This window comes from Mycobacterium sp. NTMscope_Eco_3 (assembly GCF_976985685.1).
Map to the genome: position 1 here is coordinate 5814300 of NZ_CDRJYZ010000001.1, position 55830 is coordinate 5870129.

Genomic DNA, 55830 nt, shown 5'->3' on the forward strand with positions numbered 1-55830 from the left:
TCACCCCGTCGAGTTCGGCGGTGGTTTCCCAGTTGCGGTCGAAGTTGCGATACCAGTTGAGCCCGCCGGTGAATCCGGTGCGGGAAAACTCGCCGATGTAGTGGTCGAGCTCGGCCTGGCTGATCCAGTCCGGCAGACCATTGGGTTCGGGAAGGCGTTCGATGAAGCCTTCCGGACCCGGGGCCGCCATCCGCAGCGCCGCGGCTTGGTCGCCCGACGTTCCTGCGCTGGCCATCATCCGGTGCAGGAAAAGCGCGGGAGCACCATTGAGTTCGGCATCTGCGACGCCGGGCTCCTGGAAATACAGGATGTAGAAGAAGTTCTCGCCGAATATTTTGCGCCACCTGGCCGTGGGGGCCGCCTTGGGCCGGGGCGTCACGGGCACGCTGAGCGCGGCGACGGCCGCGACCCGGTCGGGGTGCAGCAGCGGAGCGTTCCACACCACGGCCGCGCCCCAGTCGTGCCCGATCCACACGGCGCGCTCGGCGCCGACGTCGTCGAGCAGACCGACAAGGTCTGCGGTCAACTGGTGAATGTCGTACGCCTCGACGGCATCCGGGCGATCCGAACCGCCGTAGCCGCGCTGATCGGGCGCCAGCACGTGGTAGCCGGCTTGCGCGAGGACGTCTATCTGGTGGCGCCAGGAGTGGGCCAGTTCGGGAAAGCCGTGGGCCAGGATCACCACGGGTGCGCCGCGGTTGCCCGCTTCGGTCACCCGCAGCCGCACACCATTGGTATCTACTAACCGTTGGGTTGGGGGCACCGTCTCACCAAAGCACAACGGTTGCGGACTGAGAAGGGTCTCTTCGCCTCCGCGCAGCATAATTTGTGCATGCGATTGGACCACGTAGTTCTGTGGACGAAGGATCCGCGCGCGGCGATGGACTTCTACTCGAGGATCGTCGGCCTGACGCCGGTGCGGTTCGCCGAGTTCGAGGCCGGCGAGGCGCCCTTCCCGAGCGTGCGGGTTTCCGAGGACTCCATCATCGACCTGATGCCACTCGAGATGGCTTCCGGCGCGGCGTCGTCCGCGGTGGTCGAAGGGAGCGCCGGCCAACCGGTCAATCACGTCTGCCTTGCCCTGACGAAACCCGAATACGACGCCCTCGATGCGCGCCTGCAGGCGGCAGGCGTGGACACCAGCGTGCGGCTGCACCACAGCTTCGGCGCGCGGGGATGGTCGCCGCACACGTACTACTTCGCCGATCCAGACGGCAATGTCATCGAGGCCCGCTACTACGAGTGAGCCCGTCGGCCTGGGAACTGCCGATCGTTAACTGGACAGCCCGGCTCTGCCGGAGCTGGCGATCGCCACAGGGCAGATGGTGGCGACCCGCTTCGCCCCGGCTCTGCCGGAGCTGGCGATCGCCACAGGCGGTAGCCTGGACTGTTCCAGCTGCGTGTATATCGGGGAAGGACCTGGCCAGCAAGGCCGATGATTGATGAACCGGAAAAACGTTATTCGCACCATCACGGCGATCGCTGTCGTGGTGCTGCTCGGCTGGTCGTTCTTCTACTTCAGCGACGACACTCGCGGCTATAAGCCCGTCGACACGTCCGTGGCGATGTCCCAAATCAACGGCGACAACGTCAAAAGCGCACAAATCGACGATCGCGAACAACAGCTGCGCCTGACCCTGAAGAAGGGCAATGGCGACACGGACAATTCCGACAAGGTCATCACCAAATATCCCAGCGGGTATGCGGTCGACCTGTTCAACGCGCTGACCGCCAAGAACGCGAAGGTCAGCACCGTCGTCAACCAGGGCAGCATCCTCGGCGAGCTGTTGGTCTACGTCCTGCCGCTGCTGCTGCTGGTGGGGCTGTTCGTGATGTTCTCCCGCATGCAGGGCGGCGCCCGCATGGGCTTCGGATTCGGCAAATCGCGCGCCAAGCAGCTTTCCAAGGACATGCCCAAGACCACGTTCGCCGACGTCGCCGGCGTCGACGAGGCGGTCGAGGAGCTTTACGAGATCAAGGACTTCCTGCAGAACCCCGGTCGCTATCAGGCGCTGGGCGCCAAGATCCCCCGGGGCGTGCTGCTCTACGGCCCGCCCGGGACCGGTAAGACCCTGCTTGCCCGCGCGGTGGCCGGCGAGGCCGGCGTCCCGTTTTTCACCATCTCCGGCTCGGACTTCGTCGAGATGTTCGTCGGTGTCGGCGCGTCCCGGGTGCGCGATCTGTTCGACCAGGCCAAACAGAACAACCCGTGCATCATCTTCGTCGACGAGATCGACGCCGTGGGCCGCCAGCGCGGCGCGGGCCTGGGCGGCGGGCATGACGAGCGCGAGCAGACGCTGAACCAGTTGCTGGTCGAAATGGACGGGTTCGACCCGCGGGCCGGCGTCATCCTGATCGCGGCCACCAACCGGCCCGACATCCTGGACCCGGCGCTGCTGCGGCCCGGCCGCTTCGACCGGCAGATCCCGGTGTCCAACCCGGACCTGGCGGGTCGTAAAGCGGTGCTGGAGGTGCACTCCAAGGGCAAGCCGATCGGCCCGGACGCCGACCTTGCCGGGCTGGCCAAGCGGACCGTCGGCATGACCGGCGCCGACCTGGCCAACGTGATCAACGAGGCGGCGCTGCTCACCGCCCGGGAGAACGGCACCGTCATCACCAGCGCCGCCTTGGAAGAGGCGGTGGACCGGGTGATCGGCGGCCCGCGCCGCAAGGGCCGCATCATCAGCGAGCAGGAAAAGAAGATCACCGCCTATCACGAAGGCGGCCACACCCTGGCGGCCTGGGCGATGCCCGACATCGAGCCGATCTACAAGGTGACGATCCTGGCGCGGGGCCGCACCGGCGGGCACGCGGTGGCGGTGCCGGAGGAAGACAAGGGACTGCGGACCCGCTCGGAGATGATCGCGCAGTTGGTGTTTGCGATGGGCGGGCGCGCCGCCGAGGAGTTGGTTTTCCGGGAACCGACCACGGGCGCGGTGTCAGACATCGAGCAGGCCACCAAGATCGCGCGCGCCATGGTCACCGAATTCGGGATGAGCTCCAAACTTGGTGCGGTCAAATACGGTTCGGAACACGGCGACCCGTTCCTGGGCCGCACCATGGGAACGCAAGCGGACTATTCGCACGAGGTCGCCCGCGACATCGACGACGAGATCCGCAAGCTGATCGAGGCCGCGCACACCGAGGCGTGGGAGATCCTCACCGAATACCGCGACATCCTCGACACCCTGGCGGGCGAGCTGCTGGAAAAGGAAACCTTGCACCGGGCCGAGCTGGAAGGCATCTTCTCCGGCGTCGAAAAGCGCCCGCGGCTCACCATGTTCGACGACTTCGGTGGCCGCATCCCGTCGGACAAGCCGCCGATCAAGACCCCCGGCGAGCTGGCCATCGAGCGTGGCGAGCCCTGGCCGCCGCCCACCCCCGAGCCGGCCTTCAAGGCGGCCATCGCACGGGCCAGCGAAGCGGCACGACTGGAGGCCTCCCGAAACGCCAACGGCGGCAACGGTTCTCACGGGAGCCAGGGCAGCGGTAAGGGTGCGCCGCCCGGGCCCACCCAACCCGACTACGGCGCGCCGGCCGGTTGGCGCGCGCCGGGATGGCCGCCGCAGCAATCGCAGCAGCCGCAGCCCAACTATTGGCATCCGCCGGCACAGTCGCCCCAGCAGCCCTACTGGCAGCAACCGGCGCCCAGCTACCCGGGCCCGCAGCCGTATCCCGGACAGCAGGGCCACGCCGGCCACCAGCAGGGGTATCCGGGCGGGCCGGGTCGTGCCGGTCACCCGGGTCAGGCGCAGCCGTCGTACCCGCCGTATCCGCCGTATCCCCCACCGGGCCAGCCCGCCCCGGAGGGTGGCTCACCCGACCGGCAGGATGACGACGTAAGCCGGTCCAATCCGCCGGCCCACGGCTGAGCAAACGGAGGATTCGATGGCACTGCCGGACACCGCGATGTTCCAGATGCGGGTCTTCGACCAGGAGCGTGCCGAGGCCGCGGTCCGCGAGTTGCTGTGCGCGATCGGCGAAGACCCGGACCGGCACGGCCTGCGGGAAACCCCGGCCCGCGTGGCCCGCGCCTACCAGGAAATGTTCGCCGGGCTCTACACCGATCCGGACTCCGTGTTGAACACCATGTTCGACGAGGACCACGACGAGCTGGTGCTGGTCAAGGAAATCCCGCTGTACTCCACGTGCGAACACCACCTGGTGTCGTTCCACGGGGTGGCCCACGTCGGCTACATCCCGGGCAACGACGGCCGGGTCACCGGCCTGTCGAAGATCGCACGGCTGGTCGACCTGTACGCCAAGCGGCCCCAGGTGCAGGAACGGCTCACCAGCCAAATCGCCGACGCCCTGGTGAAAAAGCTCAATCCGCGCGGCGTGATCGTCGTGGTCGAGGCCGAGCACCTGTGCATGGCGATGCGCGGTGTCCGCAAACCCGGGGCGACGACCACGACCTCGGCGGTGCGCGGTCTGTTCAAAACCAACGCCGCTTCTCGAGCCGAAGCGCTCGACCTCATCCTGCGTAAGTGAGCCTGGCGCCTGTGCAGGTAATGGGAGTTCTGAACGTCACTGACGATTCGTTCTCCGACGGCGGCCGCTATCTCGATCCCGACAAAGCCGTGGCACAGGGACTGGCATTGGTCGCCGACGGCGCAAGCATCGTCGACGTCGGGGGGGAATCGACCCGCCCCGGCGCCACGCGCGTCGATTCCCGTGTCGAGACCTCCCGGGTCGCCCCCGTCATCAAAGAGCTTGCGTCACAAGGCGTTACGGTGAGCATCGACACGATGCACGCCGATGTCGCGCGGGCGGCGCTGGGCAGCGGCGCGCGGATCGTCAACGACGTGTCCGGCGGCCGGGCCGATCCCGCCATGGCGCCGCTGCTGGCCGAGGCGAAAGTGCCTTGGGTGCTGATGCATTGGCGCTCGGTTTCGGCCGAGCGTCCGCACGCGGCCCCGAGCTACCGCGACGTGGTCGCCGAGGTGCGCGCCGAGTTGCTGGCCAGCGTCGACGCCGCGGTGTCGGCCGGTGTCGATCCCGCCCAGCTGATGATCGATCCCGGGCTGGGATTCGCCAAGACGGCACAACACAATTGGGCGCTGCTGCATGCGTTGCCGCAATTGGTCGGCACCGGGATCCCGGTGCTGCTGGGCGCATCGCGCAAACGGTTCCTCGGTACGTTGTTGGCCGGGCCCGACGGCTCTCCGCGCCCGCCCGACGGGCGCGAGACGGCGACCGCGGTGATTTCCGCGCTGGCCGCGTTGCACGGGGCTTGGGGCGTGCGGGTGCACGACGTGCGCGCCACGGTCGATGCGCTCAAGGTCGTGGCGGCGTGGAACGACGAGACTCACACTGGGCTGGCTGAACACGATGGCTGATCGAATCGAGTTGCGCGGGTTGAAGGTTCGCGGACAACACGGGGTTTTCGACCACGAACGCGCGAACGGGCAGGACTTTGTCATCGACGTCACGGTGTGGATCGACCTGGCGTCGGCCGCCGCCACCGATGACCTCGTCGACACCTACGACTACGCCGCGCTGGCCCAGCTGGCGGCCGACGTCGTGGCGGGACCCGCGCGCAACCTGATCGAAACCGTCGGCGCCCAGATCGCCGATCAGGTGATGGACGACGAACGCGTGCACGCCGTCGAGGTGGTGGTGCACAAGCCGCAGGCCCCGATCCCGCAGCAGTTCGCCGACGTCTCGGTGGTGGTGCGGCGGTCGCGGCGGGGTCGAGGTTCGGTGGTGCCGTTATGACGCGTGTGGTGTTGTCCGTCGGCTCCAACCTGGGGGACCGGCTGGCGCGGTTGCAGTCGGTCGTCGACGGGCTGGGGGACACGGTGCTCGCCGTGTCGCCGGTGTACGAGACCGACCCCTGGGGCCGGGTGGATCAGGCGCCGTTCCTCAACGCGGTGCTGATCGCCGACGACCCGGCCTGCGACGGGCAGGGCTGGCTGGCCCGGGCGCAGGAGTTCGAGCGGGCGGCGGGCCGGGTCCGCGGCGAGCGCTGGGGGCCGCGCACCCTCGACGTCGATCTCATCGCCTGTTACGGGCAAACCGAGGTGACCTCCCGGGAGAACAACCTGACGCTGCCGCATCCGCTGGCCCATTTACGGGCCTTCGTGCTGATCCCGTGGCTGGCCGTCGACCCGGACGCGCGGCTGACCCTGGCCGGCGGTCCGCAACCGATCGCCGGCCTGCTCGCCCAGCTGGAAGATGCCGACCGCGAGGGTGTGCGGCCGACCAGCCTGACGCTCGAGCGCAAAACCTGATGGGACCCACCCGCAAGCGTGACCTGTCGGCCGCGGTGGTCGGCGCTGCCGTGCTGGCTTACCTGCTGGTCACGGGCCTGTACCGGTGGTTTCCCCCGATCACGGTGTTGACCGGCCTGTCGCTGCTGGCGGTGGCCATCGGCGAGGCGCTGTGGGCGCGCTACGTGCGCGCCAAGATCAGCGACGGCGAAATCGGCCCCGGTCCGGGCAGGCTGCACCCGCTCGCGGTGGCGCGCAGCCTGATGGTCGCCAAGGCCTCGGCCTGGGTGGGGGCGGTGATGCTGGGCTGGTGGGTGGGACTGCTGGTGTACTTCCTGCCGCGCCGGTCCTGGCTGCGGGCCGCCGCCGAGGACACCTCCGGAACGGTGGTGGCGGCCATCAGCGCGCTGGCATTGGTGGTTGCCGCGCTGTGGCTGCAACATTGCTGCAAGTCCCCGTACGACCCGACCGATCACGGCGAGGGCGCCGAAACCTAGGGCCGATCGAGTCGCGGATCAACCCACGTGAGAATCGCCGGAGTAGGGCGACACGCGGATTGACCTCGCGCAGGTACAGTCAGGCCATGACCGTTCTGTCCCGCGGCGCCCGGGTCCGGCGCGGCGGCCGCAGGCCGGGGTGGGTGCTCTTGACCGCGTTGCTGGTCCTCGCGATAGGTGCCAGTTCCGCATTGGTTTTCACCAATCGGGTGGAACTCCTCAAGCTCGCTGTGATCCTGGCGCTGTGGGCCGCGGTCGCCGGCGCCTTCGTGTCCGTGCTCTATCGCCGCCAAAGCGACGCCGACCAGGCCCGTGTCCGCGACCTCAAGTTGGTCTACGACCTCCAGCTCGACCGGGAGATCTCGGCCCGGCGCGAATACGAACTGACCGTGGAGTCCCAGCTGCGTCGCGAGCTGGCCTCGGAGCTGCGCGCCCAGGCCGCCGACGATCTGGCCGAGCTGCGCGCGGAGCTGAGCGCATTGCGCACCAGCCTGGAGATTCTGTTCGACACCGACCTCGCGCACCGCCCGGCCCTCGGGACGGTCGAGACCGAGCCGCAACCGGAGCGCGCGTACAGCGAGTGGGATCGCAACGGGGAGACCCCGCGCGACAACCCCGTCGATTGGGTGTCCAGCGATCGGGTCACGTCGGTGCCCCAGGACAACGCGCGGGGCCGCGCCGACGAGACGGCCATCATCGACGTGCCCGAAGAACCCCTGCTGCCGCCCCGCCAGCCGCCGCCACCCCGGCGGGAACGAGCCCGCTACCAGTACGAACCGGCCCAAGAACCCGCGTATCCGGCGCCGGATCCCGCCTACGCCGCACCGCAGGAGCCCACCTACACCGCACCGCCGGAGCCGCGGTTCGAACCTCGTCACCAACCGCCGCCGCCGGAACCGGAACCCGAACCGCAGCCCCCGCCGGAGCCCGAACCGCAACCGCAGGCGGAACGGCGACGCCAGGAATGGCAGCCGGCGGCCGCGGAAGGGCAGTGGTTGCCGCCCGGGGCGCCGGGCAGCAACTGGGCCGCGGCCGCCGCCGGCGAATCGGCGGGCGGGCGGCGGCGCGCACGGCATTCGGGCCCCGACGAATCCCGAGACGAACCCCGGGACGAAGCCTGGGACGGCCCGCCCGTCGAGCCACCACCCCCACCGCCCTACACCGAGTCCGGCCGCCGGGCGCGGTCCCGCCACTCGGCGGAATACCGCGACTACGGGATGCGCAATTTCGCTCCCGGCAGCGAGCCGCAGGCGCCGCCACCCCCGGCGCACCAGGGACCGCCCGCCGCCGCGCCCCCGCCACCGCGGCTGGCGCCACCGCCGGTACCGGAGCACGCGCCCCGGCACGGCGGCGAACCGCAGCCCGAGGACGCCGACGCCGTCGGCGAGAGCACCTCGACGGGCGGCCAGTCGGTCGCCGACTTGCTGGCCCGCCTGCAGGTGCAGCCCTCCGAAGGCGGCCGGCGCCGCAGACGTGAATAGCCGCCAAGGCGGAGCTGGGAGCTTCCTCACATTGGGAAACGCCTGGTAATCGACTAGAGTCTTTGTGACCGAACGGTACCCACCCGGTGGGACCGGAACGAACCAAGAATCTGTGAGGTCGTCTGCGATGGTGCAGTTCGACGGTCTGCGCCCGGCCAGGCTCAAGGTGGGAATCATCTCCGCCGGCCGGGTGGGCACCGCGCTCGGTGTCGCGCTGGAGCGCGCGGACCACGTCGTGGTGGCGTGCAGCGCCATCTCCCATGCGTCGCGGCAGCGGGCCCAGCGCCGGCTGCCCGACACCCCGGTGGCGACGCCGCCGGACGTCGCCGCCGCCGCCGAACTGCTGCTGCTCGCGGTTCCCGACGCCGAACTCGCCGGCCTGGTGTCCGGGCTGGCCGCGACCTCGGCGGTGCGGCCCGGCACCATCGTGGTCCACACGTCCGGCGCCAACGGGGTGGGCGTCCTCGCGCCGCTGGCCGAGCAGGGCTGCATCCCGCTGGCGATCCACCCGGCCATGACGTTCACCGGCTCCGACGAGGACATCAGCAGGCTGCCGGACACCTGCTTCGGCGTCACGGCGGCCGACGAGGTCGGATACGCGATCGGTCAATCGCTCGTCCTGGAGATGGGCGGAGAGCCGTTCTGCGTCGCCGAGGACGCCCGCGTCCTCTACCACGCGGCGCTGGCCCACGCGGGCAACCACATCGTGACCGTGCTCGCGGACGCCCTGGAGGCGTTGCGCGCCGCGCTGCGCGGCAGCGAGCTGCTCGGCCAGCAGTCCGTCGACGACCAGCCGGGCGGCATCGCCGAACGCATCGTCGGGCCGCTGGCCCGGGCCGCGCTGGAGAACACCCTGCAACGCGGGCAAGCCGCGCTCACCGGCCCGGTCGCGCGTGGCGACGCGGCCGCGGTCGCCGGGCATCTGGCCGCGCTCGCCCAGGTCGGACCCGAACTGGCGCAGGCGTATCGGGTGAATGCCCTGCGCACCGCCCAGCGCGCACGCGCTCCCCAAGACGTCGTCGAGGTGCTGGCGCCATGACCCCCGGCAAGCCCCCGGCCTTCAAGGCGGGCGAACTCAACCTGTACCCGAACCCGCGCGACGTCACCGACGTCAGCCGCGCCCTGCGCCACACCGGCCGCCGGGTGATGCTGGTGCCCACCATGGGCGCGCTGCACGACGGCCATCTGGCGCTGGTGCGTGCCGCCAAGCGGGTGCCCGGGTCGGTGGTCGTGGTCTCGATCTTCGTCAACCCGCTGCAATTCGGCGCCGGCGAGGATCTCGACGCCTATCCCCGGACCATGGACGACGACCTCGCGCTGCTGCGCGAAGAAGGCGTCGAAATCGTCTTCGCCCCAACGGCCACGGCGATGTACCCCGACGGTTTGCGCACCACGGTGCAGCCCGGGCCGCTGGCCGCCGAACTCGAGGGCCGCCACCGGCCCACCCATTTCGCCGGCGTGCTCACCGTCGTGTGCAAGCTGCTGCAGATCGTGCGCCCGGACCGGATCTTCTTCGGCGAGAAGGATTATCAGCAGCTGGTGATGATCCGCCAGATGGTCGCCGACCTCAACATCGACGTGCAGGTCGTCGGAGTGCCGACCGTGCGGGAAGGCGACGGGCTGGCGATGTCGTCGCGCAACCGCTATCTGGACCCCACGCAACGTGAACTGGCCGTGACGCTTTCGGCCGCGCTGACCGCCGCCGCCCATGCCGCCCACCGCGGCGGGGCGGCCGCGCTGGACGCGGCGCGCGCGGTGCTCGACGCCGTGCCCGCGCTCACGGTCGACTACCTCGAATTGCGCGACGCCGGGCTCGGTCCGGCGCCCGCCCACGGGTCGGCCCGGCTGCTGGTCGCGGCGCGGCTGGGTACCACCAGGCTGCTGGACAACGTCGAAATGCAGATCGAAACTCCCGCCGGCACCTCCGGGCCGGACGGTAATCACGAATACGCCCAATCACCTTGGAGGAACTGATGCTACGGACGATGCTCAGGTCGAAGATCCACCGGGCCACCGTCACGCAGGCCGACCTGCACTACGTGGGCTCGGTGACCATCGACGCCGATCTGATGGACGCCGCGGACCTGCTCGAAGGCGAACAGGTGACCATCGTCGACATCGACAACGGTGCCCGGCTCGTCACCTACGCCATCACCGGCGAACGCGGCAGCGGAGTGATCGGAATCAACGGTGCGGCAGCACATCTCGTCCACCCCGGCGATCTGGTGATCCTGATCGCGTACGGGACCATGGAGGAGGCGGAGGCCCGGACCTATCAGCCGCGGATCGTCTTCGTCGACGCCGACAACAAGCCGATCGACCTCGGCAACGACCCGGCGTTCGTGCCCGCAGACGCGGCCGAGCTGCTGGATCCCCGGATCGTTGCGCGGTAGCCGTGCTGCTGGCGATCGACGTCCGTAACACCCACACCGTCGTCGGGCTGATATCGGGCGCCAAAGAGCACGCAAACGTCGTGCAGCAGTGGAGGATTCGCACCGAAGCGGAAATCACCGCGGACGAATTGGCCCTGACCATCGACGGTTTGATCGGCGACGATTCCGAGCGGCTCACCGGCGCCGCCGCCCTGTCGACCGTCCCCTCGGTGCTGCACGAGGTGCGGCTCATGCTCGACCAGTACTGGCCGTCGGTGCCGCACGTGCTGATCGAGCCCGGGGTGCGCACGGGCATCCCGCTGCTGGTGGACAATCCCAAAGAGGTCGGCGCCGACCGAATAGTCAACTGCCTGGCGGCCTTTCACAAGTTCGGCACGGCCGCCATCGTCATCGACTTCGGATCCTCGATCTGCGTGGACGTCGTGTCGGCCAAGGGTGAGTTCCTCGGCGGCGCGATCGCGCCCGGGTTGCAGGTTTCCTCCGACGCCGCCGCGGCCCGCTCGGCCGCGCTGCGCCGAGTCGAGCTGACCCGACCCCGGTCCGTGATCGGCAAGAACACCGTCGAGTGCATGCAGGCCGGGGCGGTGTTCGGATTCGCCGGGCTGGTCGACGGCCTGGTCGGGCGCATCCGTGAGGACGTGGCGGGATTCGGCACCGACCTGGGAGATCAGGTCGCGATCGTGGCCACCGGACACACCGCGCCCCTGCTGCTGCCCGAGCTGCAAACCGTCAGCCACTACGAACAGCACCTGACCCTGCACGGCCTGCGGCTGGTCTTCGAACGCAACCGCGACGCCCAGCGCGGCCGGCTGAAGACGGCCCGCTAGGGCGGCCCGCCGGTCAAAGGCGCCACCAGAGTTGATTTAAGCTGGCACGTCGTGAGTGCCGACGACCTAGATATTCCCGAGCAGTACCGGATCCGCCGGGATAAGCGCGCTCGGCTGCTCGCCGAGGGGCGCGATCCCTACCCGGTCGCCGTCGAACGCACCCACACGTTGGCGCAGGTCCGCGCCGCCCACCCCGACCTGCCGGTCGACACGGCGACCGACGACCTCGTCGGCGTTGCGGGCCGGGTGATCTTCGCCCGCAACTCGGGAAAGCTCTGCTTCGCCACGCTGCAGGAGGGCGACGGCACCACCCTGCAAGTGATGGTCAGCCTCGACAAGGTGGGTCGTGATTCCCTCGACGCGTGGAAGGCCGACGTCGACCTGGGCGACATCGTCTACGTGCACGGCAACGTGATCAGCTCGCGGCGCGGCGAATTGTCCGTGCTGGCCGATTCGTGGCGGATGGCGTCCAAGTCGTTGCGCCCGCTGCCCGTCGCGCACAAGGAGATGAGTGAAGAAGCGCGGGTGCGGCAGCGCTACGTCGACCTGATCGTCCGCCCGCAGGCGCGCACCGTGGCCCGGCAGCGAATCGCGGTCATCCGCGCCATCCGCAACGCATTGGAACGGCGCGGCTTTCTCGAAGTCGAAACCCCGATGTTGCAGACGCTGGCCGGCGGCGCGGCCGCGCGGCCCTTCATCACCCATTCGAATGCGCTGGACATCGATCTCTACCTGAGGATCGCACCGGAACTGTTCCTCAAGCGCTGCGTCGTCGGTGGCTTCGACAGAGTTTTCGAACTAAATCGCGTGTTTCGAAACGAAGGTGCGGATTCCACGCATTCTCCCGAATTTTCCATGCTCGAGACCTACCAGGCCTACGGAACGTATGACGATTCGGCGGTAGTGACGCGCGAGCTTATTCAAGAGGTCGCCGACGAGGCGATCGGAACCAGACAACTACCGCTGCCCGACGGCAGTGTCTACGACATAGACGGAGAATGGGCTTCTATAGAAATGTACCCGTCGCTGTCGGCGGCGCTCGGTGAAGAGATCACACCGGAGGCGACGGTCGAAAAGCTGCTCGGAATCGCCGACCGGCTCGGTGTCGAGATTCCGCGTGACCGCGGCTACGGACACGGAAAGATCATCGAGGAACTGTGGGAGCACACGGTGGGCAACTCGCTCGTCGCACCCACGTTCGTGCGGGATTTCCCGGTCGAGACAACACCTTTGACGCGTCAGCACCGCAGCATCGCGGGCGTCACAGAGAAGTGGGACCTGTATGTGCGCGGAGTCGAACTGGCCACCGGGTACTCGGAGTTGAACGATCCGGTGGTGCAGCGGGAGAGGTTCGCCGACCAAGCGCGCGCTGCGGCCGCCGGCGACGACGAGGCCATGGTGCTCGACGAAGATTTTCTCGCCGCACTCGAGTATGCGATGCCGCCATGCACCGGAACGGGAATGGGTATCGACCGGTTGTTGATGACTTTGACCGGACTGTCAATTCGGGAGACAGTTTTGTTCCCCATTGTTCGCCCGCACTAGTAGTCGAAAAGCTCAACGCTGCAGCGTCCGTACAGATTGAGTATGCTGCGTTGTTATGGCACATTGGTGACCGGGGAGGTCGTTCCAATCTGCTCAGTAACTGCTCAGGACGAAATGCGAGGGTAAGCCAATGGCAAAAAAAGTGACCGTCACGTTGGTCGATGATTTCGACGGTGCCGGCGCAGCCGACGAAACGGTCGAATTCGGGCTTGACGGGGTGACCTATGAGATTGATCTTTCGTCCAAGAATGCCGCGAAACTTCGCGGAGATCTGAAGCAATGGGTGGAAGCCGGCCGCCGCGTCGGCGGCCGCCGGCGCGGGCGTTCCGGCTCGGGACGCGGCCGCGGCGCCATCGACCGCGAGCAGAGCGCAGCGATCCGCGAATGGGCTCGCCGGAACGGGCACAACGTGTCGACGCGCGGCCGCATCCCGGCCGACGTCATCGACGCGTTCCACGCGGCAACCTGACAGTCTTCGAACCGGCGCCCGGGTCCACGCCCGGGCGCCGGTTTGTCATTTCGCTGGGCGCGAAATGATCGACGGGCGTCCCGGGAAACGAATTGAGACTTTGCGACGTTTCCTCTCCGTACGGCGTCCATACGGCGCGTAACGCCGCAGGCAGTCGCAGGAGAGATTTACGGCCGGAAGGACCAAGTTGCGTCCGCAGCGAACGAGGCCGCACAAGGTTAGGCCCGCTGGCAAGCCGACCATTACAGTGGATGGCAGGTACGCGATTCCGGCCACAGGGAACCGGCAGGGTTGCTAGAAGGGCCGCTAACCAGTTTGTACCGATGTTGAGGGAGAGCAGGTAACCCGATGTTTGAAAGATTTACCGACCGTGCCCGCAGGGTCGTCGTCCTGGCGCAAGAAGAGGCCCGGATGCTCAACCACAACTACATCGGCACCGAGCACATCCTGCTGGGTTTGATTCACGAGGGCGAAGGCGTCGCCGCGAAGTCGCTGGAGTCGCTGGGCATCTCGCTCGAGGGCGTCCGCAGCCAGGTCGAGGAGATCATCGGCCAGGGCCAGCAGGCCCCGTCGGGCCACATCCCGTTCACCCCGCGCGCCAAGAAGGTTCTCGAGCTGAGCCTGCGCGAGGCGCTGCAACTCGGCCACAACTACATCGGCACCGAGCACATCCTGCTGGGCCTGATCCGTGAGGGTGAGGGCGTGGCGGCGCAGGTGCTGGTGAAGCTGGGCGCGGAGCTGACCCGGGTGCGCCAACAGGTCATCCAGCTGCTGAGCGGCTACCAGGGCAAGGAGGCCGCCGAGGCGGGCACCGGTGGCCGTGGCGGCGAGTCCGGCAGCCCGTCCACCTCGTTGGTGCTCGACCAGTTCGGCCGCAACCTGACCGCCGCCGCGATGGAAGGCAAGCTGGACCCGGTCATCGGCCGCGAGAAGGAAATCGAGCGGGTGATGCAGGTGCTGAGCCGGCGCACCAAGAACAACCCGGTGCTGATCGGCGAGCCCGGCGTCGGCAAGACCGCCGTCGTCGAGGGCCTGGCGCAGGCCATCGTGCACGGCGAGGTCCCGGAGACGCTGAAGGACAAGCAGCTCTACACCCTGGACCTGGGCTCGCTGGTCGCGGGCTCGCGCTACCGCGGTGACTTCGAGGAACGCCTGAAGAAGGTGCTCAAGGAGATCAACACCCGCGGCGACATCATCCTGTTCATCGACGAGCTGCACACCCTGGTGGGTGCCGGTGCCGCCGAGGGAGCGATCGACGCCGCGTCGATCCTTAAGCCCAAGCTGGCCCGCGGCGAGCTGCAGACGATCGGCGCCACCACGCTCGACGAGTACCGCAAGTACATCGAGAAGGACGCCGCCCTGGAGCGCCGCTTCCAGCCGGTGCAGGTCGGTGAGCCGACGGTGGAGCACACCATCGAGATCCTCAAGGGTCTGCGCGACCGCTACGAGGCGCACCACCGGGTCTCGATTACCGACCCGGCACTGGTCGCGGCGGCCACCCTGGCCGACCGCTACATCAACGACCGGTTCCTGCCGGACAAGGCGATCGACCTGATCGACGAGGCGGGCGCCCGGATGCGGATCCGCCGGATGACGGCGCCGCCAGACCTGCGCGAGTTCGATGAGAAGATCGCCGACGCGCGCCGGGAGAAGGAATCGGCGATCGACGCCCAGGACTTCGAGAAGGCGGCCAGCCTGCGGGATCGGGAGAAGCAGCTGGTGGCCCAGCGTGCCGAGCGCGAAAAGCAGTGGCGCTCCGGCGATCTCGACGTGGTCGCCGAGGTGGACGACGAGCAGATCGCCGAGGTGCTGGGCAACTGGACCGGCATCCCGGTGTTCAAGCTCACCGAGGCCGAGACCACCCGGTTGCTGCGCATGGAGGACGAGCTGCACAAGCGGATCATCGGCCAGGAGGACGCCGTCAAGGCCGTCTCCAAGGCGATCCGCCGCACCCGCGCCGGGCTGAAAGACCCCAAGCGCCCGTCGGGTTCGTTCATCTTCGCCGGCCCGTCCGGTGTCGGTAAGACCGAGCTGTCCAAGGCGCTGGCCAACTTCCTGTTCGGCGACGACGACGCGCTCATCCAGATCGACATGGGCGAGTTCCACGACCGGTTCACCGCGTCGCGGTTGTTCGGCGCCCCGCCGGGATACGTCGGCTACGAGGAGGGCGGCCAGCTCACCGAGAAGGTGCGCCGCAAGCCGTTCTCCGTGGTGCTGTTCGACGAGATCGAGAAGGCGCACCAGGAGATCTACAACAGCCTGTTGCAGGTCCTCGAGGACGGTCGGCTCACCGACGGTCAGGGCCGCACGGTGGACTTCAAGAACACCGTGCTGATCTTCACCTCGAACCTCGGCACGTCCGACATCTCCAAGCCGGTCGGCCTGGGCTTCACCCAGGGTGGCGGTGAGAACAACTACGAGCGGATGAAGCAGAAGGTCAACGACGAGCTGAAGAAGCACTTCCGCCCGGAGTTCCTCAACCGCATCGACGACATCATCGTGTTCCACCAGCTGACCCGCGACGAGATCATCCGGATGGTCGACCTGATGATCCAGCGCGTCGGCAACCAGCTCAAGAGCAAGGACATGGCGATGGAGCTGACCGACAAGGCCAAGGCATTGCTGGCCAAGCGCGGCTTCGACCCCGTGCTGGGTGCCCGTCCGCTGCGGCGCACCATCCAGCGCGAGATCGAGGACCAGCTCTCGGAGAAGATCCTCTTCGAGGAGGTCGGTCCCGGCCAGGTTGTCACGGTCGACGTCGACAACTGGGACGGCGAGAGCGCCGGCGAGGACGCGAAGTTCACCTTCACCGGCACCCGCAAGCCGCCGGCCGAGCCGGACCTGGCCAAGGCCGGGGCGCACGCCGCACCGCAGGCGCCGGACGCGCAGTAGGGTGAACCCGGCGGCGCGTGGATTGTGTGCCGCGTCGCAGGGTTCACACTTGCGCGTCGAGAAGGGCGTGCACCGCACAAGGAGGCTCTCGTGGCGAACTCCCAGGTAGCCCGCACCCGTTCGCTCGACCTGTCGGCGGCAAGCGCCGCGCTCTGGTTGGCGGCGACCGTCTTTCTCGCCTTGTTGGCGCTGTACTTCGTCGGCGTCGACCAGGGGGCGGTGTCGCTGTTCGGCAGCGACTCGCATGTGCACGAGTTCGTGCACGACGCGCGCCATCTCCTCGGCTTCCCCTGCCACTGAGCCGGTCTCGTGGAGAAACGCCTGATCGGGGGCGGACTTCTGGCGGGTGCCATCGGCGCGGTGCTGGCGTTCGTATTCGCCCGGCTGTGCGCCGAGCCCGTCATCGGCCGCGCGATCGCTTTTGAGGACGGCCGCACCGACGCCGAGAACGCGCACGGCGTGCACGAGCACGGCGCCGAGCTGTTCACCCGGACGGTGCAGGCCAACGCCGGGCTGGGATTCGGGGTGCTGCTCTTCGGCCTCGCCATGGGCGCCTTGTTCGCCGTGCTGTTCAGCGTCGTCTATGCCCGCACGAATCATGCGCGGCCGCAGGCGCTTTCGTTGCTCTTGGCGGCCGGGGCGTTCTGGGCGGTGTACGTGGTGCCGTTTCTGAAGTATCCGCCGAACCCGCCGGCGGTCGGCCAGTCCGACACGATCGGCGCGCGGACCGGCTGGTATCTGGTGATGGTGCTGGCGTCGATGGTGTTGGCGATCGGCGCGGCATGGCTGGCGCGTTCGCTCACCGCCCGCTTCGGGGTGGGGAACGCGCGGCTGCTGGCGGCCGGGTCCTATCTGGTGGCGATCGTCGTGGTGGCGGTGCTGCTGCCGGGCGTGGACGAGACGCCGGGACCGCTGCGCGACGCGGCGGGCGCCATCATCTATCCGGGTTTTCCCGCCGACGTCCTCTATGAGTTCAGGTTGGTATCGCTGGGGACTCAGCTGGTGCTGTGGGCGGGCATCGGCGCGGTCTTCTCCGTGGTGGCGTCCCGGCTGCTGAGTGAGCGCGCCCCGAGCACCGCGGCGTGACGCAGGTCGTCCGGCTGACGCTCGTCTCGCACGCGATGACCGCTGCGATGGCGGCCGGGCGGTTTCCCGCCGACGAGCCGCTCAACGACGTCGGCCGCCGCCAGGCCAAAGCCGTGACCGACGAAATCCCCGCTGGGGCACGCTATTTCGTCGCACCCGAGCGGCGCGCTCGGGAGACGGCGGCGTTGCTGGGCCTGCAATCCGTCACGGAGCCGCGGCTCTCCGACCTCGATTGCGGGCGGTGGCGAGGCATGGCGCTCGGGGACGTGCCCCCCGGGGAGCTCGAGGCGTGGCTGACCGATCCCACCCAGGCGCCGCACGGCGGCGAGTCGATCACCGACCTCGTCGACCGGGTGGCCGGCTGGTTGAAGTCGTTGACCGCCAACACCTCACCCGCGGTGGCGGTGACGCACCCCGCGGTGATCCGGGCGGCGATCCTGGCGGCGCTGGGCATCCCGCCGGCGTCGTTCTGGCGCATCGACGTCGCACCGGCGGGCCGCGTCCTCATGCATTTCCGCGACGAACGCTGGACGCTGCGGTTGTGACAGCTACTTCGGCGCGATCAACGCGAAGGCCTGCTTGGCGACCTGCAGCATCCAGCCGGTCACGGTCGGCCCGTGATCGCGCGGCCAGGTCAGCTGGAAGCTGACCACCCACGGCTGGCGCGTCTTGTCGACGGCGTACCAGCTGAACGTCAAATCACCCGGCAGGCCACCGGCTTTCGCGCCGATGTAGGGCCACACGTTGCGGTCCAGCTGGATACCCGCGACCGCGGACAGGATCTCGCGCACCGGAGCCGCCGCGCCGACCGCGTCGGCCTGCAGCGCCGCGTGAACCCGGCAGATGTCCTCGGCGTTGCCGTACCACTCCGCGCCGTACGAGGACGCGGGCGAGTGAGCGCGCATCGGATCCGGGTCGTACGGCGTGGAATTCGCTTGCTCCAGCAGCTGGGCCCGCACTTGCGGGGACCCGTGCTCCCATTGGTCGCGCAGGTCGGGTCTGCCCCAGCCGACCGAGAAAAGCTCGTACATGGTGGGGAAGGGCGTCATGCTGGCCGGGTCGTGATGGCCGGCCGTGGCGAGCGCTTCGGAGATGGCGTGCGTGCCCATCTTTTCGATCAGCAGATCGGTTGCCATGTTGTCGCTGGTGGCGATCATCTTCTCGGCGGCCTTGCGGACCGAGACGTGGGCGCCGGCGGGCAGCGCCAGACCCGACGAGCCGACGGCCCGGCTCTTGTCGGCGACGGTCAGCTGGTCATCCCAGGACACCGTGCCGTTTTTGATGGCGCCGGCCAGGGCGTGCAACACGTACAGCTTGAAAATCGATGCCAGCGGCAGGGATTCGCGGGTGTTGGTGCCCGCCACCGGGTTGCAGTGGCCGTCATCGACCTTGGCGACCTGATAGGAGTAGCGCGCGCCGGTCTTGCTCAGCACCGCGTCGATGTCCTGCCACGACCTGACCGTGGGCGCCCGGGTGTCCAGGTCGAACCGGTCCACCCACCCGCCGTCGTCGGTGTGGATCCGGATGTCTTGGCGGGCACCGTAAGACGACGTCAGGTGCAGCGTGGCCACGCTCGCACCGATGTCCACGCCGTCCAGGCTGAACGGACGATCCCACCACAGCGCCTCCATGGTGGTTTCCACCGACTCGACCTTGTCGGCAGCGGCCAGCGTGCCGACCCCGACCGGCCCGATGGGCCAATCCGAGTTGAGCATGTCCAACGTCTGCTGGGCCCGGATGCCGGGCGGGGTCCGGGTGTCGATTTGGCGTCCCGCGTTCGCCGCGTTCGCCTGCGGCGAGGGGGAGGGGGCGCAACCGGGCGCCGAGGTCACGATCAGTGTGGTGGCGGCGCTCAGCGCCAGCGCGCGGCGCCAGGCCGACCGCCCGCTAGCCAGCCTGCTTGTTTGCGGCAACGTCCAGCACAACCTCGAATTCCAGCAGGGACGCCCCGGTCGCCACCGGGTTGGCCCGATGGCCGGCGTGGGCCTCGATGGCGGGACCCTTCGCCCACGCCTGGAACGCCTCATCGGACTCCCAGTGCGTCACCACGAAGTAGCGGTCCTCGCCCTGGACCGGACGCAGCAACTGGAAGCCGAGGAAGCCGGGCTGATTCTCCACCGCATGCGCGCGGTGGGCGAACCGCTTCTCCAGTTCGGGGCCGGCGTCGGCGGGAACTTCGATTGCGTTGATCTTCACCACTGGCGGCATGCCGCTAGGCTACCCCGCCCCCCGCACCGTTCAACGAGGGCGGTCCACGCAAGATGGTGGCATGCCCAGCGATTTGTTGACTCGCCGCGGGGGGCGCGGCGAACCATTGGTGCTGGTGCACGGTCTGATGGGGCGCGGGACCACGTGGACGCGTCAACTGCCGTGGCTGACCCGCTTGGGCACCGTCTACAGCTACGACGCGCTGTGGCATCGGGGACGCGACGTCAACGATCCGCACCCGATCAGCACCGAGCGGTTCGTGGCCGACCTGGGTGATGCGGTGAGCGCGTTGGGCGCGCGGGTCAGGATTGTCGGGCATTCGATGGGTGCCCTGCACGCGTGGTGCCTGGCCGCCGAGCGCCCCGAACTTGTTTCCGCCCTGGTGCTCGAGGACATGGCGCCGGACTTCCGTGGCCGCACCACCGGCCCGTGGGAGCCGTGGCTGCACGCGCTTCCGGTCGAATTCGATTCCGTCGAGCAGGTGTTCGCCGAATTCGGGCCCGTCGCCGGGCAGTATTTCCTGGAGGCGTTCGACCGCACCGAAACCGGCTGGCGGCTGCACGGGCACACCTCGCGATGGATCGAGATCGCCGCGGAATGGGGTACCCGCGACTACTGGGCGCAGTGGCGGGCGGTGCGTGTGCCGTCGCTGCTCATCGAGGCCGGCAACTCGGTCACCCCGCCGGGCCAGATGCAACGGATGGCCGAAAGCGCCACCGCGGCAACGTATTTGCAGGTTCCGCAGGCGGGTCACCTGATCCACGACGAAGCGCCCGAGGAATACCGCGCAGCGGTGGAGGCTTTCCTGGCCGCGCCGGATTCGCGGGCCTGACGCGCTACTCCTCGCCGGCCAGCGCGAACCGGCCGTCGCGGGTCTGCGTCACCAGACCGTCGGCGAGCAGCGAATACAGCGCCCGGTCGCGCTGCGCGGTATCGGTCAGCCACGCGACATCCAGCTCGGCCCTGGTGGCCGGGGAATCCTTGGCGCGCAACACATCCAGCAACCGGCCGCGGACCTGCCGGTCGGTGCCCGCGTAGGTCTGGACGCGTCGCGGCGGTCCTTGCGCGGCGGGAAAGCCCGCGTGCCGCCAGGCGCACCGGCCCAGCGGACACAGCCCGCACCGCGGGGCGCGCGCGGTGCACACCGTCGCTCCCAGCTCCATCAGCGCGACGGAGAACTGCGGTGCGGTTTCGTCGTCGGGCAGCAGCGCGGCCACGTCGGCGTGGTCACGGTTCGCCGACGGCGCGCCCGCGTCGGCCAGGCCGTGCACGACGCGCGCCACCACCCGGCGCACGTTGGTGTCGACCACCGGCACCCGCCGGCGATAGGCGAAGCAGGCGACGGCGCGCGCCGTGTAGCTGCCGACGCCGGGCAGCGTCAGCAGCGTGTCGACGTCATCGGGAACGACGTCGTCGTGATCGCGCGCGATGACGGTGGCGCACTCGTGTAAACGCTTGGCCCGCCGCGGATAACCCAGCTTGCCCCAGGCGCGCAACACATCCGCGGCGCTGGCAGCGGCCGTCGCCGACGGGGTCGGCCAGCGCCGCACCCAGTCCGACCAGATCGGCAACACCCGGGCCACCGGCGTTTGCTGCAACATGAACTCGCTGACCAGGATCTGCCAGGCGCTGACCCCGGGCTCTCGCCAGGGCAGGTCGCGGCGGGATCGCTCATACCAGGCCAAAAGATTGGTAACTGGTATGTATGCCGGGCCGGGCTCTGGGTGTTCCGGCATGATGGCAGCCATGCCTAACACCAGTCCGGTAACCGCATGGAAGTCACTCAAAGAGGGTAACGAGCGATTCGTCGCCGGTAAGCCGCAGCATCCCAGCCAAAGTGTTGAGCACCGGGCCAGCCTGGCCGCCGGTCAGAGTCCCACCGCGGTCGTGTTCGGCTGCTCGGACAGCCGGGTCGCCGCCGAGCTCATCTTCGATCAGGGCCTGGGCGACATGTTCGTGGTGCGCACCGCGGGGCAGGCCATCGACACCGCGGTCCTGGGTTCCATCGAGTTCGCGGTGAGCGTGCTCAACGTGCCCCTCATCGTCGTGCTGGGTCACGACAGCTGCGGCGCGATCAAGGCCGCCCTGGGCGCGATCGATGAGGGATCCATCCCCGGCGGTTTCGTGCGCGATGTGGTGGAGCGGGTGGCTCCGTCCATCCTCATGGGCCGCCGCGACGGCCTGAGCCGCGTCGAAGAGTTCGTGGAACGACACGTGCGCGAAACCGTGGCGCAGCTCGTGTCGCGGTCCACGGCGATCGCCGAGCGCATCGCCGACGGCACGGTGGCGGTCGCCGGTGTCACCTACCACCTCGCCGACGGGCAGGCGGCGTTGTGCGACCACGTCGGCGACATCGGCGAATAAGCGGCGAATAGGCGGCGAATAGCGGGCCGGATCGCGGGCGAATGGGGCACGCGATCGGCCGCCACTAACACGGCGATTGGCCGGCAAACCTAGCGACACGCCGAGTCGGGTCAGCCAAATCGGCGTGACCTGGGCCTACGCTGCGAACGTGCTCGATCTGGAACCGCGTGGCCCGCTACCCACCGAGATCTATTGGCGGCGCAGAGGCCTGGCCGTGGGCATCGCGGTCGTCGTGATCGGGATCGTGGCCGCCACCGTCATCGCGTTCATGGGACACAGCTCGGGCGCCAAGCCCGCCAGCACCGACAAGCCGAACTCCGCTCAGAGCAAGCCGGGATCGCCTGCGCCCCAGGCGCCCCCACCGGCGGGACCGGAAAGCCCCGCGCCGGGGGCGCCGCCGGCGCAGGGCCAGAGCCCCGAGACGCCCACCCCCACCGCCGCCGTGCAGCCGCCGCCGGTGCTGAAGGAGGGCGACGACTGCCCCGACTCGACGCTGGCGGTCAAGGGCCTGACCAACGCGCCCCAGTACTTCATCGGTGACCAGCCGAAGTTCACCATGGTCGTCACCAACATCGGGCTGGTCGCCTGCAAGCGCGACGTCGGCGCCGCGGTGCTGGCGGCCTACGTCTACTCGCTGGACAACAAGCGGCTGTGGTCGAACCTGGACTGCGCGCCGTCCAACGAGACACTGATCAAGACCTTCACGCCGGGCGAGCAGGTGACCACCGCGGTGACCTGGACGGGCATGGGTTCGGCGCCGCACTGCCCGCTGCCGCGGCCGGCGATCGGGCCGGGCACCTACAACCTGGTCGTACAGCTGGGCAACCTGCGCTCGATGCCGGTGCCGTTCATCATGAACCAGCCCCCACCGCCGCCGGGCCCCGTGCCCGGGCCGGGCCAGCCCGGGGCCGTGCCGCAGCCGGAGGCCCCGCCGATGCCCCCGGCCGGCTGAGCCCAACGCGTATCAGCTCAGTGAGTCGGTGATCGTCGACTCCGCCAGCTGCGAGAGGCCCTCCCGCACGTGGCGCGCCCACATCGCGCCGATGCCGTCGACCGATTGCAGGTCGCTGGCGCTGGCCGCCAGCACGTTCTGCAGCGTCCCGAACGAGCGGACCAGCAGGTCGGCGTGGGCGAACTGCAACCGGGGGATGCCGGCCAGCGCGCGGTAGCCACGCGGGCTGACCGCCGAATCCTGCGCCTCCGTCGTCGTCGGGTAGCCGAAAACCTTTGCCAGAGCGGTGAAGTCGAGCAGCTCGGTATCCGAGAGCGCATCCAGCTCGTCCAGCGTCGCGGTCATCTGCGCTTCGGACAGCGGTTCCGGGCTGGCGTGGTAGTCCCGCACCATCAACCCCCGGGCGATGTCGTTGCCGCCCAGCAGTTCGTCGAGTTGCAGCCGCAGCTGGCGCCCGTCGGTGCCGAGTTCGACCACGTCGTTGTCGATCACCTGGCCGATCCGCCGGACCAGCTCGAGCCGCTGCACCACCGTCAGGACGTCGCGCAGGGTGACGAAGTCCTCGATCTCGGCCCGCGATAGCTGCCGGCTGACCTCGTCGAGCCTGATCTTGTACCGCTCGAGGGTGGCGATGGCCTGATTGGCCCGCGACAGGATGGTCGCGGAATCTGCGACGACGTGACGCTCCCCGCCCACGTACACCGTCACGATGTTCATCGAGTGGCTCACCGAGATCACCGGGTATCCGGTCTGGATCGCCGCCCGCTCCGCCGAGCGGTGCCGAGTCCCCGACTCATCGGTGGCGATCGACGGATCGGGAACCAGCTGCACGTTGGCCCGCACGATGCGGCTGCCGTCGGTGGACAGCACCACGGCGCCGTCCATCTTTGCCAGCTCGCGCAGCCGGGTCGGCGCGTAACGCACGTCCAGGGCGAAGCCGCCGTCGCAGATGGCTTCGACGTTTTCGTCGTTGCCGAGCACGATCAGCGCGCCGGTGCGGCCGCGCAGGATGCGTTCCAGACCGTCGCGCAGCCCGGTCCCCGGTGCCAGGCGGGCAACGGTGTCACGCAACGTCGGACGGGTCACAGCGTGCATTCTGCGGCCCATCGCGTCATGCGTCCAGCCGGTACGGCTTGGCGGGCCCGCCGCGGCGGCCGGCGATGTCGATCATGTGCTCGAGCGCCGCGCCGATGGTGGGCGCCCGCAGCGCCCGCATCCCGCGCGGCACGATGTCGCTCCGCGGGTCGTCGCCGTCCGGGATGAGCGCGATGGTGAAGCCCTGCCGCGCGGCCTCGCTCAGCCGCCGCTCCATGCCGCTGACCCGCCGCAGGTCCCCGGCCAGTCCCACCTCGCCGATCATCACCGCGGTGGTGGGCAGCGGCAGATCGGCCAGCGCGGAGGCCAGCGCGACCGCGACCGCTAGATCCGATGACGGGTCGGTCAGCCGCATGCCGCCGACGGTAGACAGGTAGATGTCGTGGGCGGCGACGGGCAACTTGGCGTGCTTTTCCAGCACGGCGGTGATCATCGCGGCCCGCGAATTGTCGATGCCGCTGACGGCGCGGCGCGGCGAGCCGCCCGACGGCGTCGCCAGCAGCGCCTGCACTTCGCCGATGAGCGGACGTTTGCCGTCGAGCGTCACCGTGATCGCGGTGCCGGGGACCGGCGCCGGGCGCTGATCCAGGAACAGGTTCGACGGATCGGCGACGCCTTCGATCCCGTTGTCGTGCAACAGGAAACACCCGACCTCGTCGGCGGCGCCGAACCGGTTCTTGATGCCCCGGACCATCCGCAGCGAGCCGTTGCGGTCACCCTCGAAGTGCAGGACCACATCGACGAGGTGCTCGAGGGAACGCGGCCCCGCGATGGCCCCGTCCTTGGTGACGTGTCCGACGAGGATCAGCGCGACCCCGTTGGCCTTGGCCGCGGCCGTCAGCGCCGACGTCACCGCGCGCACCTGCGTGACGCCGCCGGCGACGCCGTCGGCCTCGGTGGTGGACATGGTCTGCACCGAGTCCACGATCACCAGCGCGGGCTTGACCGTGGCGATGTGCTCGAGCACCGTGTGCAGGTCGGATTCGGCCGCCAGGTACACCTCGTCCCCGCCGCAGCCGATGCGGTCGGCGCGCAGCCGGATCTGGCCGGCGGACTCCTCACCGGAGATGTACAGCGCGCGGCGGCCGGACTCCGCGCAGCGGTGGGCGACCTCGAGCAACAGCGTCGACTTGCCCACGCCCGGATCGCCCGCCAGCAGCGTGACCGAGCCGGGAACCACGCCGCCGCCGAGCACCCGGTCGAGTTCGTCTACGCCCGTCGTGCGGTGCTGGCTGGCGCCCGGCTCGATGGATGTGATCGGCACGGCCTGCGACCCGGCCGCCCGGGCGGCGCGGCGCCCGGCGACGGTACTGAGCACCGGGACCTCGTCAACGGTGCCCCAGGTGCCGCACTCGAGGCAGCGGCCGACCCACTTCGCGGTGACGTGCCGGCATTCCGAGCAGCGGTATTGCGAGCGCGCGGTTGCCACGTGATGACGGTATCGAGCCGCTACGACAAGCCCCCGTCACGACAGGCGGTCACCCCGCGTGATTTTGGTGCGGCGGGGTCACTCCGGCCGAAATCGGGACCTGCACGGTGGCCTGTCCGGCCTTCTCGAAAGTGAAGGTGAAGTTGTAAGTGAGGCCGTTCGAGATGGGCTTGGCCAAGGTGACGGTCGCCTTGGCCGCGGTGCTGGAATCGATCGGGCCCGGCGCCACCTTCTGGCCCTCCGGCGTGCCGATGAACAGCATTCCGCCGGCGGGCAACCGGGTGTCGCCGCTGACCGCCACGGTACCGATGTCGCTGGTGATGCCCACCAGTCTGTCTGGGGCGCTTGGCGACTGGTTGACGGCCACCAGCACCAGGTCCACCGCCCGGCCCGGCCGCAGGAAGTCACCCGTCTGCGTGGCCTGGATGTGGATGTTGCGCAACGCCACGTTGTTGAAGGTGACCTTGTTGCCGTTGATGGCGGGCTCCTGCACCGCCATCTGCGAGACCTGACCGGCGCCGCAACCGCTGAGTAGCGCGGCCGCGACGGCCACCACGCCGGCGATAGCGACCCGGGACGCGAACGCGGGGAGGCCGAGGCGGATCTTGAAGCGGTTCACTCTCTACAGCCTCCTGCTCGGCCCGTTCGACTAATGCAACTATGCACAGTAGTAGGCACGCCGTGCCCGCGGTAGCGCGGGGCGCGGGACCAGCGCGGGAGCGCGGCGCGAGGGCTTTCGCGCCGCCGCCGGAGCCGCTTCCCAAACCGCTTCCGAGCCTCTTCCCAAACCGCTTCGAAGCCGCTTCGAAGGCCGAACGGGGGCGTTGGTAATGTGCTCCATTGCACGACTTGCTCCCCATGTCAACCCCTAATCTGCGCGTGTTGTGCCCCTGACCTGCATCGTTGCTTCGCGCGTGGTTAGGCGGCCGTGTTAGGATGAAGTAACGAAAGGGGCTCGAATCAGATGATCTTCAAGGTCGGCGACACCGTTGTTTACCCACATCACGGTGCTGCGTTAGTCGAGGCGATCGAAACCCGGACGATCAAAGGGGAACAAAAAGAATATCTCGTCTTGAAGGTGGCGCAGGGAGACCTGACCGTTCGAGTTCCCGCGGAGAACGCCGAATATGTCGGCGTCCGTGACGTCGTCGGACAGGAAGGTCTCGACAAGGTGTTCCAGGTGCTGCGCGCCCCGCACACCGAGGAGCCGACCAACTGGTCGCGCCGCTACAAGGCCAATCTCGAAAAGCTTGCCTCCGGCGACGTCAACAAGGTGGCCGAGGTAGTGCGCGACCTGTGGCGCCGCGACCAGGAGCGTGGCCTGTCGGCAGGTGAGAAGCGCATGCTGGCCAAGGCCCGCCAGATTCTCGTCGGTGAATTGGCGTTGGCGGAGAGCACCGACGACGCCAAGGCGGAGACCATCCTCGACGAGGTTCTGGCCGCCGCTTCCTGAAGGCCCTGACGCTTCGGTGGCCCCGGAGACGGGCACCTCGGGCAACGTGATCGCCGTCGTCCCGGCCGCAGGGTCGGGCGAACGGCTGGCGGCGGGAATTCCCAAGGCATTCTGCGAGGTTGCCGGCCGCACCCTGCTGGAGCGCGCCGTCGCCGGCCTGCTGGAATCCGGCGTGGTCGATCACGTCGTGGCGGCGGTCCCCGCCGACCGGATCGATGAGGCCAAGCGCGTCCTTGCCGACCGGGCCACCGTCGTGGCCGGCGGGCCCGACCGCACCCAATCCGTCGACCTGGCCCTGGCCGCCCTCGCCGGTAGCCCCGCGTTCGTGTTGGTGCACGACGCGGCGCGCGCGCTCACTCCCCCGACGTTGATCACCCGCGTGGTCGACGCCCTGCGCGCCGGCCACGACGCCGTCGTGCCCGCGTTGCGGCTGCATGACACCATCAAGGCCGTGGACGCCAACGGGGTGGTCCTGGGGACGCCGGAGCGCGACGGGCTGCGGGCGGTGCAGACGCCACAGGGGTTCGCCACCGAACTGCTGCTGCGCGCCTATCGGGCCGCCGCCGGCGCGACCGGATTCACCGACGACGCGTCGCTGGTCGAGCACGTCGGCGGGCAGGTTCAGGTGGTCGACGGCGATCCGCTGGCCTTCAAAATCACCACTCAGCTCGATTTGATGCTGGCCGACGCGATCGTGCGCCGGTGAGCGCGCCCCTTCCCCTTCCCAGGGTCGGCCTCGGCGTCGACGTGCACCCGATCGAACCCGGCCGGCCGTGCTGGCTGCTCGGTCTGCTCTTTGCCGAGGCCGACGGCTGCGCCGGCCATTCCGACGGCGACGTGGGGGCGCACGCGCTGTGTGATGCGGTGCTGTCGGCGGCCGGGCTCGGCGACGTGGGCGCCGTGTTCGGGGTCGACGATCCGCGCTTCGAGGGCATCAGCGGCGCGGACATGCTGCGCCACGTCGCCGACCTGGCGTCGGGCGAAGGCTTCCGGGTCTCCAACGCCGCCGTGCAGGTGATCGGGAACCGGCCGAAGGTCGGCCCGCGCCGCGCCGAGGCGCAGCGAGTGTTGTCGGAATTGCTGGGGACGCCGGTGTCGGTGTCGGCGACGACCACAGACGGGTTAGGGCTGACCGGACGCGGTGAGGGCCTGGCCGCCATCGCCACCGCGCTCGTGGTCCCCACCGGCTAAGCCCGCGCAGCGCCGGGCGCCGGGGAACTACCCGGTAAGCTGGCACGTCGTGACCGATCGCGCCCGCTTGCGGCTACACGACACGGCAGCCGGTGCCGTGCGTGATTTCGTTCCGCTGCGCGAGGGCCACGTCTCGATCTACCTGTGCGGTGCCACCGTGCAGGGCCTGCCGCACATCGGCCACGTCCGCAGCGGGGTGGCCTTCGACATCCTGCGCCGCTGGCTGATCGCGCGCGGCTGCGACGTCGCCTTCATCCGCAACGTCACCGACATCGACGACAAGATCCTCAACAAGGCCGCCGCGGCGGGCAGGCCGTGGTGGGAGTGGGCGGCCACCTACGAACGCGCCTTCAGCGCCGCTTACGACGCCCTGGACGTGCTGCCGCCGTCGGCCGAGCCGAGGGCCACCGGCCACATCACCCAGATGGTCGAATTGATGGAACGGCTGATCGAAACCGAGCACGCGTATGCCGCCGGCGGCGATGTCTACTTCGACGTGCTCAGCTACCCGGAATACGGGCAACTGTCCGGCCACAAGATCGACGACGTCCATCAGGGCGAGGGCTCGGCCACCTGCAAGCGCGATCAGCGCGACTTCACGCTGTGGAAGTCCGCCAAGCCCGGCGAGCCGTCCTGGCCCACCCCGTGGGGCCGGGGCCGGCCGGGCTGGCATCTGGAATGCTCGGCGATGGCCCGCACCTATCTGGGCACCGAATTCGACATCCATTGCGGCGGAATGGATTTGGTGTTCCCGCATCACGAGAACGAGATCGCCCAGAGCCGGGCCGCCGGCGACGGGTTCGCCCGCTACTGGCTGCACAACGGCTGGGTGACCATGGGCGGCGAGAAGATGAGCAAATCGCTGGGCAACGTGCTGGCCATCCCGGCGATGCTGCAGCGGGTGCGCCCCGCCGAGTTGCGCTACTACCTGGGCAGCGCCCACTACCGGTCGATGCTGGAATTCTCCGAGACCGCCCTGCAGGACGCGGTGAAAGCCTATGTCGGCGTTGAGGAATTCCTGCACCGGGTGCGGGTACGGGTCGGTGCCGTCGAGCCCGGCGAATGCACGCCGCGGTTCGCCGAGGCCCTCAACGACGACCTCGCGGTGCCGGCCGCGCTCGCCGAGGTGCACGCCGCCCGCGCCGAAGGCAACCGCGCGCTGGACACCGGCGATCACGAGGGCGCGCTGCGCCATGCCCGGGCGATCCGCGCGATGATGGGCATCCTGGGTTGCGACCCGCTCGACGAGCGCTGGGAATCCCGCGACGAGACGTCGGCGGCGCTGGCCGCCGTCGACGTGTTGGTGCACGCGGAGCTGGAGAATCGGGAGAAGGCGCGCGAGCAGCGCAACTGGGCCCTCGCCGACGAGATCCGCGACCGGCTCAAGCACGCCGGCATCGAGGTCACCGACACCGCCGACGGGCCGCAGTGGTCGCTGCAGGCCGGCCCGGAACAGTAAGGGACCACGTATATGGCCGGCAACTCGCGACGCCGTGGCGCAATCCGCAAGGCAGGCACCAAGAAGGGCCCGACCGTCGGTTCGGGCGGCCAGCGTCGCCGCGGGCTGGAGGGCCGCGGCCCCACGCCTCCCGCACACATGCGCCCCAACCACCCCGCCGCCAAGCGCGCCCAGTCGGCGTCACGCCGGCCCGCGCGGGGTAGGACCGACGAGACCGAGACGGTGCTCGGGCGCAACCCGGTGCTGGAATGCCTGCGCGCCGGTGTGCCGGCGACCGCGCTCTACGTGGCGCTGGGCAGCGAAGCCGACGAGCGGCTCACCGAATCCGTCTCCCGCGCAGCAGATTTGGGCATCGCGATCCTCGAGGTGCCGCGCACCGACCTGGACCGGATGACCAGCAACCACATGCACCAGGGCATCGCGTTGCAGGTGCCGCCGTACAACTACGCCCACCCCGACGACCTGCTCGAGGCGGCGACCGGTTCGCCACCCGCGCTGCTGGTCGCGCTCGACAACATCTCCGATCCGCGCAACCTGGGCGCCATCGTGCGTTCGGTCGCGGCGTTCGGCGGTCACGGTGTGCTGATCCCACAGCGCCGGTCGGCCTCGGTGACGGCGGTGGCCTGGCGCACCAGTGCCGGGGCGGCCGCCCGGGTCCCGGTGGCCCGGGCCACCAATCTCACCAGGACACTGACGGATTGGGCGAATCGCGGCCTGCGGGTGATCGGGCTGGACGCCGGCGGAGGCACCACGCTCGACGACCTCGACGGCACCGACCCGGTGGTGGTCGTCGTCGGGTCGGAAGGCAAGGGGCTGTCGCGGCTGGTGCGGCAGAACTGCGACGAGGTGGTGTCCATTCCGATGGCCGGCAATGCCGAATCGCTGAACGCCTCGGTGGCCGCCGGGGTGGTGCTCGCCGAAATCTCCCGTCAGCGCAGGGGTTAGGTGATCGCCCGCCTCGTCGCCGCCCTGCTGGCGGCGACGGTGCTCGTGGCGTCGCCGGCCGCATCAGCGCAAGCACTCGGCTTCGACCTGCAGGCCCACCGCGGCGGACGCGGGGAGGCCACCGAGCAGTCGTTGCGGGCCTTCGCCAGGTCGCTCGAATTGGGCGTCACCACACTGGAATTCGACATCGTGCTCACCCGGGACCGGCAACCGCTGGTGTGGCACGATCCGACGATCGCCGCCCAGAAATGCAGCGACACCGCGCCCGCGTTCGCCGGAGACCCGCAGTATCCCTACGTCGGCAAACTCGTGCACGAGCTCACCCTGGCGCAGCTCCGCACCCTGGACTGCGGGCGCCGGCTGGATGACTTCCCGCACGCCGAAGTGGTGCGGGGCAACAAGATCGCCACGCTGCCCGAGGTTTTCGCGCTCGCCGACTCCTACCGCGCCGACGCCGTGCGCTACAACATCGAAACCAAGGTGGAGGCCGATGAGCCCGGCGCGTCGGCCGAGCCGCAGGAGTTCGTCGACGTGATACTGGCCGCGGTCAGGGCCGCGGGCAAGACCGAGCGTGTGGAGATACAGAGCTTCGACTGGCGCACCCTGCCGCTGGTGCGCCGGGCCGAACCGTCGATTCCGTTGGTGGCGCTGTACGACGAGCAGACTCCCGGTGATCCGGTGATCGACGCGCTGGCGGTGGGCGCCGACACCGTCTCACCGGATTACCGTCTGGTCACCGGCGAACCCTACGTCGAGCGCGCGCATGCGTTGGGGCTCAAGGTCATTCCGTGGACCGTCGATGACGCCGACGCGATGCGCCGGCAGATCGGGTACGGGGTCGACGGCATCATCACCGACTATCCGACGGTGCTGCGCGGCGTCCTCGCCGAGCTGTCCATGTCGTTGCCGCCGGCATACCCTCGGCGCTAGAGGCCCAGCAGCCGCGCCGACGCCCACAGCGCGAGCACCGCCACCGCCAGCGAGGCGGGCACGGTGCACACCCCGAGGCGGGTGTATTCGCCGACACCGGCGTCGACGTCGTGCTTGCGAAGCACGCGTCGCCACAACAGGTTCGACAGTGACCCGACGTAGGTCAGGTTCGGCCCGATGTTGACCCCGATCAGCACCGCCAGCACCGCCACCGGCCCGGCCGGCGCGACCAGCGGCAGCAGCACCAGCGTGGCCGGCAGGTTGTTGACGACGTTGGCCAGCGTGGCGGCGATCGCGGCGATCGCCAGCAAGGCGGGCAGTCCCGAGCCCGACGGCAGCACCGCCGACATCGCCCGGTCCATCCCGCCCAGCATGACCGCCTGTACCACGACGCCCAGCGCCAGCACGAACACCAGGAACGACACATTGACCGAGCGCGCGATCTCCGACACCGACGTGTGCCTGCGGCGCAGGCTGCGCACCGCCAGCACGGAGGCGCCGCACAGCGCCACCCAGGCCGGCGCCACCCCCACGGACTGGGCGACCGCGAACCCGGCGAGCGTCAGCGCGACCACCGTCAGCACGAACACCGGTGGGCGCGGTGGCGCGCCGAGCTGCTCCGGCTCCGGCTGCACCCGCAGGTCTTTGGCGAAGAACCACCGGAAGATCACATAGAGGGTGGCCACCGCGCCGAGCCACGGCAGCGCCATCACGAGCGTGAACTTGGTGAACGAGATGTTCGCCGTGTGGAAGGCCAGCAGGTTGGTCAGGTTGGACACCGGCAGCAACAGCGAGGCGCCGTTGGCCAGATGGGCGGTGGCGTAGGCGTAGGGCCGCACCCGGGTGCGCTGTCGCCGCACGGCGGCGAGCACCACCGGGGTCAGCAGCACCACGGCGGCGTCCAGGCTCAGCACGGCGGTGATCACCGAGGAGATCACGAACACCCGCCGCAGCAGCGCGCCCGACCCGACGCGTCCACGCGCGATCGCCGCGCCGGCGGCCTCGAACAGGCCCTCGTCGTCGCACAGCTTGGCCAGCACCAGCACCGCGCCCAGGAAGGCGACCACCCCGGACAGGTCGGCAATCTCCTTCTCCGCCTGATGGATCGAGATCGCGCCGATCCCGATCAGGATGAGCGCGGCCGGAACCGCGGCCAGCGCCTCCGGCCAGCCCCGCGGGCGCGCTACCGCGAACCCCAGGACAACGGCGAGCAGCAACAGCGCAACGGTCAGGGCCAATGTCTAGACCGCTTCGCTCCACGGGTCCTCGCGCCGCCACACCGTGGGCAGGTGCAGCGCGACACCGTCCTGTGCGGCCAGCTCGTCGAGGATGCGGATGGAGACGTCCAGGTCGTCGCCCGCATAGGGCAAGGCGCGCAACGGCTTTGTCAGCGGGCGGAAGAAGTCGTCCCAGTGAACGAGGATCACCCGGCGGGCCCCCACCGCGCGGACGGTCTCGGCCCAGTAGTCGACCAGATACGACCGCGGCTGCAGCCCCAGCTGTCCAACGGACAGGTAGGCGACGTCGGCGCGGTGGCCGGCCAGCGCCCCCTTGACGAAACCGGCGCTGCCCTGGATCAGCAGCCGCCGGCCCGTCGGCCGGTGGTGCACCAGCGTCGACCACGACTCCCCGCAGCGGTACGCCGAGGCCTTCACCGGGGTGATCAGCGGTTCGTCGATCACCCCGGGATACCGGTCGGGCGGGCAGTGGTGGGACTCCACCAGCGTTATCTCGTAGGCGCCCAACCGAATTGGCTGCCCGCCGACCGCGACGACGATCCGATTCTCCGGCAGGCCGTAGCCGCGCCCGACGTTGGCCGCGGACTGCCCGCCGATCAGCTGGGCTCCGGTGCGGTCGGCGACCAACGCGGAGTCCAGCACGTGATCGATGTGGGTGTGCACCGGGATGACGGCCGCCAGTCGCGACACCTTGGCCCGGGCCAGGCATCCGTCGACGCGCGCCGGCGACGGCGCCACCTTGCCGGCCGCGATCTTGGCCAGGCCAGGCCGGGAAAAGTAGCCGTCGGTCAGCAATGCCGACGAGCCGTCGTCGATCAGCAGCGTCGCCACGCCCATCCAGGTCACCGAGAGCGCGTCGGGTCCGGCCGCGGGGGCGTCGAATCGGTCCGCGTACCGGGCGATGTCGGGGCGCCCGAGTTTCAGCCGCATCAGCAGAAGGCCCGCAGGTCGGTGCGGGCCGCGGTGAGGCGATCGCGAACCGCGGCGGCGATCTGCACCGCTCCCGGCGAATCACCGTGCACGCAAACCGATTCCACGCTCACATCGAGCCGGCTTCCGTCGACCGCGGTGACCTGGCCGGTGGCCACCATGGTGGCGACGCGCTCCGCGATCGCCGCCGGATCGTGCAGCACCGCGCCCGGTTCGCGGCGGGGGACCAGCCGGCCGTCCGGCCGGTAGGCCCGATCGGCGAACGCCTCGTCCACGGTGCGCAGACCGCGGCGGGCGGCCTCGTCGAAGAACGCCGAACCGGCCATGCCCAGTACCGGCAGGCCGTCGTCCACCAGGCGCACCGCCTCGGCGACCGCGGCGGCCTGTTCGCCGTTGGTCACGATCGTGTTGTACAGCGCCCCATGCGGTTTGACGTAGGACACGCGAGAACCGGCCGCGTGCGCGATCGCCTGCAGCGCGCCGATCTGATACACCACGTCGGCGATCAGGTCATCGGCGGCGACGTCGATGAAGCGCCTGCCGAACCCGGCCAGGTCGCGGTAGCTCACCTGCGCCCCGATGCGCACCCCGCGCCGGGCGGCCGAGGTGCATACCCGCACCAGCCCGGCGGGGTCCCCGGCATGGAACCCGCACGCCACGTTGGCGCTGGTGACGATTTCGAGCATGGCGTCGTCGTCTCCGAGGTGCCAGACGCCGAAGCCCTCGCCCAAGTCGGCGTTGAGGTCGATACCGGCCACCCGATCAGCTTATGGGTCGGGCTACTGCCCGGCGACCCTGGCCGCGATCTGCTGGGCGATGTCGACGGCGGACCCGCCGGCCAGGAAGGAGCCGCAGGTGGCGATGTCGATGGCGACGTTGTTGCGCACGGTCAGCGCCCGCTGGCACGTCCAGCCGTCGCTGGATTCCTGAACTTCCGACGTGCTGAGCGTGCCGCCGACTTTGTGCGCGTCGCCCGCGGTCCACACGACTTCGGGTTTGTCCATGGGATGTTCGGAGAACTTGCGATTGGCGCAGGCGAACCATCGTCGCACCGAGGCGTCGTAGAAGGTGTTGGCCTGGCGCGCGGTGGGGTAGGCGATCACCGCCTCGGTGGCCGAATCATTGCGGACCCTGGGGTCGTCGAAGCTGTCGTCGAAGTGCTGGCCGCGCATCGCGGTCCAGCCGGTGTCCGCGTACACGGCTTGCTGGGCGGGGCCGTCCATCGCCAGGCAGCCCCTGTCGCTGAAGGTCGGGCTCGCGTCCCACATCGCCTCCGTCCGGTTCCTAAGCCGCATCCCCGCCCCGAGCGCGGAGTTCATCTCGTTCGCGTCGAGCAGCAGGCCGTCCAGGGCCGCGACGGCCACCGGGGTCCGCGGCAGCGGTCCGGAGGTGTCTGCGGGCCCAGCGCTGCCGGCGACGACGGTGGTGCAGCCGACCGCGAGGGTGGACACCGCCGCCTGCACCAGAACCGCGATTCGCCTGCGCGCCATGGTCTTTCCCAGCCTTTCCCGGCCTTTCCGGCGATGTGCGGCCAGCTTAAGTGGCCGCCTCCCGTCGGCGCCCCACCAGCCAGCAGACCAGATAGATCAGAAACGAGATGCTCGCGACGAAGACCGACACCGGCACGCCCGGCGCCAGCGACAACACGATCCCGCCGACCGCGGCCACCTCGGCGAACACCACCGAGGTCAGCATGGCCGCCGCCGGTGAGGTGACCACCCGGGCCGCCGCGGCCGCCGGCGTGATCAGCAGCGACATCACCAGCAGCGCCCCGACGATCTGCACCGCCTGGGCCGCCACCACCCCGACCAGGGCGGCGAACACGATCCCCAGCGTGTGCACCGGCACGCCGCGGGCGGCGGCGACGTCGGGGTCGACGGTGGCGAACAGCAGGGGGCGGTAACACGTTGCGAGCACGGCGATGACGAGCACACAGACCAGCGCCAGCATCGTCAGCCCCGTGTAGCCGACCCCGACGATCTGGCCGGTCAGCAAGGCGAAACTGGTCGAGGTCCGGCCCGGGTAGAGGTGGATGAACAACACCGCCAGGCCCAGGCCGAACGCCAGCACCACCCCGATCACCGAATCGCGTTCCCGGGCGCGCCGGCCGAGGACGCCGAACAGCGCCGCCGCCAGGGCGCTGCCGATCAGCGCGCCCACACCCACCCCGAACCCGACCAGCAGCGCGAAAGCGGCTCCGGTCAACGACAATTCGCTGGACCCGTGCACGGCGAACGACATTTGCCGCATCACGATGAACGGACCGATCAGCCCGGCCACCAACCCCAGCAGGGCGGCCGCCACCAGCGCCTGCTGCACGAAGTCGTGGCTGAGCAGATGCGCGGTGATGTCGAAGGAGAATAGGTGGTGTCCCATGTCGGCGAGCCGATGCTCCATCAGCCGTGCCCGTCGGTGCGCTCGCCGGCCACCACGTAGCCGTCCTTGACCTTCACCACCTGGATGTCGGATCGATACAGCGCAGACAGCGTCTGGCTGGTCATCACCTCGTCGACGGCACCGATCCTGAACCGGCCGTCGACCAGATATAGCACCCGGTCCACATACGGCAGGATCGGGTTGATCTCGTGGGTGACGACGATGACCGTGGTCCCCGCCTCCCGGCGGCGCCGCTCGATCAGCGCCGACACCAGCTTCGCGTTCGCCGGGTCCAGCGTCAGCAGCGGCTCGTCGCACAGCAGCAGCGTCGGGTCGCTGACCAGTGCCTGGGCGATGCGCACCCGCTGCAGCTCGCCGCCCGACATCACGCCGACCCGCACATCCGCCAGGTGCTCGCCGTTGACCTGGCTCAGTGCCCGGGCGACGGTTTCGCGCCGCCGGGCGCGGTCGCGGGGCCGCAGCGGGACGGCGCCCCAGCGTGCCCCGTCGATACCCAGCCGAACCAGATCCCGCCCCCGCAGCATCACGTCGTGATCCAGTGGGCGGTGTTGCGGCACATAGCCGATGCGCCGGCTGCCCGAGGAGATCGGTCTTCCGTCCACCAACCCGACGCCGGCGCTCAGTGGCAGCTGCCCGAGGAGCACGTTGAGCAGCGACGTCTTGCCGCTGCCGTTGGGGCCGAGCACCGCGATGAACTCGCCGCGCGGCACCGACAGGTCCAGGTGGTCCCACAACACCCGGTCGCCGAACGCCAGGCGGGCCCCGCGCAGTGAGACGGTGTCCGCTTGCCCGTCAACGGCGGGCGCCGTTTCGATCGTCACGGCTAGACGGGCCGGCTCGACTGGAGCGCGGCCAGCAGCTGGTCGACCGTATTGCGTTGCCAGCTCAGGTAATCCGTGCCGTCCGGCAGAGTCTCTGCCACCTCGGTGACCGGCACACCCGCGCGCCGCGCGGTGTCGCGCAGGCTGGCGATCGCGGCCGTCGACGTCTGCGGGTTGACCATCAGCGCCGACATCTGGTGCCGGTCGATCAGGTCGAGGACCAACGCCAGATCGGCCGGCGCGGGGTCGGTCTCGTTCTCGATGGCCGCGGCGAAGGCGGGCGGAGTCCGGTTCAGCAGGCCCGTCGCCTTGAGCAGGTAGAAGGCGACCGGTTCGGTCGCCACGACCGGGGTGTGCGGATGGGTGGCGGCGACGCCGTGTTCGGTGCCGGCGATGGCGTCGGCGTCGCGCTCGAACGCGGCGGCGTTGGCGCGGTAGTCCGCGGCGTTGCCCGGGTCGATCGTCGCGAGCCGGTCGGCGATCGTGGCGGCCACCGACTTCGCGACGCCCAGGTCGTAGAAGACGTGCTCGTTGCGCGGTTGCCCGTCGTTCTCGAGGAACGAGTAGGCGTTGACCGGCTTGGCCCCGGGCTGGCGGGCCAGCACGTCGTCGACCCATCCGTCGTAGCCGCCGCCGTTGTAGACGACCAGCGCGGCGTCGGCGATGGCGGCGGCGTCCGAGGGGCTGGCCTCATAGGAGTGCGGGTCGGTTTCCGCCCCGCTCAGGATGGACTTGACCGGCACATGGCGGCCCGCGACGGCCCGCGCGACGCTGCCCCACACGTCGGTCGACGCGACGACGGCGGACGCGTGCGGATGCGCCTGGTGGCCGCCGCAGCCGATCAGCACCGACGAGCTGGCCACGGCCAGGACGGCCGCCAGCCCACGCGTCAGTGCCATGCGCACGTCCGATTTCCTCCCGCCCGCCAGCAAGCCGATCCACAATACTAATGAAAATCGTTTCCATTACAAAGCCGCGGGCGGAAGCGCATGGGCCGCGGACCGATCCGCTGTAGCGTCACCGAACGTGAGCCCCACACCGCGCCGGCGAGCGACCCTGGCGTCGGTGGCCGACGAGCTCAACGTGTCGCGCACGACGATCTCGAACGCCTTCAACCGTCCCGATCAGCTCTCCGCCGACCTGCGCGAACGCGTGCTCGCGACGGCCAAGCGGCTGGGATACGCCGGCCCCGACCCGGTGGCGCGATCGCTGCGGACCCGCAAGGCCGGCGCGGTCGGTCTGGTGATGGCCGAGCCGCTGACCTATTTCTTCAGCGACCCCGCCGCCCGCGATTTCGTCACCGGGGTGGCGCAGGCATGCGAGGCGGTCGGGCAGGGGCTGCTACTGGTGGCCGTGGGGCCCAGCCGCAGCCTGAAAGAGGGAACGGACGCGGTGCTGTCGGCCGGCGTGGACGGCTTCGTGGTGTATTCGGTGTGCGACGACGATCCCTACCTGCAGGTGGTGTTGCAGCGACGGCTGCCGGTGGTGGTGGTCGATCAGCCCAAGGGTCTGGCCGGCGCCTCGCGGGTCGGCATCGACGACCGCGCGGCCATGCGTGAGCTCGCCGAATACGTGCTCGGCCTGGGGCATCGCGAGATCGGGCTGCTGACCATGCGGCTGGGCCGGGACCGGCGGCAGGGCCTGGTGGACGCCGAGCGGTTGCGCTCGCCCGCCTTCGACGTGCAACGCGAGCGCATCATCGGCGTGTGGGAGGCGATGACGGCCGCCGGCATCGACCCGGATTCGCTGACCGTGGTGGAAAGCTACGAGCACCTGGCCGAATCGGGCGGCACGGCCGCCAGGGTGGCACTGGAAGCCAATCCGCGCATCACCGCGCTGCTGTGCACCGCGGACATCTTGGCCCTGTCCGCGATGGATTACCTACGGGCACATGGCATTTACGTGCCCGGCCAGCTGACCGTCACCGGATTCGACGGCGTGCCCGAGGCCATCAACCGCGGCCTGACCACGGTGTCGCAGTCGAGCCTGCAAAAGGGCCGCCGCGCGGGCGAGCTGTTGTTGACGCCCCCGCGATCGGGTCTGCCGGTCACGGAAATTTCCGAACTCCTCGACACCGAGCTGATCCGCGGCCGCACCGCCGGCCCGCCGGGGTGAGCGCCGCTACTTGGAGTCTTGGTCGCCGATCAGCAACCGCACGGCCAGGTCGAGCCGTTTGCTGACGTCGGTGGCCGAGGCCCGGCGGGTGAGCCAGGCGAGCAGGTTCGACAGCCACACGTCGGAGATCACCCGGGCGATGTGGTACTGGTCCTCGGTCGGTTCGCCGTCGGCCATCGCGCGCGCGAACATGGAGTCGATCAGCTTTTCGACCTGGTCGACCTCACTGGCCGCCGACGCGTCGGCGAACACGTAGGCGCGCGTCATGGCCTCGGTCAGCAGCGGGTTGCGCTGCATCGCGCGGTTGAGCTTGCCCACCATGAAGTTCAGCCGCTGAAAGGGCGTGCCCCCGGTCATCGCCGAGCGGTCGGTCTTGGCGTCGATGCGGCCGAACTCGCGGCCCAGCGCCGACACCAGCAGGTGCACCTTCGACGGGAAGTACCGGTACAGCGTCCCCACCGCCACGTCGGCGCGATCCGCCACCGCACGCATCTGAACCGCCTCGTAGCCGCCCTTGGACGCGATGGCCATGGTGGCATCGAGGATGCGCTTGCGGCGTTCCCGCTGCGCCTCCGACCCGAGTTCAGACTCCGCCAGCACCGCCACGTTTATGACCTCGCGCGGCTGCGAGTCGGAACTAGCCTTGGAAGTGGCCTTGGCGTTGGCGCTGGCTGGCATGTGACGGTTTGCTCCTGTTCCGGGCGGTTCGTTTGCAAACGATACGCATTCTGCGTGTGAATTTCCCACCTCCATACCGCCGGGGACAAGCGCATGTGCTGCTGCGATGGCGTTCGACTTCACGGTCGATCACTGGCACTATTAGAACACGTTCTAGTCTCCGGTGAGCGGGTTGCGCGCCAACTCGCGGTGGAGATGTCCCCGCTTGCGGAAAGATCGGAGGCCCCCTCAGGTGGTAGCGACCGTCACCGATGAGCAGTTTGCCGCGCGCGCCCTGGTGCGCGATTGGGCCCGCAATGCGACGTCGGGACCGGGCGGCACCGCGGCGATCCGCGACGTCGAGCAGGGCGAGCCCGACGCGTGGCGACCGGTGTTCTCCCGGCTGACCGAGCTGGGGATCTTCGGCGTCGCGATCCCGGAGGAATCCGGCGGGGCGGGCGGCAGCGTCGAAGACCTGTGCGCGATGGTCGAGGAGGCGGCCAAAGCGCTGATCCCCGGGCCGGTCGCGACGACCGCGCTGGCGACGCTCGTCGTCGCCGACCCCGAACTGCTGGAAGCGCTGGCCGGCGGGGAGCGCTTCGCCGGGCTGGCGCTCGACGGTGACGTGCGGTTCGACGGCGCGACGTCGACGGCGTCGGGCACGTTGCCGCTTGCGCTGGGCGTCGCCGACGGCGCCGTGTTGTTGGCTCCGGCCGACGGGAAATGGCTGCTGATCGACACCGCCGGCGAGGGCGTGCAGCTCGAGCCGCTGCAGGCCACCGACTTCTCCCGGCCGTTGGCCCGGGTGGTGCTCAGCTCGGCCTCGGCCACGCTGGTATCGGAAGACGGCGCGCGCGTCGCGGAATTGACCGCGACCGTCCTGGCGGCCGAGGCGGCCGGCATCACCCGATGGGCGCTGGAAACCGCCGTCGACTACGCCAAGGTGCGCGAGCAGTTCGGCAAGCCGATCGGGAGCTTCCAGGCCATCAAGCACCTGTGCGCGGAGATGCTGTGCCGCGCCGAGCAGGCCGAGGTGGCCGCGGCCGACGCCGCGCGCGCCGCAGCCGAGGGCGACGAATCCCAGTTCTCCATCGCGGCGGCGCTGGCCGCGAGCACGTGCATCACCGCCGTGAAGGCCAACGTCAAGGACTGCATCCAGGTGCTCGGCGGCATCGGCTGCACCTGGGAGCACGACGCGCACCTGTACCTGCGCCGCGCGCACGCCATCGGCCGGTTCCTGGGTGGCGCCGAGCGCTGGCAGCGGCGCATCACCGCGCTCACCCAGGGCGGCGTGCGCCGGCGACTGAGCATCGACCTCACCGAGGTCGAGAGCCGGCGCGCCGAGATCGCCGCCGCCGTCGCCGAGATCGCCGAGCTGCCCGCCGAAAAGCGACAGGTGGGTCTGGCCGAGGCGGGCCTGCAGGCGCCGCACTGGCCGAAGCCGTACGGGCGCGCCGCGTCCCCGGCCGAGCAGCTGCTGATCGATCAGGAGCTGGCCGCCGCCGGCGTCGAACGGCCGGACCTGGTGATCGGCTGGTGGGCCGCGCCGACCATCCTCGAGCACGGCACACCGGAGCAGATCGAGCAATTCGTGCCGGGAACGCTGCGCGGTGAATTCCTGTGGTGCCAACTGTTTTCCGAGCCCGGCGCGGGCTCCGACCTGGCGTCGCTGCGCACCAAAGCGGTGCGCGGTGACGGCGGCTGGCTACTGACCGGACAAAAGGTGTGGACGTCCGCGGCGCACAAGGCGCGCTGGGGCGTGTGCCTGGCGCGCACCGACCCCGATGCCCCGAAACACAAAGGCATCACCTACTTTCTGGTCGACATGAAGTCGCCCGGCATCGATATCCGGCCGCTGCGCGAGATCACCGGCGACTCGCTGTTCAACGAGGTGTTCCTGGACAACGTGTTCGTGCCCGACGAGATGGTGGTCGGTGAGGTCAACGACGGCTGGAGGCTGGCCCGCACCACGCTGGCCAACGAGCGGGTGGCGATGGCCAACGGCACGGCGCTCGGCAACCCGATGGAAGAGCTGTTGAAGCTCTTGGCGGCAAGGGATCTCGACGTCGCCGAGCAGGATCGGCTGGCGCGCCTGATCATCCTGGCGCAGACCGGCGCGCTGCTGGACCAGCGCATCGCTCAGCTCGCGGTGGGCGGCCAGGACCCCGGCGCGCAATCGAGCGTGCGCAAACTGATCGGCGTCCGCTACCGCCAGGCGCTGGCCGAATTCACGATGGATGTCGCCGAAGGCGGCGGCCTGGTCGACCGCCGGGCGGACGGGGACCCCGCGGTCTTCGACTTCCTCAACACCCGCTGCCTCACGATCGCGGGCGGCACGGAGCAGATCCTGCTGACCGTGGCGGCCGAGCGCCTGCTCGGTTTGCCCCGCTAGTCGAGATCGGCCGCGGCGGCGTGCAATTCGTGCAGCGCCTCGCACGCCATCGAGCCCAAGTCTCGGTCTTCGTCCGGTTCGCCCCAGCGGGCGTAGGCGGTCTTGAACGCCAGCGCACCGAGCTCGGCGGCCAATACTGCCGTCGGCTCGGGCACGCCGCGGGCCTGGAGCGCGTCGGCCACCGCGCGCGCTAGCCCAATCTGTTTGAGCGCGTTGCGTTCCTGAAGTTCGGTGCTGGCCGCGATCGCGGCCTTGAGCCTGGGCGCCAGATCCCGGTTGAACGACGTGAACGCCGCCGCGGCCGACCTCATGCCCGCGCACACGGCGGCCAGCGGTGTCGCGTCGGCGGGCGCGGCGCCGATGCCCTCGCGCAGAAGTTGCGCGATCGCGTCCTGGCCGGCCGCCAGCACGTCCCGCTTGTCCGGGAAGTGCCGGAAGAACGTGCTTTTCGTCAGCCCGGCGCGCTCGGCGATCTGCGTGACCGTCGTCTCGTCGTAGCCCCGTTCGTTGAACAGGTCGAGTGCCGCGGCGACCAGGCGCTCGCGCGCATCGGGTTCCCAACGAGCCATGGCCCCACCCTAGTGATGCGACCATTGTCCCATCAGGGGTGTAGGGTGATGGGACAATTGTCGCATCAGCTGAAGGAGCTTCTCGTGCGTGTATTCGTCACCGGCGCCAGCGGAGGAATCGGCTCGGCCGTCGTCTCGGAATTGATCGCCGCCGATCACAAGGTCGTGGGCCTGGCCCGCTCGGAGGCCGCGGCGGCGACCATCAGCGGACTCGGCGCCGAGCCGCTGCGCGGCGACATCGCCGACCTCGACGTGTTGCGCGACGCCGCCGCCGACGCCGACGGCGTCGCCTACCTGGCGTTCTCGCACGACTTCACCGCGAGCGACGCCATCGGGGACGCGATCGGCGACGAGGCCCGCGCGGTCGCCGCGCTCGGAGACGTGCTGGCCGGCACCGGCAAGCCGCTGGTGGTCGCGAGCGGCACCCCCGCGGTGGCCGGTCGAGCCAGCACCGAGGACGACCCGTTCAACGCCGAGGGGCCGATGGCCGGGCGTGGCCGCACCGGGCAAGCCGTCATCGACCTGGCCGAGCGAGGCGTCCGATCGGCCGTGGTGCGGCTGCCGCGGTCGGTCCACGACGCCGGCGGGCGCTACGGCTTCGCCGGCATTCTGATTCAGATTGCGCGGCAGCGCGGCGTGTCGGCCGTCGTGGGCGACGGCGCGCAACGCTGGCCCGCGGTGCACCGCGACGACGCGGCGTCGCTGTTCCGGCTCGCCCTCGAACAGGCGCCCGCCGGGTCGGTACTGCACGCGGTGGGTGACGAAGGAGACCCGATGCGGGCGATCGCCGAGGTGATCGGCCGCCGGCTCGGTGTGCCCGTCGAATCCGCCCCGGCCGGGGCCTTCGGCCCGCTCGGCGCCATATTCGCCGCCGACCAGCCCTCGTCCAGCGCGCTGACCCGCCGGCGACTCGGATGGAAACCGACGGGCCCAAGCCTGCTCGACGACCTGGCGATCGGCGACTACCCGGACTGAGAAATCAGGAGAACGTCGTCTGCGCGCAGGTGCTGGGGGAGGTGATGTTGACCCCGGAGTAGACGACCTGGATGTGGCTGCAGGCGATGACGTTGTTGTCGGTCTTGGGTTGTCCCGTCTGCCAATCGGTGGAGTCGATGCGCCCGTTCGTCTGGTACTTCTCCGGCGGGCCCTCACCCATGTAGATCGTGGTGATCTCGTCGGAACCCATCGACTTGTGGACCCGCTCGTACTGACCGTCGGCGTGCGCGTCGAGATAGGCCAGCCGATTTGAGGATCGGATCTCGGTGGTCTGGCGGGCCCACAGGCCGGGCGGGAAGCCGCTCACGCCGTCGGGCGTGAGCATGTCCGCGCCGGCGGTGAAGTCGCAGTGGCCGTCGGATTTGAAGCAGTTGAGGACGACCCGCGTCTCCAGCTGGTTGGGTCCGTCGAGCGGGAACAGCGTGGTGGCGGTGTTGCTCGCCGCGGCGCACACCCCAACGGGCAGCAACATCGGCAGCGTTGCGACGACCGCGAATCCCGATACGAGCCGCATCATCGATGCTCCCCTTCCCCGTTTGCTGACGCCAAGGGTGAACCTAACCCCGCGACTACTCGTCGTAGGTCACTTCTACCGAATCAGATTCGGGGTGGGATTGACAGGCCAGGATGAGGCCCTCGTCGAGGTCCTGCTGCTCGAGCACGTCGTTGACCTCCATGTTCACCTTGCCGCCGCGCAGGGTGCAGGCGCACGCGCCGCAGTGTCCCTCGCGGCAGGAGAACGGCGCGTCGAGGCCCTTGGCCAGCAGCACGTCGAGCAATTTCGCGTTGCGCGGCCACGACACGGTGTGGGTCTCGCCGTCGAGCTCCACCACCGCGGTGGCCGGCGGCTGGTCGCCCTCGGGGGTGTCCTCGATCTTCACCGCCGCGAACGGATCAGATTCCAGCGACTTGAACACTTCGATATGTATTTGCGGCGCAGGGACTTTCAGCGTTTCCAGCGCTTCTTTGGCGGAATCCATGAACGCGCCGGGGCCGCAGATGTAGACGGGCCGATCCGTGTAGGGGGCCGCCAGCTTGGCCAGCGCGGCGACGCTGGGCAGGCCCTGCAGCGATTCCAGCCAGTGCACGATGGTGAGCCGGTCGGGGTACTTGGCGGACAACTCGCGCAGCGCCTCGCCGAAGATCACCGAATCCTCGTCGCGGTTGGCGTAGAGCAGCGTCACCTGTCCGCCGCCGTCGGCCAGCGCCGACTTGCAGATCGACATGATCGGGGTGATCCCGCTGCCCGCGGCCATCAGCAGGAAATCGTCGCCCAGCGTTTTCGGCACGAAGTTGCCCGACGGCGCCAGCACGTGGATCCGCATGCCCGCCCGCGCGTTGTCGCACAGCCAGTTGGAGGCGTAGCCGTCGGCGGTTCGTTTGACCGTGACGGCCAGGGCGTCGTCGGTGAACGGCGAGCTGCACAGCGAATAGCAGCGCGCCACCGACCCGGTGCGCTCGCTGGGAACGCGCAGCGTCAGGAACTGACCCGGCGAGTACCGCAGCCGCTCGGGCGGGATGCCGGGATCCCCTTCGTCGTCGGGCACCGCGAACACCAGAGAGCGCGCATCGTCGGTCTCGGCGATGACCTCGGCGATCTTGAGTTCAAGGACGTGGTCACCGAGTGGCTCGTCGGCTGCTTGGTCCAGATCCGCCTCGGTCAAGGCCCGTGCCTTCCTTTCGTCGCAAAACGTGTCGACCCGCTGCGACCGGCTCCGCCGCTCTTGCGATCGCCACGGGCAACTAGAACATGTTACAGAAAAGTGGATTCGTATCGCTACCAGCCGCAGGAATACCCTGCTCGACACAAATCGGAACGTGTTCTAGTCTCTGGTGTAAGTCCGCTGTGTAAGTCTGGCCCAGGAGGCAAACTTAAGTGACGTCCATTCAACAGCGTGATGCGCAGTCGGTTTTGGCTGGCATCGATGATCTGCTCCCGCGGATTCGGGAACGCGCTCAGGCGACGGAGGATCTGCGGCGGCTGCCCGAAGAGACCGTCCAGGACCTGCAGGACGTGGGCTTCTTCACTTTGTTGCAGCCCGAACAGTGGGGCGGGCTGCAGTGCGATCCGACGCTGTTCTACGAGGCGGTCCGGCGGCTGGCCAGCGCGTGCGGCTCCACCGGCTGGGTGAGCTCCATCATCGGCGTGCACAACTGGCATCTGGCGTTGTTCGACCAGCAGGCCCAGGAGGAGGTCTGGGGCGAGGACCCCAAGACCCGGGTTTCCTCGTCGTACGCCCCGATGGGTGCGGGCGTGGTGACCGACGGCGGCTACCTGGTCAACGGCGCGTGGAACTGGTCCTCGGGCTGTGACCACGCGACGTGGGCGTTCCTGGGTGGCCCGGTGATCAAGGACGGCCGCCCGGTCGACTTCGGCAGTTTCTTGATCCCCCGCAGCGAGTACCGCATCGACGACGTGTGGCACGTCGTCGGCCTGCGCGGCACCGGCAGCAACACCGTCGTCGTCAAGGACGTCTTCGTGCCGCGGCACCGGTTCCTGTCCTACAAGGCGATGAACGACGGCACCGCCGGCGGGTACGAGACCAACACCGCCCCGGTCTACAAGATGCCTTGGGGCACAATGCATCCCACCACCATCTCGGCGCCGATCGTCGGCATGGCCTACGGCGCCTACGACGCGCACGTCGAGCACCAGGGCAAGCGGGTGCGTGCGGCGTTCGCCGGCGAGAAGGCCAAGGACGACCCGTTCGCCAAGGTCCGCATCGCCGAGGCGGCCAGCGACATCGACGCCGCGTGGCGGCAGCTGAGCGGCAACGTCGCCGACGAGTACGCGCTGCTGTCGGCCGGCAAGGAGATCCCGTTCGACCTGCGCGCCCGCGCCCGCCGCGACCAGGTGCGCGCCACCGGCCGGGCCATCGCCTCCATCGACCGGTTGTTCGAGGCGTCCGGCGCTACCGCCCTGGCCAACGACCAACCCGTGCAACGGTTCTGGCGTGACGCGCACGCCGGCCGGGTGCACGCGGCCAACGACCCCGAGCGGGCCTACCAGATCTTCGGGAACAACGAGTTCGGGTTGCCGCCCGGCGACACGATGGTCTAACCCATGACCACAGTCGAAGCGCTGACGTTCGAATCGACTTCCCGCTTCGCCGAGGTGGACGTCGACGGGCCGCTGAAGCTGCACTACCACGAGGCGGGTGTCGGCAACGATCAGACGATCGTGTTGTTGCACGGCGGCGGTCCGGGGGCGGCGAGCTGGACGAACTGGTCGCGCAACATCCCGGTGCTCGCCGAGCGGTTTCACGTGCTCGCCGTCGATCAGCCCGGCTACGGCCATTCCGACAAGCGCGCCGAGCACGGGCAGTTCAATCACTACGCGGCCAGGGCCCTGGCGGGCCTCTTCGACCAGCTTGGCCTGGGACGCGTTCCGCTGGTGGGCAATTCGTTGGGCGGGGGCACCGCGGTGCGGTTCGCCCTGGACTACCCCGACCACGCCGGGCGCCTGGTGTTGATGGGGCCCGGCGGGCTGAGCATCAACCTGTTCGCCCCGGATCCCACCGAGGGCGTCAAGCGGCTGGGCAAGTTCTCGGCCGAGCCCACGCGGGAAAACCTCGAGGCGTTCCTGCGGGTGATGGTCTACGACCAGAAACTGATCACCGACGAATTGATCGACGAGCGGTTCGCGCTGGCCAGCACGCCGGAGTCGCTGACGGCGACTCGCGCGATGGGAATGTCGTTCGCGGGCACCGATTTCGAGCTCGGCATGATGTGGCGCGAGGTGCACCGCCTGCGCCAGCCCGTGCTGCTGATCTGGGGCCGCGAGGACCGGGTCAACCCCCTGGATGGGGCGCTGGTCGCGCTCAAGACCATTGCGCGTGCGCAGCTGCACGTTTTCGGGCAATGTGGGCACTGGGCGCAGGTGGAGAAGTTCGACGAGTTCAACAAGCTCACCATCGATTTCCTGGGAGGTGCGAGATGAGCATCCGTTCGCTGGGCTATCTGCGCATCGAGGCCACCGACATGGCGGCCTGGCGTGAGTACGGCCTGAAGGTTCTCGGCATGGTCGAGGGCAGCGGCAACACCGAGGGCGCCCTGTATCTGCGGATGGACGACTTCCCGGCCCGGCTGGTCATCGTGCCCGGCGAACGCGACCACCTCATGGAGGCCGGCTGGGAGTGCGCGAACGCCGAAGGCCTTCAAGAGATCCGGGACAGGCTCGACGTCGAGGGCGTCCCCTACAAGGAAGCCACCGCCGCGCAACTGTCCGATCGCCGGGTCGTCGAGATGATCCGGTTCTCCGACCCGTCGGGCAACTGCCTGGAGGTCTTCCACGGCGTCGCCCTCGAGCACCGCCGCGTGGTCAGCCCCTACGGGCACAAGTTCGTCACCGGTGAGCAGGGCCTGGGACACGTGGTGTTGTCCACCCGCGACGACGACGAGGCGCTGCACTTCTACCGTGACGTACTCGGGTTCAAGCTGCGCGACTCGATGCGGATGCCGCCGCAGGTGGTGGGCCGGCCCGCCGACGGGGCGCCGGCCTGGTTGCGCTTCTTCGGCTGCAACCCGCGCCACCACAGCCTCGCCTTCCTGCCACTGCCGACGCCCAGCGGGATCGTGCACCTGATGATGGAGGTCGAGAACGCCGACGACGTGGGGCTGTGCCTGGACCGGGCGCTGCGCCGCAAGGTGCCCATGTCGGCCACCCTCGGCCGTCACGTCAACGACCTCATGCTGTCGTTCTACATGAAGACACCCGGCGGGTTCGACATCGAATTCGGTTGCGAGGGAAGGCAAGTCGAAGACAACGACTGGGTCGCCCGGGAGAGCACCGCGGTCAGCCTGTGGGGCCACGACTTCACCGTCGGCATGCGCGGCTGACCATGTCAGCGCCCATCGATCCGCGGACCTTCCGGCAGGTGCTGGGCCAGTTCTGCACCGGCATCACCATCATCACCACGATGCACGACGACGCCCCCGTCGGCTTCGCCTGCCAGTCGTTCGCGGCGCTGTCGCTGGACCCGCCGCTGGTGCTGTTCTGCCCGACCAAGGTGTCACGGTCCTGGAAGGCCATCGAGGCCTCCGGCCGGTTTTGCGTCAACATGCTGACCGAGCACCAGAAGCACGTCTCGGCCAGGTTCGGCTCCAAGGAACCCGATAAATTCGCCGGCATCGACTGGCACCCTTCCGATCTCGGGTCACCGATCATCGACGGGTCGCTGGCCTACATCGACTGCACGGTGGCCTCCGCGCACGACGGGGGAGACCACTTCGTGGTGTTCGGTGCGGTGCAATCGCTTTCGGAGGCGCCCAAGATCAAGCCGCGCCCGCTGCTGTTCTATCGCGGTGAATACACGGGCATCGAACCGGACAAGACGACGCCGGCGCAGTGGCGCGATGACCTGGAAGCCTTCCTCACCACCACCACCCAGGACACCTGGCTCTAGAGCGTCCCGCGGGCGTAACGCCACGGCGACTTTTCGCGTGTTCTTCCGCCGTGGCGTTACGGCCGCGGGACACCCGGCCGCCGTAGAGCCCCGCGCGGGGCCCAGAATGGTTCCATGACGCTGGATCTGGGCGCGTACTTCGATCGCATCGACTACCGCGGCGCGGCCGAGCCGAATCTTGAGGTGCTGCAGGATCTGATGACCGCGCACACCGGGTCGATCCCGTTCGAGAACCTCGATCCGCTGATGGGGGTGCCGGTCGACGACCTGAGCCCCGAAGCCCTCACCGACAAGCTGGTGTACCGGCGCCGGGGCGGTTACTGCTACGAGCAGAACGGCCTGATGGGGTACGTGCTGGCCGAGATCGGCTTCCGGGTGCGCCGCCTGGCCGGGCGGGTGGTGTGGATGCAGCCGCCCGACGCGCCGCTGGGTGCCCAGACACACACGGCGTTGGCGGTGACGTTCCCGGGCTCGCAGGGTTCCTATCTGGTGGACGTCGGGTTCGGTGGTCAGACGCTGACGTCCCCCATCCGCTTCGAGACCGGAAACGCCCAGCAGACAACGCACGAGCCGTACCGGCTCAACGATCGCGGCGACGGCCTGGTGCTGCAAGCCCTGCTCCGCGACGAGTGGAAACCGCTGTACGTGTTCGGCACCCAGACCGTTCCGCAGATCGATCTGAGGGTGGGCAGCTGGTACGTCTCCACGCACCCCGAGTCGCACTTCGTGACCGCGCTGATGGCCGCGGTGACGACCGTCGACGCCCGCTACAACCTGGCCGGCCGCAACCTGACCATCCACCGCGCCGACGGTAGCGAGAAAATCCGGCTCGACGACGCGGCGGCGGTCGTCGATGTCCTCGGTGACCGATTCGGCATCGACGTGACCGGGATCGGCGAGCGCGGTGCGCTCGAGGCGCGCATCGGGCAGGTGCTGGACGCCTAGTCCTCGGCTAGCGGGCCGAAAGCCACGGGCCGAGCCGTCGCACCGCTTCCTCGATGTCGGCGGTGGGCCCGGCGAAGGACATCCGGACGAACGAATTGCCGCGGGCGGTATCGAAGTCGATACCGGGCGCGATGGCGATGCCGGTCTCTCCCAACAGTTTTGAGCAGAACTCCATCGAGTTGTCGGTGTAATCCGAGACGTCGGCGTAAACGTAGAAGGCACCGTCGGTGGGGGCCAGGCGCTCGACGCCGATGCCGCGCAGCCCGTCCAGCAGCAGCGAGCGGTTGGTGGCGTAGTGGTGCAGGTGGCCGTCGGCTTCGGCGGTGGCCTCCGGGGTGAAGGCCGCCACCGCGGCCAGCTGCGAGAGCACGGGCGGGCAGATGGTGAAGTTCCCGGTGAGGCAATCCACCGCGCGGCGTAACTCGGCCGGCACCAGCAGCCAGCCCAGCCGCCAGCCCGTCATCGCGTAGTACTTCGAAAAGCTGTTGACCACCACGGCATTTCGCGATGTCTGCCACGCGCAGCTGGTCTGCGGCGCGCCCTCGTAGACCAGCCCGTGGTAGACCTCGTCGCTGATCAGCCGCGCTCCGGACGCATCGCACCAGGCGGCGATCGCGGCCAGCTCGTCCGGGGCGATGACCGTTCCGGTGGGGTTGGCGGGGCTCGCCACGATGACTCCCTGCACCGGCGGGTCGAGTTCGGCGAGCATCCGCGCGGTGGGCTGGAAGCGGGTCTGCGGCCCGCAGGGGATCTCCACCACCTCGCATCCCAGCGCCGACAAGATGTTTCGGTAGCACGGGTAACCGGGGCTGGCCAGCGCCACCCGGTCGCCGACGTCGAAGCAGGCCAGGAAGGTGAGTAGAAATCCGCCCGAGGAGCCCGTGGTGATCACCACGGCGTCGGGTTCGACGTCGAGCCCGTGCTGGCGCCGGTAGTCCGCGGCGATCGCGGCGCGCAGCTCGGGAATGCCCAGCGACACCGAATAACCCAGCTCGTTGGAGTGCACCGCCGCCGCGGCAGCCGCCCGCACCGGCTCGGGCGCGCCCACGCTGGGCTGGCCCGCCGACAGGTTGACCAGATCGCCGTGGCTGCGCTGGCGTTCGGCGGCCGCCAGCCAGACATCCATCACATAGAACGGTGGGATGCCCGCGCGCAGCGAGACACGGTCGGTCACGGCGTCTGGAGTACCTCGGATTCCAGGCGGTTAAGCAACTGTCGGGGCGAATCCAGCAGGTGCGCGCTGCCGTGGGCGCGTTTGAAGTACAGGTGCATGTCGTGTTCCCAGGTGATCGCGATGCCGCCGTGCAGCTGGATGCCTTCGGCGGCCACGGTGTTCAGCGCCTCGGTGGCGGCCAGCCGGGCGGCGGCGGCGTTGGTGGGAGTGGGGTCGTCACACGCGTCGGACACGACGGCCTTCGCCGCGGCGACGGTGACATACAGATCGGCCATCCGATGCTTGAGCGCCTGAAAGCTGCCGATGGGCCGGCCGAATTGCACTCGGTCCTTGGCGTATTCGACGGTCAGCTCCAGACAGCGTTCGGCGGCGCCGATCTGCTCGGCGGCCAGCAGGATGGCCGCCGTGTCCGCCAGGCCCGGGTCCGTCCCGATCGCCTCGGTCTCCTCCGGTTGCACCCGCGCCAGGCGTCGGGTCGGGTCCATGGTGGTGACGGCCTGCGCGCTGAACCGGGTCCACCTGCTCAGCCGGCCGTCCTCGACGGCGACCACGACGTCGGCGACGTCGCCGTTGACCACGTAGTCGGGATCGAGCGCCAGCGCGCCGATCGCGGCGCCCTCGGCCAGGCGCTCCAGCGTCGCGGCGTCCGGCTCGGGCGCGCTGAGCAGCGCCAGTTCGGCGAGCGTGGTGCCCAGCAGCGGGGAGGGCACCAGGGCGCGGCCCAGTTCCTGCAAAACCGCTGCGGCGTCCGCCAATTCGCCGCCGGCGCCGCCCAGCTCCTCGGGGATCACCAGGGCCGCGGCGCCGACCTGCTCGCACAGCAGCTGCCAGAGCGATTCGTCGTAGCCGCGGTCGGATTCCATGGCGGCGCGCACCGCGGCCGGGCCGGCGTGCTTGGCCACCAGGGCGGCAACGGTCTCACGGAGCAGCTCGCGTTCTTCAGTCATAGCGCCTCCAGCACTCGCCGCCGATGTTCCTCCGGCGTCCCCCACGCGGACCGCAAGGCCTGCACCCGCAGCAGCAACAGCGACAGGTCGTGTTCCTGGGTGAAGCCGATCGCGCCGTGGGTCTGCAGCGCCGAGCGCGCCGCCAGCAGTCCGGCCTCGGACGCCGCCGCCTTGGCCGCGCTCACGTCGCGCGGGTCCAGCGTCAACGCCGCGCCGTGCACCAGCGGCCGGGCCAGCTCGATGGCGATGTGCACATCGGCGAGCTTGTGTTTGATCGCCTGATACGAGCCGATCACCCGGCCGAACTGGGTGCGTTGCTTGGCGTAGTCGACGGCGGCGTCGCGCAGCGCCTCGGCGGCGCCGACCAGTTGCGCCGCGGTGGCCAGCGCGCCGAACTCGAAGGCGCGCTTGGTGTCCGCCCGCCACGTCGAGCCGGTCGGGGTCACGTCGTACAACCGGCGGCTGGGGTCGACGGACTCGTGCTCGTCACCCGCGGTGGCTTCGGTGACCCCGTCAGTCTCGTTTAAGCCGGCCAGCAGCACCAGGCCGGCCGCGTCGGCGTCAACGGCCCGCGGTACCCGCGGCGGCAGCGCGACCGTGGCGATGAGTTCGCCGGACGCGAGCCCGGCACACCGCTCGGCGTGGTCGTCGGAGGCGAGCAATATCGGTGCCACAGCGATGGATTCGACCACCGGGCCGGGCACGCACCAGTGCCCGAGGCGCTCGAGGGCGACGACCAGGTCGATCGGCTCTGCCTCGATGCCGTCGAATTTCTCCGGCACGGCCAGGGCCGTGACGCCCAGGTTTGCCAGCTGTTCCCACACCTTGCGGCCCGGCGCGGTGTCGCCCGCGGCCCACGCGCGCACGGCGCCGGGCAGGTCCGCGGCGCCGAGCGCGGCATCGATGCTGGCGGCGAAGTCACGCTGCTGTTCGTCTAGCGCAAATTTCACTTCTTGCCTCCGGACTTCTCGCGCGGCAGGCCCAGCAACCGCTCGGAGATGATGTTGCGCTGAATTTCGTTGGTGCCGGCGTAGATCGGACCGCCCAGCGCGAACAGCAGGCCTTCGGTCCACGGGCCGGCGAGTTCCCCGTCCGCGGCGAGGAGGTCGAGCGCGGTCTGGTGCAGTTCGACGTCGAGGTCGGACCAGAACACTTTGGTCACCGACGATTCGGCGCCCAGCTCGCCGCCGAGGGCCAGCCTGGTCACCGTGCCGAAGGTCTGCAGCCGGTAGGCCTGCGCCTTGATCCAGCCGTCGGCGACCCGGTCGGCGAACGCGGCCGGCGCGCCGCTGTCCTTCCACAGCTGCACCAACCGTTCCGCCGTCGCCAGGAAGCGGGCCGGGCTGCGCAGCGACATGCCGCGTTCGTTGCTCGACGTGCTCATGGCCGCCCGCCAGCCCTCGTGCGGGGTGCCGATCACGTCCTCGTCGGGAACGAAGACGTCGTCGAGGAAGATCTCGCCGAATCCGGTGTCGCCGCCGAGTTGGACGATCGGCCGCACCGTGATGCCCTTGGCCTTCAGGTCGAACATGAAGTAGGTCAGCCCGTTGTGGCGCTCGGCGCCGGGGTCGGACCGGAACAGCCCGAATCCCCGCTCGGCGAACGGCGCCCGCGAGCTCCAGATCTTCTGCCCGTTGAGCAGCCAGCCGCCGTCGGTCTGTGTGGCGGTGGACCGCAGCGACGCCAGGTCGCTGCCGGACTCGGGCTCCGACCACGCCTGCGCCCAGATCTCTTCGCCGCTGGCCATTTTCGGCAGGATCCGGGCCTGTTGCTCTTCGGTGCCGTGCGCGAACAGGGTCGGCGCCAGCATCGAGGTGCCGTTGGCGCTGGCCCGGCCCGGCGCCCCGGCGCGGAAGTACTCCTCTTCGAACACCACCCAGTGCAGCAGCGGCGCGTCGCGGCCGCCGTAGCGCTTCGGCCAGGTGATCACCGAAAGCCCGGCGTCGAACAGCACCCGGTCCCAACGCCGGTGCTGGTCAAAGCCTTCGGCGTTGTCGTATGACTTCGTCGGGATCGACTCGGCGTTGGCCGACAAGAATTCCCGGACCTCGGCCTGGAAGGCCAAGGTGTCGTCGTCTAGATCCAGATCCATCAGTCCAGCTCTCGCAGTTGTGGTTTGACCACCTTGCCGCCCGCATTGCGCGGCAACGCGTCGACGAACCGCACCGACCTCGGCGCCTTGAAGTTCGCCAAATGCTCACGGGTGTAAGCGATCACAGATTGTTCGTCGAGTTGCGCGCCGGGCCGGGTGACCAGGAACGCCCGGCCCACTTCGCCGAGCCGCTCGTCGGGAACCCCGATCACCGCGGCGTCGGCCACACCGTCGAGGCGGGCCAGCACCTGCTCGATCTCGGCGGGGTACACGTTGAATCCTCCGCAGATGTACATGTCTTTGAGCCGGTCGGTGATGCGCAGGTTGCCGGCCGCGTCGAGCACGCCGATGTCACCGGTGTGCAGCCAACCGTCGGCGTCGATGGCGGCCGCGGTGGCCCGCGGGTCGTCGAGGTAGCCCAGCATCACGTTGGGCCCGCGCAGCAGCACCTCTCCCGATTCGCCGGATTCCCCGGGGTCGATGCGCAATTCGAAGTCGGCGAACGGGCGCCCGCAGGTGGTGGCGACGGTGACGGCGTCGTCGTCGGCGCGGCACATGGTGCCCATGCCGTTGGCCTCGGTGAGCCCGTAGGCGGTCAGCACGATGTCGATGTCGAGTTCGGACTGCATGCGCTCGACCAACACGACCGGCACGGTGGCCGCCCCGGTCACCGCGAAGCGCAGCGAGCTCAGGTCGTAATCGTCGCGAGCCGGATGATCCAGCAAGGTCTGGTAAATCGTTGGCGGACCGGGCAATACGGTGATGCGGTGTTGCTCGATCGCCTGCAGCGCGCGCAGCGGGTCGAAGGTGAGGTGGGGGATCAGCGTCGCGCCGGTCTGCAGACAGGCCAGGATGCCGGCCTTGTAGCCGAAGTTGTGAAAGAACGGGTTGATGCACAGGTAGCGGTCGTCGGCGGTGATCTTGCCGTTGGCCGCCCACGACGCCGAGGCCGACAGCGACTGCCGGTGCGCGCACAGCACGCCTTTGCTGCGGCCGGTGGTGCCCGAGGTGAACAGGATGTCGCTGACGTCGTCGGGCGTGACCGCCGCGGCCCGGGCGGCGACCGCGTCGAGGTCGGTGCCGCCGGCGACGAACTCGTCCCAGGTGCCATCTGGGGCGTCGATCGGTATCCGCACGATGTGCCGCAACGCGGGCAGCGCCGCCCGATCCAGATCGGCGACGCGGTCGTTGCCCAGGAACTCGCCCATGCCGAACAACACCGGCGCCTCGACCCGGGCCAGGATGTCACCGGCCTCCGCGGCCGTGTAGCGGGTGTTCAGCGGAACCATGGCGGCGCCGGCGTGGTGGATGGCCAGGCAGGCCACCACCCAATGCCAGGTGTTGGGGGACCAGATCGCCACCCGGTCGCCGGCCTGCACACCCAGCGCGATCAGTGCTGCCGCCGCCCGGTGTACCTCGTCGCGCAAGGCGGCGGCGGTGAAGGATCGTTCCTCGGTGATCAGGGCGTCGTGATCGGGGAGTCGGCCCGCGAAACGATCCAGCGCCGCGGGCACGGTGCGGGGATCGGTGGTCATCGGCGACGCTCCTCGAATGCTCTGAGTGCGATCGCTCGGTTCCTCCTCATGCCGCCACATGGCATGCCTCGTGACCGAGCTACAAAGCAAGTGCTTGGTAGGTTAGCCTACAAGGCATGCAGGACGTCGAGGAGTTCCGGGCCGAGGTCCGCTCTTGGCTCGCCGACAATCTGGTCGGCGAATTCGCAG

58 protein-coding genes and 1 pseudogene (2 of these 59 running past the window's edge) are annotated in these 55830 nt (G+C 69.4%); 36 read left to right on the top strand and 23 right to left on the bottom strand.

Annotated features, from left to right (window positions below; genetic code table 11):
* Nucleotides 1-781, bottom strand: the 5' portion of a protein-coding gene (locus AC0KTM_RS27220) for an alpha/beta fold hydrolase (RefSeq protein ID WP_472417580.1). 200 nt of this gene lie to the left of the window's left edge; 781 of the gene's 981 nt are visible here — the first part of the coding sequence; it begins with the start codon at nucleotides 779-781; its stop codon lies off the left edge, out of view.
* Between the two features lie 51 nt (nucleotides 782-832).
* On the opposite strand from AC0KTM_RS27220, the gene AC0KTM_RS27225 reads away from it, so the two are divergent.
* The 18 genes from AC0KTM_RS27225 to AC0KTM_RS27310 all read left to right on the top strand — a co-directional run bounded on the left by AC0KTM_RS27225 (nucleotide 833) and on the right by AC0KTM_RS27310 (nucleotide 17947).
* Nucleotides 833-1246, top strand: coding sequence for a VOC family protein (locus AC0KTM_RS27225; protein WP_472417220.1), 414 nt, complete (start codon nucleotides 833-835; stop codon nucleotides 1244-1246).
* A 196-nt stretch (nucleotides 1247-1442) separates the two neighbouring features.
* Nucleotides 1443-3872 (top strand): ATP-dependent zinc metalloprotease FtsH, encoded by a 2430-nt coding sequence (gene ftsH, locus AC0KTM_RS27230; protein WP_472417222.1) that lies wholly within the window; start codon nucleotides 1443-1445, stop codon nucleotides 3870-3872.
* Between the two features lie 16 nt (nucleotides 3873-3888).
* A complete protein-coding gene (gene folE, locus AC0KTM_RS27235; RefSeq protein ID WP_225326204.1) occupies nucleotides 3889-4491 on the top strand; it encodes a GTP cyclohydrolase I FolE in 603 nt (200 codons plus the stop codon).
* Entirely contained in the window at nucleotides 4488-5339 is an 852-nt protein-coding gene (gene folP / locus AC0KTM_RS27240) for a dihydropteroate synthase (RefSeq protein ID WP_472417224.1), read from the top strand. Before folE ends, folP begins: the two co-directional genes overlap by 4 nt.
* Entirely contained in the window at nucleotides 5332-5718 is a 387-nt protein-coding gene (folB, locus tag AC0KTM_RS27245; protein WP_472417226.1) for a dihydroneopterin aldolase, read from the top strand. Before folP ends, folB begins: the two co-directional genes overlap by 8 nt.
* Nucleotides 5715-6233 carry a 2-amino-4-hydroxy-6-hydroxymethyldihydropteridine diphosphokinase gene (gene folK, locus AC0KTM_RS27250; protein ID WP_472417228.1) on the top strand — a complete coding sequence of 173 codons (519 nt, stop codon included), beginning with the start codon at nucleotides 5715-5717 and terminating at the stop codon, nucleotides 6231-6233. Before folB ends, folK begins: the two co-directional genes overlap by 4 nt.
* On the top strand, nucleotides 6233-6709 hold the full coding sequence (locus AC0KTM_RS27255) for a DUF3180 domain-containing protein (protein ID WP_472417230.1): 477 nt from the start codon (nucleotides 6233-6235) through the stop codon (nucleotides 6707-6709). The genes folK and AC0KTM_RS27255 overlap by 1 nt, the downstream gene beginning before the upstream one ends.
* 86 nt (nucleotides 6710-6795) lie before the next feature.
* A complete protein-coding gene (locus AC0KTM_RS27260; RefSeq protein ID WP_472417232.1) occupies nucleotides 6796-8190 on the top strand; it encodes a DUF6779 domain-containing protein in 1395 nt (464 codons plus the stop codon).
* 127 nt (nucleotides 8191-8317) lie between these two features.
* Nucleotides 8318-9229 (top strand): Rossmann-like and DUF2520 domain-containing protein, encoded by a 912-nt coding sequence (locus AC0KTM_RS27265; protein ID WP_238955652.1) that lies wholly within the window; start codon nucleotides 8318-8320, stop codon nucleotides 9227-9229.
* Entirely contained in the window at nucleotides 9226-10164 is a 939-nt protein-coding gene (gene panC / locus AC0KTM_RS27270; protein ID WP_472417234.1) for a pantoate--beta-alanine ligase, read from the top strand. The genes AC0KTM_RS27265 and panC overlap by 4 nt, the downstream gene beginning before the upstream one ends.
* On the top strand, nucleotides 10164-10583 hold the full coding sequence (panD, locus tag AC0KTM_RS27275) for an aspartate 1-decarboxylase (RefSeq protein ID WP_225326321.1): 420 nt from the start codon (nucleotides 10164-10166) through the stop codon (nucleotides 10581-10583). The genes panC and panD overlap by 1 nt, the downstream gene beginning before the upstream one ends.
* A gap of 2 nt (nucleotides 10584-10585) precedes the next feature.
* Entirely contained in the window at nucleotides 10586-11410 is an 825-nt protein-coding gene (locus tag AC0KTM_RS27280; protein ID WP_225326212.1) for a type III pantothenate kinase, read from the top strand.
* A 51-nt stretch (nucleotides 11411-11461) separates the two neighbouring features.
* Nucleotides 11462-12955, top strand: coding sequence for a lysine--tRNA ligase (gene lysS, locus AC0KTM_RS27285; protein ID WP_225326213.1), 1494 nt, complete (start codon nucleotides 11462-11464; stop codon nucleotides 12953-12955).
* A gap of 130 nt (nucleotides 12956-13085) precedes the next feature.
* Nucleotides 13086-13424, top strand: coding sequence for a histone-like nucleoid-structuring protein Lsr2 (lsr2, locus tag AC0KTM_RS27290; protein ID WP_008263502.1), 339 nt, complete (start codon nucleotides 13086-13088; stop codon nucleotides 13422-13424).
* A gap of 348 nt (nucleotides 13425-13772) precedes the next feature.
* Nucleotides 13773-16316 (top strand): ATP-dependent protease ATP-binding subunit ClpC, encoded by a 2544-nt coding sequence (gene clpC1, locus AC0KTM_RS27295; RefSeq protein WP_020821484.1) that lies wholly within the window; start codon nucleotides 13773-13775, stop codon nucleotides 16314-16316.
* 90 nt (nucleotides 16317-16406) lie between these two features.
* Nucleotides 16407-16616, top strand: coding sequence for a CbtB domain-containing protein (locus AC0KTM_RS27300; RefSeq protein ID WP_238955655.1), 210 nt, complete (start codon nucleotides 16407-16409; stop codon nucleotides 16614-16616).
* A gap of 9 nt (nucleotides 16617-16625) precedes the next feature.
* Nucleotides 16626-17402: a CbtA family protein gene (locus AC0KTM_RS27305; RefSeq protein WP_238955656.1), complete on the top strand. Its 777-nt coding sequence runs from the start codon at nucleotides 16626-16628 to the stop codon at nucleotides 17400-17402.
* A complete protein-coding gene (locus tag AC0KTM_RS27310; protein ID WP_238955657.1) occupies nucleotides 17399-17947 on the top strand; it encodes a histidine phosphatase family protein in 549 nt (182 codons plus the stop codon). The genes AC0KTM_RS27305 and AC0KTM_RS27310 overlap by 4 nt, the downstream gene beginning before the upstream one ends.
* 3 nt (nucleotides 17948-17950) lie before the next feature.
* Here AC0KTM_RS27310 and AC0KTM_RS27315 read toward each other — a convergent pair whose 3' ends face one another.
* Both AC0KTM_RS27315 and mhuD read right to left on the bottom strand, forming a co-directional pair.
* A complete protein-coding gene (locus tag AC0KTM_RS27315; RefSeq protein ID WP_238955658.1) occupies nucleotides 17951-19315 on the bottom strand; it encodes a class A beta-lactamase-related serine hydrolase in 1365 nt (454 codons plus the stop codon).
* Nucleotides 19290-19610 (bottom strand): mycobilin-forming heme oxygenase MhuD, encoded by a 321-nt coding sequence (gene mhuD / locus AC0KTM_RS27320; RefSeq protein ID WP_003875625.1) that lies wholly within the window; start codon nucleotides 19608-19610, stop codon nucleotides 19290-19292. The genes AC0KTM_RS27315 and mhuD overlap by 26 nt, the downstream gene beginning before the upstream one ends.
* A 61-nt stretch (nucleotides 19611-19671) precedes the next feature.
* Here mhuD and AC0KTM_RS27325 point away from each other — a divergent pair, with 61 nt between their 5' ends.
* Nucleotides 19672-20442, top strand: coding sequence for an alpha/beta fold hydrolase (locus AC0KTM_RS27325; RefSeq protein WP_238955659.1), 771 nt, complete (start codon nucleotides 19672-19674; stop codon nucleotides 20440-20442).
* A 4-nt stretch (nucleotides 20443-20446) separates the two neighbouring features.
* Here the strand turns inward: AC0KTM_RS27325 and AC0KTM_RS27330 are convergent, their stop codons facing one another.
* On the bottom strand, nucleotides 20447-21358 hold the full coding sequence (locus tag AC0KTM_RS27330; protein ID WP_225326219.1) for an HhH-GPD family protein: 912 nt from the start codon (nucleotides 21356-21358) through the stop codon (nucleotides 20447-20449).
* On the opposite strand from AC0KTM_RS27330, the gene AC0KTM_RS27335 reads away from it, so the two are divergent.
* Both AC0KTM_RS27335 and AC0KTM_RS27340 read left to right on the top strand, forming a co-directional pair.
* Nucleotides 21357-21974, top strand: a complete 618-nt coding sequence (locus tag AC0KTM_RS27335) for a carbonic anhydrase (protein WP_225326220.1) — start codon at nucleotides 21357-21359, stop codon at nucleotides 21972-21974. The two genes, AC0KTM_RS27330 and AC0KTM_RS27335, sit on opposite strands and share 2 nt — an antisense overlap.
* Before the next feature lie 148 nt (nucleotides 21975-22122).
* On the top strand, nucleotides 22123-22926 hold the full coding sequence (locus AC0KTM_RS27340; RefSeq protein WP_225326221.1) for a hypothetical protein: 804 nt from the start codon (nucleotides 22123-22125) through the stop codon (nucleotides 22924-22926).
* Nucleotides 22927-22938: 12 nt separating this feature from the next.
* Here AC0KTM_RS27340 and disA read toward each other — a convergent pair whose 3' ends face one another.
* The 3 genes and pseudogenes from disA to AC0KTM_RS27355 form a co-directional block, all read right to left on the bottom strand.
* A complete protein-coding gene (gene disA, locus AC0KTM_RS27345) occupies nucleotides 22939-24021 on the bottom strand; it encodes a DNA integrity scanning diadenylate cyclase DisA (protein WP_225326322.1) in 1083 nt (360 codons plus the stop codon).
* Nucleotides 24019-25450 (bottom strand): annotated as a pseudogene (gene radA / locus AC0KTM_RS27350) (DNA repair protein RadA); the annotation flags it as partial. The pseudogene radA and the gene disA, both read right to left, overlap by 3 nt.
* Nucleotides 25451-25499: 49 nt before the next feature.
* Complete coding sequence (locus AC0KTM_RS27355; protein WP_238955660.1) at nucleotides 25500-26069, bottom strand: copper chaperone PCu(A)C domain-containing protein; 570 nt, start codon at nucleotides 26067-26069, stop codon at nucleotides 25500-25502.
* Between the two features lie 345 nt (nucleotides 26070-26414).
* Here AC0KTM_RS27355 and carD point away from each other — a divergent pair, with 345 nt between their 5' ends.
* The 6 genes from carD to AC0KTM_RS27385 are packed head-to-tail and all read left to right on the top strand — an operon-like array spanning nucleotide 26415 to nucleotide 31428.
* Entirely contained in the window at nucleotides 26415-26903 is a 489-nt protein-coding gene (gene carD, locus AC0KTM_RS27360; RefSeq protein WP_003419482.1) for an RNA polymerase-binding transcription factor CarD, read from the top strand.
* Nucleotides 26904-26919: 16 nt separating this feature from the next.
* Nucleotides 26920-27609: a 2-C-methyl-D-erythritol 4-phosphate cytidylyltransferase gene (ispD, locus tag AC0KTM_RS27365; RefSeq protein WP_225326223.1), complete on the top strand. Its 690-nt coding sequence runs from the start codon at nucleotides 26920-26922 to the stop codon at nucleotides 27607-27609.
* The gene (ispF, locus tag AC0KTM_RS27370) at nucleotides 27606-28094 is read left to right on the top strand and encodes a 2-C-methyl-D-erythritol 2,4-cyclodiphosphate synthase (protein WP_238955661.1); all 489 of its coding nucleotides are present in this window, start codon (nucleotides 27606-27608) and stop codon (nucleotides 28092-28094) included. Before ispD ends, ispF begins: the two co-directional genes overlap by 4 nt.
* A 49-nt stretch (nucleotides 28095-28143) precedes the next feature.
* The gene (gene cysS, locus AC0KTM_RS27375; protein WP_238955662.1) at nucleotides 28144-29553 is read left to right on the top strand and encodes a cysteine--tRNA ligase; all 1410 of its coding nucleotides are present in this window, start codon (nucleotides 28144-28146) and stop codon (nucleotides 29551-29553) included.
* A 12-nt stretch (nucleotides 29554-29565) separates the two neighbouring features.
* The gene (gene rlmB / locus AC0KTM_RS27380; RefSeq protein ID WP_225326226.1) at nucleotides 29566-30498 is read left to right on the top strand and encodes a 23S rRNA (guanosine(2251)-2'-O)-methyltransferase RlmB; all 933 of its coding nucleotides are present in this window, start codon (nucleotides 29566-29568) and stop codon (nucleotides 30496-30498) included.
* Nucleotides 30499-31428: a glycerophosphodiester phosphodiesterase gene (locus AC0KTM_RS27385; protein ID WP_472417236.1), complete on the top strand. Its 930-nt coding sequence runs from the start codon at nucleotides 30499-30501 to the stop codon at nucleotides 31426-31428.
* On the opposite strand, the gene AC0KTM_RS27390 is transcribed toward AC0KTM_RS27385, so the two are convergent.
* Genes AC0KTM_RS27390 through AC0KTM_RS27420 form a run of 7 tightly spaced genes read right to left on the bottom strand, consistent with a single transcriptional unit; the run spans nucleotide 31425 to nucleotide 37713 of the window.
* Entirely contained in the window at nucleotides 31425-32666 is a 1242-nt protein-coding gene (locus tag AC0KTM_RS27390; RefSeq protein ID WP_472417238.1) for an SLC13 family permease, read from the bottom strand. The two genes, AC0KTM_RS27385 and AC0KTM_RS27390, sit on opposite strands and share 4 nt — an antisense overlap.
* A 3-nt stretch (nucleotides 32667-32669) precedes the next feature.
* The gene (locus tag AC0KTM_RS27395; protein ID WP_472417240.1) at nucleotides 32670-33596 is read right to left on the bottom strand and encodes an MBL fold metallo-hydrolase; all 927 of its coding nucleotides are present in this window, start codon (nucleotides 33594-33596) and stop codon (nucleotides 32670-32672) included.
* Nucleotides 33596-34354 (bottom strand): LamB/YcsF family protein, encoded by a 759-nt coding sequence (locus AC0KTM_RS27400; protein WP_238955666.1) that lies wholly within the window; start codon nucleotides 34352-34354, stop codon nucleotides 33596-33598. The genes AC0KTM_RS27395 and AC0KTM_RS27400 overlap by 1 nt, the downstream gene beginning before the upstream one ends.
* A gap of 21 nt (nucleotides 34355-34375) precedes the next feature.
* Nucleotides 34376-35086, bottom strand: a complete 711-nt coding sequence (locus tag AC0KTM_RS27405) for a sensor domain-containing protein (protein ID WP_472417242.1) — start codon at nucleotides 35084-35086, stop codon at nucleotides 34376-34378.
* A gap of 46 nt (nucleotides 35087-35132) precedes the next feature.
* Nucleotides 35133-35993 carry a metal ABC transporter permease gene (locus AC0KTM_RS27410; protein WP_225326232.1) on the bottom strand — a complete coding sequence of 287 codons (861 nt, stop codon included), beginning with the start codon at nucleotides 35991-35993 and terminating at the stop codon, nucleotides 35133-35135.
* A complete protein-coding gene (locus AC0KTM_RS27415; protein WP_238955668.1) occupies nucleotides 35993-36814 on the bottom strand; it encodes a metal ABC transporter ATP-binding protein in 822 nt (273 codons plus the stop codon). Before AC0KTM_RS27415 ends, AC0KTM_RS27410 begins: the two co-directional genes overlap by 1 nt.
* A 2-nt stretch (nucleotides 36815-36816) precedes the next feature.
* Entirely contained in the window at nucleotides 36817-37713 is an 897-nt protein-coding gene (locus AC0KTM_RS27420; protein WP_472417244.1) for a metal ABC transporter solute-binding protein, Zn/Mn family, read from the bottom strand.
* 127 nt (nucleotides 37714-37840) lie between these two features.
* Between AC0KTM_RS27420 and AC0KTM_RS27425 the strand changes: the two genes are divergently transcribed.
* Nucleotides 37841-38929, top strand: coding sequence for a LacI family DNA-binding transcriptional regulator (locus AC0KTM_RS27425; RefSeq protein WP_238955670.1), 1089 nt, complete (start codon nucleotides 37841-37843; stop codon nucleotides 38927-38929).
* Between the two features lie 6 nt (nucleotides 38930-38935).
* Here the strand turns inward: AC0KTM_RS27425 and kstR are convergent, their stop codons facing one another.
* A complete protein-coding gene (kstR, locus tag AC0KTM_RS27430; RefSeq protein WP_008263559.1) occupies nucleotides 38936-39535 on the bottom strand; it encodes a cholesterol catabolism transcriptional regulator KstR in 600 nt (199 codons plus the stop codon).
* Nucleotides 39536-39839: 304 nt separating this feature from the next.
* Between kstR and AC0KTM_RS27435 the strand changes: the two genes are divergently transcribed.
* Nucleotides 39840-41978: an acyl-CoA dehydrogenase gene (locus AC0KTM_RS27435; RefSeq protein WP_472417246.1), complete on the top strand. Its 2139-nt coding sequence runs from the start codon at nucleotides 39840-39842 to the stop codon at nucleotides 41976-41978.
* Here AC0KTM_RS27435 and AC0KTM_RS27440 read toward each other — a convergent pair.
* A complete protein-coding gene (locus AC0KTM_RS27440; RefSeq protein ID WP_238955672.1) occupies nucleotides 41975-42547 on the bottom strand; it encodes a TetR/AcrR family transcriptional regulator in 573 nt (190 codons plus the stop codon). The two genes, AC0KTM_RS27435 and AC0KTM_RS27440, sit on opposite strands and share 4 nt — an antisense overlap.
* Before the next feature lie 84 nt (nucleotides 42548-42631).
* Between AC0KTM_RS27440 and AC0KTM_RS27445 the strand changes: the two genes are divergently transcribed.
* Nucleotides 42632-43522: an SDR family oxidoreductase gene (locus AC0KTM_RS27445; protein WP_472417582.1), complete on the top strand. Its 891-nt coding sequence runs from the start codon at nucleotides 42632-42634 to the stop codon at nucleotides 43520-43522.
* Nucleotides 43523-43526: 4 nt separating this feature from the next.
* On the opposite strand, the gene AC0KTM_RS27450 is transcribed toward AC0KTM_RS27445, so the two are convergent.
* Both AC0KTM_RS27450 and AC0KTM_RS27455 read right to left on the bottom strand, forming a co-directional pair.
* Entirely contained in the window at nucleotides 43527-44060 is a 534-nt protein-coding gene (locus tag AC0KTM_RS27450) for a hypothetical protein (protein WP_225326238.1), read from the bottom strand.
* A gap of 52 nt (nucleotides 44061-44112) precedes the next feature.
* Complete coding sequence (locus AC0KTM_RS27455; RefSeq protein ID WP_238955674.1) at nucleotides 44113-45207, bottom strand: ferredoxin--NADP reductase; 1095 nt, start codon at nucleotides 45205-45207, stop codon at nucleotides 44113-44115.
* 212 nt (nucleotides 45208-45419) lie between these two features.
* On the opposite strand from AC0KTM_RS27455, the gene hsaA reads away from it, so the two are divergent.
* The 5 genes from hsaA to AC0KTM_RS27480 all read left to right on the top strand — a co-directional run bounded on the left by hsaA (nucleotide 45420) and on the right by AC0KTM_RS27480 (nucleotide 49893).
* Nucleotides 45420-46604, top strand: coding sequence for a 3-hydroxy-9,10-secoandrosta-1,3,5(10)-triene-9,17-dione monooxygenase oxygenase subunit (gene hsaA / locus AC0KTM_RS27460; protein WP_225326240.1), 1185 nt, complete (start codon nucleotides 45420-45422; stop codon nucleotides 46602-46604).
* 3 nt (nucleotides 46605-46607) lie between these two features.
* Nucleotides 46608-47483 (top strand): 4,5:9,10-diseco-3-hydroxy-5,9,17-trioxoandrosta-1(10),2-diene-4-oate hydrolase, encoded by an 876-nt coding sequence (gene hsaD / locus AC0KTM_RS27465; protein ID WP_225326241.1) that lies wholly within the window; start codon nucleotides 46608-46610, stop codon nucleotides 47481-47483.
* On the top strand, nucleotides 47480-48382 hold the full coding sequence (gene hsaC, locus AC0KTM_RS27470) for an iron-dependent extradiol dioxygenase HsaC (RefSeq protein ID WP_238955675.1): 903 nt from the start codon (nucleotides 47480-47482) through the stop codon (nucleotides 48380-48382). Before hsaD ends, hsaC begins: the two co-directional genes overlap by 4 nt.
* Before the next feature lie 2 nt (nucleotides 48383-48384).
* The gene (gene hsaB / locus AC0KTM_RS27475) at nucleotides 48385-48948 is read left to right on the top strand and encodes a 3-hydroxy-9,10-secoandrosta-1,3,5(10)-triene-9,17-dione monooxygenase reductase subunit (RefSeq protein WP_225326243.1); all 564 of its coding nucleotides are present in this window, start codon (nucleotides 48385-48387) and stop codon (nucleotides 48946-48948) included.
* Nucleotides 48949-49062: 114 nt separating this feature from the next.
* Nucleotides 49063-49893: an arylamine N-acetyltransferase family protein gene (locus AC0KTM_RS27480; protein ID WP_238955676.1), complete on the top strand. Its 831-nt coding sequence runs from the start codon at nucleotides 49063-49065 to the stop codon at nucleotides 49891-49893.
* A 7-nt stretch (nucleotides 49894-49900) separates the two neighbouring features.
* On the opposite strand, the gene AC0KTM_RS27485 is transcribed toward AC0KTM_RS27480, so the two are convergent.
* From AC0KTM_RS27485 to fadD3, 5 genes are read right to left on the bottom strand one after another with little or no spacing between them, the layout of a single operon-like run.
* Nucleotides 49901-51067 (bottom strand): pyridoxal phosphate-dependent aminotransferase, encoded by a 1167-nt coding sequence (locus AC0KTM_RS27485; RefSeq protein WP_238955677.1) that lies wholly within the window; start codon nucleotides 51065-51067, stop codon nucleotides 49901-49903.
* Nucleotides 51064-52014 carry an acyl-CoA dehydrogenase IpdE2 gene (gene ipdE2 / locus AC0KTM_RS27490; protein WP_238955678.1) on the bottom strand — a complete coding sequence of 317 codons (951 nt, stop codon included), beginning with the start codon at nucleotides 52012-52014 and terminating at the stop codon, nucleotides 51064-51066. The genes AC0KTM_RS27485 and ipdE2 overlap by 4 nt, the downstream gene beginning before the upstream one ends.
* Nucleotides 52011-52964 carry an acyl-CoA dehydrogenase family protein gene (locus AC0KTM_RS27495; RefSeq protein ID WP_225326247.1) on the bottom strand — a complete coding sequence of 318 codons (954 nt, stop codon included), beginning with the start codon at nucleotides 52962-52964 and terminating at the stop codon, nucleotides 52011-52013. The genes ipdE2 and AC0KTM_RS27495 overlap by 4 nt, the downstream gene beginning before the upstream one ends.
* Nucleotides 52961-54106 (bottom strand): acyl-CoA dehydrogenase family protein, encoded by a 1146-nt coding sequence (locus tag AC0KTM_RS27500; RefSeq protein ID WP_225326248.1) that lies wholly within the window; start codon nucleotides 54104-54106, stop codon nucleotides 52961-52963. Before AC0KTM_RS27500 ends, AC0KTM_RS27495 begins: the two co-directional genes overlap by 4 nt.
* The gene (fadD3, locus tag AC0KTM_RS27505; protein ID WP_238955679.1) at nucleotides 54106-55641 is read right to left on the bottom strand and encodes a 3-((3aS,4S,7aS)-7a-methyl-1,5-dioxo-octahydro-1H-inden-4-yl)propanoate--CoA ligase FadD3; all 1536 of its coding nucleotides are present in this window, start codon (nucleotides 55639-55641) and stop codon (nucleotides 54106-54108) included. Before fadD3 ends, AC0KTM_RS27500 begins: the two co-directional genes overlap by 1 nt.
* Nucleotides 55642-55757: 116 nt before the next feature.
* On the opposite strand from fadD3, the gene ipdE1 reads away from it, so the two are divergent.
* A protein-coding gene (gene ipdE1 / locus AC0KTM_RS27510; RefSeq protein ID WP_238955680.1) for an acyl-CoA dehydrogenase IpdE1 crosses the window boundary here: on the top strand, nucleotides 55758-55830 show its beginning. Its footprint extends 1076 nt past the window's final position; the window shows 73 of its 1149 coding nt (coding positions 1-73); the start codon lies at nucleotides 55758-55760; its stop codon lies off the right edge, out of view.

What these genes read in the sequence shown, in the direction of transcription:
- panC (WP_472417234.1), top strand. Translation starts at nt 9,226, where the DNA reads ATGACCCCCGGCAAGCCCCCGGCCTTCAAGGCGGGCGAACTCAACCTG.
- AC0KTM_RS27225 (WP_472417220.1), top strand. Translation starts at nt 833, where the DNA reads ATGCGATTGGACCACGTAGTTCTGTGGACGAAGGATCCGCGCGCGGCG.
- clpC1 (WP_020821484.1), top strand. Translation starts at nt 13,773, where the DNA reads ATGTTTGAAAGATTTACCGACCGTGCCCGCAGGGTCGTCGTCCTGGCG.
- AC0KTM_RS27450 (WP_225326238.1), bottom strand. Translation starts at nt 44,060, where the DNA reads ATGATGCGGCTCGTATCGGGATTCGCGGTCGTCGCAACGCTGCCGATG.
- mhuD (WP_003875625.1), bottom strand. Translation starts at nt 19,610, where the DNA reads ATGCCGCCAGTGGTGAAGATCAACGCAATCGAAGTTCCCGCCGACGCC.
- AC0KTM_RS27480 (WP_238955676.1), top strand. Translation starts at nt 49,063, where the DNA reads ATGACGCTGGATCTGGGCGCGTACTTCGATCGCATCGACTACCGCGGC.
- AC0KTM_RS27260 (WP_472417232.1), top strand. Translation starts at nt 6,796, where the DNA reads ATGACCGTTCTGTCCCGCGGCGCCCGGGTCCGGCGCGGCGGCCGCAGG.
- AC0KTM_RS27395 (WP_472417240.1), bottom strand. Translation starts at nt 33,596, where the DNA reads ATGCGGCTGAAACTCGGGCGCCCCGACATCGCCCGGTACGCGGACCGA.
- lsr2 (WP_008263502.1), top strand. Translation starts at nt 13,086, where the DNA reads ATGGCAAAAAAAGTGACCGTCACGTTGGTCGATGATTTCGACGGTGCC.
- folE (WP_225326204.1), top strand. Translation starts at nt 3,889, where the DNA reads ATGGCACTGCCGGACACCGCGATGTTCCAGATGCGGGTCTTCGACCAG.
- AC0KTM_RS27420 (WP_472417244.1), bottom strand. Translation starts at nt 37,713, where the DNA reads ATGGCACTGACGCGTGGGCTGGCGGCCGTCCTGGCCGTGGCCAGCTCG.
- hsaB (WP_225326243.1), top strand. Translation starts at nt 48,385, where the DNA reads ATGTCAGCGCCCATCGATCCGCGGACCTTCCGGCAGGTGCTGGGCCAG.
- carD (WP_003419482.1), top strand. Translation starts at nt 26,415, where the DNA reads ATGATCTTCAAGGTCGGCGACACCGTTGTTTACCCACATCACGGTGCT.
- AC0KTM_RS27335 (WP_225326220.1), top strand. Translation starts at nt 21,357, where the DNA reads ATGCCTAACACCAGTCCGGTAACCGCATGGAAGTCACTCAAAGAGGGT.
- AC0KTM_RS27440 (WP_238955672.1), bottom strand. Translation starts at nt 42,547, where the DNA reads ATGGCTCGTTGGGAACCCGATGCGCGCGAGCGCCTGGTCGCCGCGGCA.
- AC0KTM_RS27410 (WP_225326232.1), bottom strand. Translation starts at nt 35,993, where the DNA reads ATGGAGCATCGGCTCGCCGACATGGGACACCACCTATTCTCCTTCGAC.
- AC0KTM_RS27330 (WP_225326219.1), bottom strand. Translation starts at nt 21,358, where the DNA reads ATGGCTGCCATCATGCCGGAACACCCAGAGCCCGGCCCGGCATACATA.
- AC0KTM_RS27255 (WP_472417230.1), top strand. Translation starts at nt 6,233, where the DNA reads ATGGGACCCACCCGCAAGCGTGACCTGTCGGCCGCGGTGGTCGGCGCT.
- AC0KTM_RS27405 (WP_472417242.1), bottom strand. Translation starts at nt 35,086, where the DNA reads ATGGCGCGCAGGCGAATCGCGGTTCTGGTGCAGGCGGCGGTGTCCACC.
- panD (WP_225326321.1), top strand. Translation starts at nt 10,164, where the DNA reads ATGCTACGGACGATGCTCAGGTCGAAGATCCACCGGGCCACCGTCACG.
- hsaD (WP_225326241.1), top strand. Translation starts at nt 46,608, where the DNA reads ATGACCACAGTCGAAGCGCTGACGTTCGAATCGACTTCCCGCTTCGCC.
- ipdE2 (WP_238955678.1), bottom strand. Translation starts at nt 52,014, where the DNA reads ATGACTGAAGAACGCGAGCTGCTCCGTGAGACCGTTGCCGCCCTGGTG.
- AC0KTM_RS27325 (WP_238955659.1), top strand. Translation starts at nt 19,672, where the DNA reads ATGCCCAGCGATTTGTTGACTCGCCGCGGGGGGCGCGGCGAACCATTG.
- fadD3 (WP_238955679.1), bottom strand. Translation starts at nt 55,641, where the DNA reads ATGACCACCGATCCCCGCACCGTGCCCGCGGCGCTGGATCGTTTCGCG.
- AC0KTM_RS27500 (WP_225326248.1), bottom strand. Translation starts at nt 54,106, where the DNA reads ATGGATCTGGATCTAGACGACGACACCTTGGCCTTCCAGGCCGAGGTC.
- folB (WP_472417226.1), top strand. Translation starts at nt 5,332, where the DNA reads ATGGCTGATCGAATCGAGTTGCGCGGGTTGAAGGTTCGCGGACAACAC.
- disA (WP_225326322.1), bottom strand. Translation starts at nt 24,021, where the DNA reads ATGCACGCTGTGACCCGTCCGACGTTGCGTGACACCGTTGCCCGCCTG.
- rlmB (WP_225326226.1), top strand. Translation starts at nt 29,566, where the DNA reads ATGGCCGGCAACTCGCGACGCCGTGGCGCAATCCGCAAGGCAGGCACC.
- hsaC (WP_238955675.1), top strand. Translation starts at nt 47,480, where the DNA reads ATGAGCATCCGTTCGCTGGGCTATCTGCGCATCGAGGCCACCGACATG.
- ftsH (WP_472417222.1), top strand. Translation starts at nt 1,443, where the DNA reads ATGAACCGGAAAAACGTTATTCGCACCATCACGGCGATCGCTGTCGTG.
- folK (WP_472417228.1), top strand. Translation starts at nt 5,715, where the DNA reads ATGACGCGTGTGGTGTTGTCCGTCGGCTCCAACCTGGGGGACCGGCTG.
- AC0KTM_RS27265 (WP_238955652.1), top strand. Translation starts at nt 8,318, where the DNA reads ATGGTGCAGTTCGACGGTCTGCGCCCGGCCAGGCTCAAGGTGGGAATC.